The organism is Rhodococcus sp. 1168, from assembly GCF_002091955.1.
In the GTDB taxonomy this organism is placed as follows: Bacteria; Actinomycetota; Actinomycetes; order Mycobacteriales; family Mycobacteriaceae; genus Rhodococcoides.
Window position 1 is genome coordinate 1 of record NZ_MKKY01000054.1, and the last position, 44,173, is coordinate 44,173.

Here is a 44,173-nt window from a genome sequence, read left to right on the forward strand (position 1 = left end):
CGGAATTTGTCAAGGTGGATGAGTCCAGTGGGTGTTACGCCGCTATCGAATCGTGCTCTTGATCGGTGTCAGTTGTTTCTGCTGGTTTGTTGATCCACGCGGTGTCTGGGAGGTCGAGGATTTTCGGTGCGGCAGTGCTGCCGAAGCGATGCGGATGTGCAGCGCGGGCGGCGTCGAGAACGAGACGGCGTTCGGCTGCCTTGCGTGCAGCCAAGCCGTAGTGGACATCGGCGGGAGTGTGCAGTCCGATACCGGTGTGGCGATGTTCGTGGTTGTACCCATCGGTGAAGATATCCATGAATTCCCTTGCCTCGCTCAGTGATCGGAACCGATCCGGGAAGCCGGGGCCGTATTTCAAAGTTTTGAACAACGACTCCGAGTACGGATTGTCGTTCGATACCCGAGGCCGGGAGTGGCTTCGGGTGACCTCGAGATCCGCGAGGAGTGTCGCGACGGTTTTACTGGTCATCGAGGTACCGCGATCGGCATGCACGACGTGCGGGACGCCATGGACCGCGAAGATCTGTTCCATCAATTCCTTTGCCAGCACACCGGATTCATGACTATGAACGTGCACTCCGACGATGTAGCGGGAGTAGATGTCGATCATCACGTACGCATCGAAGTACTGCCCTTTCACCGGGCCGGCCAGTTTGGTGATATCCCAGGAGTACACCTGCCGCGGCGCGGTCGCGACCAACTCTGGGCATGCCCTGGCCGGGTGCCGAGCGAGTCGCCGTCGATCGCTGACCTGTCTGTTCTCGCGCAACACTCGATACATCGTCGACACCGAACACAGGTAGATGCCCTCGTCGAGGAGTTGGGCGTAGATCTGTAGCGGTGCGAGGTCGACGAACCGGTCGCAGTTGAGGACGCCGAGAATACGTCGCCGTTCGCTGGTGGTGACTTTGTTGACCGGCTCCGCCGCTGGTTCCTGCGGCACCGGCGGTGTCGGTGCTGTAGCTGCGGCACTTCGACGTGTCGCCGTCGATCGGTGCAGACCGGTGAGAACGCTGCCCTCGCGGGAGCTAATTCCGATGCCGGTCAGTGTGGTGTACGCAGTGGTCATCGCTTGTTGTTCTTCTCGTCGAAATCCGCGCTCTCGGAGAGAGATTCCAAGAGCGCGTGTGCTTTTCCCATGATATCCAGTGCGGCTTCGGTGGTGTTCAGTCGCTTGTTCGCGCGGTTCAATTCACGGGTGAGGCGGGCGATCTCGGCTTGCTCGGCGGTAAGCTTGCCGACCTTCTCGCCGGGCTTTTTGCCGACGAGAACACCGGCGTCGCGGTGTTTGCGCCATTCGCTGATCAACGACGAATACAGTCCCTCGCGGCGTAGGTATGCCCCGCCGTCGCCGCTCTGGCAGGCTTGCTCGTAAGCACGCACGTGTTCGATTTTCTCCGCCGCGGTGAACGCCCGTCGCCGTCGTGGTCCGTCTGCTCTCGGATGCGCTGAATCCATGCGTTCATTGTCGCCGCTGACCGGCGTCTTGGTGGTGATGGCCATGGTGTGTGTCGATCCGTATCTCGCCCTGCATCAGGCCGGGTTGCTATGAACCACTGGACTCACCTCACCCTGGCACGCAGGGAAGGCGCACAGTGTAACCACAACGTGTTCGCATCCACGAGATGCTGATCATGACTGTGCGGACCGATCTTTAAGTGCACCCATCCTTTGCGCACGCAATAGGTTCCGCGCCGCGAAAAGCATGAGGTCTCGGTCGATCGGCGGATTGGGGCTCAACCCTCCGGCTCGGTGAGCCCCTCTCGCTCGTCACGTTCGGCCCATTCCACGAGCGGATCGATGGAGAACACGGCATCGTCGATGCCCTCGTGCAGGTCGCCCAGTTCGGCGAACCTCGCCGGGACGGTGAACATCGTGAATTCCTGTGGATCGACATCGCTCACCTCGTCCCAGGTAATCGGTGTCGACACGGTCGCTCGATGGTTTCCACGCACCGAATAGGCGCTCGCGATCGTGTGGTCGCGGGCATTCTGGTTGTAATCGACAAACAGTTTCTTCGGGTCACGGTCCTTACGCCACCAGGTGGTCGTCACGTCTTCGGGTGCCCGGCGCTCGACTTCCCGCGCGAAAGCCAGTGCGGCCCTTCGCACGTCCTTGAAACCCCAGTCCGGCTGGATCCGCACGTAAACGTGAAGGCCATGTCCACCAGAGGTTTTCGGCCAGCCGACGGCTCCGAGATCGTCCAAAACTTCCTCCACGATACCCGCGACGCGCCGAACTCGGTCGAACGGGCAGTCCGGCATCGGATCGAGGTCGATCCGCCATTCGTCGGGCTTCTCGACATCGGCCCGACGGCTGTTCCATGGATGAAACTCGACCGTCGACATCTGCACAGCCCACGCCACATGCGCCAACTCGGTCACGCACAACTCGTCGGCCGTCCGGTTGTAGCGCGGAAAATTCACGCGTACGGTCTCGAGCCACGGAGGTGCGCCGTGGGGCACACGCTTCTGGTGGACCTTCTCCCCTGCGAGGCCACTCGGAAAGCGGTGCATCATGCAGGGGCGTTCACGCAGCGCGCGAACGATCCCATCTCCGACGCTCAGGTAATAGTTCACCAGGTCGAGCTTGGTCGCTCCGCTCTCGGGAAAGTACACCCGATCGGGGTTCGAGATGCGCACCGTCCGCTCGCCCACCTCGAGTTCGATCGCCGGTGCTGCCCTGGCCAAGGTTTTACCCCGCCACGCACATGATGATCAGCGACTTCCTTGCCGTTCCTGACATTTCATGTGTTCCGGAATCTGTGACACACATCGGAAAATCATAGCCTGCTCACCGCTTTTGCGGGCTACAGTCAACCTCCAGGTGCACTGTTACGAGTACACCCAACCCATATGTGCTGTTGAGAAAGTTTGTACCCGAGGCTCCGCCCGCCCGCAGTGGGTGCATCATCGCTCAGTGCAATAGCACCGAGCATCTGACACAGGAGTTCACATGAGCGGAATCGCGGTCCTCCTACTAGGCGCCTTGTTGTGCTTTTATGGAATCCGATCTGTCCATCTGGCGGTACTGGCCGGAGGATTCGGACTCGGCTGGCTGGTTGCGAACATATTCACCGCGACCTTGACGACACTGTTCCTATTCGCGCTCATCGGCGCCGTCACGGCGTGGATCGTGACGACCCTGATCTTCAAATTTTCCACCTACCTCATTGGTGGCCTCACCGGCGCGATGATGGGGGCGCGAATCGCCGACCTGCTCCAGCACGGGGATAAAAGTTGGGCGCTGAGCGCGATCGTCGTACTGAGTTTCGCGGTCGCATCAGCGTTCATCGCTGACAAGTACCGCGCGCGGGCGCTGTTGTGGCTCACCTCGATCGGAGGCGCGAGCATGATCCTGAGCGGCCTGAGTACGACTACGGACGCGCTCGAGTTCCTCCGCACCCCGGACACCTCTGGGCAGCAGGTTCTGTCGGCTGTCGCATGGATCGCGCTCAGCGTGGCCGGATGGATCGTCCAGCGCCACTTGTTCGCAGACAAGCTCGGTATCGAGACAGTCGCGTCGCGGCGTGAAACCGGGCCCGTCAAGAACTAGATGCGGTCCACGCAGCTTGGGTGAACCGAGCCGGTCACAAGCCCATCTGGTCGCTCGGCCACGATCCCCAGTCAGGGTCCTTGCCTCGAGCTGCTATGTCGGTTTTCCTGCGTATCATCCACCATCCGGTGAGGACGACGATTGCGGCGAGGGCAAACCCATCGATCCAGCTCATCAGGGGTCCTGTTCGTCGGCCGGAAGCTCTGCACGATCTTCACGAAAGTCGTTGCGCTGGGCTGCCTGTTGCCGGACCCAGTCCTGGGCCTCGGAGTGCGCACACCGAAGGGCTTCACCGATGTTCGCCGTGCCGCGGTAGACATTGTCTGCGCCAAGAACGTCCAGGATTCCTCCTAGTCGGAGTTGTTCGATCAATTGTTCGTTGTCGGTGACTACGACGAGCTTGTTGCCAGCTACATTCAAAGAAAGGGCATATTTTTTCAGGACGTCGAGCAACGTCGCCCCTGCCTCATCGGCGCCGCGGATCCGGAGAATCACCACCGATCCATGCGATTCGGGACCGACCTGAGGCATCCGGTCGAAAAGCGCGGCCGCAGTGGCGAAGAAGATTGCGCCGTACGGCTGCACGATCACCACTTCACTGCGCGGCAGGGTATTCGGCGGGCTGGTCTCCACGGCCGTGCCGTCTTCACGAATCAGTATCCGGCGGGTCACCAGCCGCGAGGACTGCATGATGACGAAAAGGATGACGGAGATCCCGACCCCGACAAGTACTGCGTACTGAAGCGGCACGATGATCGTCAACACGAAGGTGATGATCATGACGGCCAACGGAACATTGCCGGTTCGCGCGACCGCAAGGAGCTTCGATGGCCGAACGGTGCCCACGCCCACCACGATGAGCAAGCCTGCGAGGGCGGGCATCGCGACACGTTCGACAACTGGAGCGAGGACGACGATTACCAGCGCCATCACGCCGCAGGCGTAGAGCAGGGAAGCACGACTGCGGGCGCCGGCCTGAACGACAAGCGACGTTCCCGACATCGACCCACCCACCGGCATCCCCTGGAACAGTCCGGCCACGACATTGCCGGCGCCCTGCCCGACAAAATCCTGCGAGGCATGCGTTCGTTCACCCTCACGGTTCGGGAAACCCGCCGATACCCCTGCACCTTGGACCAGCCCGACAAAGGCCAATGACAATGCGGGCACGATCAGCGTGGGGATATCACCGAGGACCGGCAGCACAGGTAGGGGGAGGGAACTTGGAACGTCCGCGACATCGCCGACCACAGCGACGTCATACCCCAGTTTCCCCGCGACAGCAGCGACTACGGAGCCGACGACGATCGCGACGACGAGACCGAGCGCATCGAGTTTGGTCTTCTGAAGTAGCAGTATCAATCCCACCGTCACGACTCCGACAACGAGAGTCGCCAGTTGTATACCGCCAGGGTGGATCAACAAGTCGAACGCACGGACGAGCCGATTCGGGCCGTCGGCCTCGTATCCAGTGAAGTTGTCGAGTTGGCCGAGCACTATGTTGACACCGACCGCGCCGACGAAACCGGTCATCACCGAGTTGGACACAAAACGAAGAGCGCTGCCCAGACGAAGCAAACCCACGACGATCATCACCACCCCGGTCAGAATTGCCAGGGTGAACAGTGACCGTGCAGGATCGTTCTTCGACGCCAAATCCACATCTGCGACGATGATCGACATTGCGCCGGTTCCCTGGACCGCCATGAAAGTGGTGCTGGTGAAAAGTGTGGCCCCCGCCATCCCATACAGGTAGGCGTACAACCCAGCAAGGGGATTGACACCGGCAAGCAGGCCATTTGCGAGGCCGTCGGGCACGCTCTCGACGCCGAGGACGAGGCCGGCCATAGCGTCATCCTTGAACGTTCCCCGTCGGAAAATCGACCGCGGCGACATGATCGGAAATTTCATGTCAGCTCCCGCCGCGGTGCCGTGCCCGCTGCATTGTTCTGGCATTTTGTCGGCATGCTGCGCATGTAGTGGCCAACACGATCCCCCAGGTAAAAGAGCACTGGCCTTCCACATCGTCACCAATGGCCACGATCGACGTCGGCTTCGACGATAGGGCAACGGAATGGCCTCCGCATACCCTTTGCGAGTTCAGTGAAGATAGTCGACCTGTGGAGTGCCGAAACGAAAAAGCCCGACTCCACTAGGGAGTCGGGCTTTCTCAGCGGTAAAGCGGGGGGAACGGACTCAGAAGTCCATGCCGCCCATGCCACCGGTCGGATCGCCAGCGGGCGCTCCGGCCTTTTCGGGCTTGTCGGCAACGACGGCCTCGGTGGTGAGGAACAGAGCCGCGATGGACGCTGCGTTCTGCAGTGCCGAGCGGGTGACCTTGACCGGGTCGTTGATGCCTGCAGCGAGCAGGTCCTCGTACTCGTTGGTCGCGGCGTTGAGGCCGTGACCTGCGGGCAAGTTGCGGACCTTCTCAGCGACGACGCCAGGCTCGAGGCCGGCGTTGAACGCGATCTGCTTCAGCGGTGCTTCGAGGGCAACGCGAACGATGTTCACGCCGGTTGCCTCGTCGCCGTCCAGCTTGAGGGAGTCGAGTGCCGGGGACGCCTGCAGCAGCGCGACGCCACCGCCGGCAACGATGCCCTCTTCGACAGCAGCCTTGGCGTTACGCACAGCATCTTCGATGCGGTGCTTGCGCTCCTTGAGCTCGACCTCGGTCGCTGCTCCGGCCTTGATGACTGCAACGCCGCCGGCCAGCTTGGCCAGACGTTCCTGCAGCTTCTCGCGGTCGTAGTCGGAATCGGAGTTCTCGATCTCGGCACGGATCTGGCTGACGCGACCGGCGATTGCGTCGGAATCGCCCGAGCCCTCGACGATGGTGGTCTCGTCCTTGGTGATGACGACCTTGCGTGCCTGGCCGAGCAGTTCGAGTCCAGCGGTCTCCAAGGAGAGGCCGACCTCTTCGCTGATGACCTCGCCACCGGTGAGGATGGCGATGTCGGCGAGCTGTGCCTTACGACGGTCACCGAATCCGGGAGCCTTGACGGCCACGGACTTGAAGGTGCCACGGATCTTGTTCACCACGAGAGTGGAGAGAGCTTCGCCCTCGACGTCCTCGGCGATGATGACGAGCGGCTTGCCGGACTGGATAACCTTCTCCAGCAGGGGCAGCAGGTCCTTGACGGTGCTGATCTTGGAGCTGACGAGCAAGATGTACGCGTCTTCGAGGACGGCTTCCTGACGCTCTGCATCAGTGGCGAAGTACGCCGAGATGTAGCCCTTGTCGAAGCGCATGCCCTCGGTGAGCTCGAGCTGCAGGCCGAAGGTGTTGGACTCCTCGACCGTGATGACGCCTTCTTTGCCGACCTTGTCCATAGCCTCGGCGATGAGCTCGCCGATGGCTGGGTCGCCCGCGGAGATACCAGCGGTAGCAGCGATCTGCTCCTTGGTGTCGATCTCCTTGGCGGAAGCGAGCAGCGACTCGGTGACGGCTGCAACAGCCTTCTCGATGCCGCGCTTGAGGCCGAGCGGGTTGGCGCCGGCTGCGACGTTACGCAGGCCTTCGCGGACCAGAGCCTGGGCGAGAACGGTGGCGGTGGTGGTGCCGTCGCCTGCGACGTCGTCAGTCTTCTTGGCGACCTCCTTGACGAGCTCGGCACCGATCTTCTCGTAGGGATCTTCGAGCTCGATCTCCTTGGCGATGGAGACACCATCGTTGGTGATCGTGGGAGCTCCCCACTTCTTTTCGAGCACGACGTTGCGACCCTTGGGTCCCAACGTCACCTTTACTGTGTCAGCGAGGGCGTTGAGGCCTCGCTCGAGGCCACGGCGTGCCTCTTCGTCGAACGCGATGATCTTGGCCATTACGAAGTGATCCTCCGGATTGGGGGTGACACATTTCTGGCCGAGTTGGGTGCCCGCGACGGACGACCAGGGGTGTCCTTGATCCCCAGCCTCACCGTGTCCCGACCTGGCACTCACGTATCGAGAGTGCCAACTGCATTTCTAGCACTCGACCATGGCGAGTGCAAGGTCGACCGGCACTGCATGGTCGATTTGCTGGCCCGACTTCCTCAGCGTTCGCTCAGGGCGCACCCGCCCAGCGTCGACGGGGGACAGAAACTCATGCTCGCAACTCTCCCGCGACCACCGGCGTCGACCCTATTCTTGTTCTCGACAACGGACGCCCGGTGAGAGCTCGGGCGACACAACAGATTGGGCATCGATGTTCATTGCGACCGTCGTAGTAACGATTTTCCTCGCTGTATCGCTGACCTTCTCGGCGGTCGGAAAGTTGACCGAGAACCCGAAGGTCATCCCCATCATGGAACAGGTCGGCGTGCCTGCCGACAAGATCCCCTGGCTTGCCTACATCGAAATCCTCGGCGCGATCGGCCTGATCGTCGGACTGTTCGTCTGGCCCATCGGGGTCGCCGCCGCAACCGGAGTGATCTTGTACTTCATGGGCGCGGTCATCGCTCACTTCCGAGTGAAGGACAGCGGTTTCGGTCCCGCTGCATTCCTCGCCGCTGTCGCCGTTGCCGCGCTGGTTCTACGTCTACTGTCCGTGTGAGCAGTCGGTGGCCGGCAGGTCCGTCAAGAGCCGGACGAAACGATGATGGGGACCATGACGGCAGCCGTGACCGCAACGTTGACATCCTCCACGGCCTTTCGGACCGCTGAACTGGCCCAATCGCCCTCGGCAATCTCCTTGGCGCGCTTTTTTACTGCCTTCTTGTCCACTCCTGGCAATACCTTGGGTATGGCATCGATGGCCGAAACCAGCGAAATCAACGCCGAAATCTCAGGGGCCGGTGTCGTGCCGTCGACGATCGCGCTACCGATCCCCTGACGCGCCCAGTTCTTGCGAGTCACCTCGCGCGCCGGCCAGGACACCGTAGGGAAGAGCCCGAGCACTTTGTCGTGACGTTCGAGAACCAAGCCCTGCTGGGCGAGCCTGGACCCCACTTCCTTGTTCAAATTCCTCTGAAGTTTCTCGATCACCCGCTGCGGCTTCAGCAGACCGTCTCGAGCTCCGATTAAGGCATGCGCACGTGCAAGGAGGGGGTCAGCGGGCGCCGGGCCCGTCACCGCGAGCCGACCCGCCTTGAAGGACTCGCCTTTCGAGGTGATGCGCACACAACCCTCGACAGCCAATTCCAGAACGACCGCACCGGCCAGCACCCGTGGAAATTTGGTGCTGTCGACGATCGGCTTACCGGTGACATCGTCCACCAGTAGCAGGAACAGGTCCTCGGCGATCAATGTCATAGGCCGAGATTACCGACAACGTACGGATACGAAACGGCAATCATCGCTTGCAGCACAGTGACGTCGACGTCGGACAACTTGTTGATGTAGAGGCAACCTGCGCCCGTCTTGTGTTTTCCGAGCCTGCCCAACAGCGCTTTCGACTCCGGCGCATATGTCAGTCCGTAGAGTGCCAACGACGCTTTCCGTGGCGAAAACCCGACCGCAAGTGCGTCGCCTTCCCTGCCACTGTCGTACCGATAGTGATACCGACCGAAACCGACCATCGTCGGGCCCCACATCACCGCCGGCATTCCGGTGGCAAGCGACATCATGTCGTGCAATGCAAGTCCGTCCGCACGCCGCACCGGATGCTCGACGGCTCGTAGCCAATCGAGGACGTCGACATCGGTAGGTCCCGTCTTGTTCTCTGCCACTTCTCCGCCTGGGAATCGCTCTACGGGCCTTTGGGCAGAGATCAGATCTGGCCGCGTCTTATCAAGTCGATTTCCCGTGGCGTCAGCAGCCGTTCCAACTGCTCACTCGGCCACTTACGGGGTCGCCCACTCATCCGGGCCGACTCGAGTAGCGGCACGTCCGCGCTTGTACGTCGCAACATCGAATGAAGGTTCACGATCGATCACTCCGTCGAACTGATTTGGCTGATTCCTCGTTTGTTCTATCGCCAGTGTTCGCCCGTTGTTACCCATTGTGTGTGAGGCGCGCTGAGGCGTTTCGGATCCGTCGTCCATGGGTAAGGTCCAGCCGAACGGGAAGCCACAATCGATCGGGGCTATAAGTTGAGTAAGACCGGGGATTCATCTGCATCCGACGTCGTCGAGTCGGTGCAGGACAATGGCGCATTCGAGAAGGCCGCACGTGCCGGCCATTTCGTCAGCGGCGTGCTCCATATTCTCATCGGCTACATCGCCATCAGGTTGGCGTTCGGGCAAGGTGGAAACGCAGATCAATCCGGTGCGCTTGCCGAGCTCGGCGAGAAGCCCGGCGGATCCATCGCTCTGTGGGTTGCCTTCGTCGCTTTCGTGGCTCTGGCTCTGTGGCGTGTCGTCGAATCCATCGTCGGTAAGAAGTCCGACGACGATTCCGGCAGCGTGATGGACCGGTTGAAAGCCGCATCGCTCGCCATCGTCTACATCGTCTTCGCGTGGACGACCTTCGGGTTCGCCAGCGGATCCGGCAAGTCGAGCGGCAAGCAGAACGCATCCATGACGTCGGAATTGATGGGTAACGGCTTCGGCAAGTTCGTTCTCGTCGTCGTCGGACTCGTCATCATCGGCGTCGGCGGCTACCACGTCTACAAGGGCGTATCCAGGAACTTCCTCGACGACCTGGAGGGCTACACCGGCAAAACCGTCGAGCGCCTCGGGATCGTGGGCTACTCCGCAAAGGGCATCGCCCTTATCGGTGTAGGAGCGCTCGTCATAGCTGCTGTCTTCACCTCGGATCCGAGCAAGGCGACGGGCATGGACGGCGCACTGAAGACCCTCGGCGAACAGCCGTTCGGTCAGGTGTTGCTGATCGTCGCGGGCGTCGGCATCGCGCTGTACGGGCTGTACTCCTTCGTGCTCGCACGGTACGCACGGATGTAAAAACTCGGCTGTCGATATGGGCATGGTGTTCCAGTTGCACCTCTACCAGGCGGGATGCCGTCTCGTTCGAGCGCGACCGGCACACCATGGCAACCGCTGTCCATAATCCTGACCTCCATCCACAGGTTTTCTGTTGCCCCAGCTCGCATCGATCGAGCGCGTCCAAGCGTCGGCGATGCTCACCGCCGTGCATCCCCACGCAATCGCTACCCGTAGCCAGCTCCTCGCCGCCGGCATACCCAACAGCACTATCACCCGCAGGTACGAACGTGTGCTGCCAGGGATCTACAGCGCCGACCAGCCGACCACCTTCGCTCGCTGCTACGCCGTCACACTGTGGCAGCCGAACGCACTGCTCAGTCACCGAACGGCAGCCTGGCTCTACGGGTGGATGGACGAGCATTCGATGATCGAAGCGACACTGCCCGCGGCATCCAAGGCTCGAACTCCGTTCTGGCTCAGAATGTATCGTCGAGACCTGCCCGCATCCGACACCACCGAGGTCGTGCAACTCCCCGTCGTCGCCCGCGAACGAACACTGATCGATTGCATCGCCGTGATGACACCGGAGGCCGTCGCTCGAATCGTCGACGAGCGCCTCGCGACAGACATCGATGCGCAAGTTATAGCCTCGAAAATTCGAAGTACCCCCAGACGTCGAGGCAACTCCCGCGCATCCAGCCAGCTTCGTAGTGCCGCGTCGGGATTTGCCTCGGAGCCCGAACGTGTACTCGATCGCGCGCTCATCGCGTGCGGTCTCCGGATCGCGACCAACCATTGGGTTGGCAACTACGTGTGCGACTTCGTCGACGAACTCGCACGGGTCGTCGTCGAGGTGGACGGCCGTGAGTTCCACAGCGCGCCCGAGGTGTTCAGCAAGGATCGGCGTCGGCAGAACGATCTGGTCCTCGACGGTTGGCTCGTGCTGAGATTTTCGGCATTCGATGTGATGGCAAACCCGGAGAAGACTGCGCGACAGATTGCCGGGGTAGTGCGCCGGCGCCGGCGTGCACGGAATTGATGGGCATGGCGTTCCAGTTCCGCCTTGACCGAACGGAATCCCGCCTCGCGCGTGCACAATCGGAACACCATGCCCGCACCCCGGTATACGATCCTGCCCAACTGCGTGTGACGCTCGGTTGCACTCATCAACACGGAGGTACATGTGAGCAAGACTCTCGAAGCCACGATCGACATCGACGCCAAGCCTGAGCAGGTATGGAAATTAGTCTCCGACCTGAAGCGCATGGGCGAGTGGAGTCCGCAGTGCAAGCTCATGAAGGTCTTCGGCGGAGATATACGACGCGGCACCACCACGCTCAACATCAACCGCAGGGGACTTCTCGTCTGGCCGACCAGGTCGAAGGTGATCGAATTCGAACCGAACCAGAAGATCGCATTCCGCGTCCTGGACAACAAGGCGATCTGGTCGTATTCCCTGACTCCGAACGGGACCGGCACCACTGTCGTCGAAAAGCGCGAAGCACCGAACGGCACCACCGCGATTTCGTCGTTCCTGGTCAAGAACGTGCTCGGTGGCAGCGACCAATTCGATATCGAATTGGTCGACGGCATGAACAAGACCCTTCAGCGCATCAAAGCGGAAACCGAAAAGGGCTGACATGTTTGGTTGGTGATTCGCCTGGGAATACCGGTTGAGCACTATCCACGGCTACTTATCAAGAGGGGGCACCAATCATGTGGCAGTTCATCGTTTACATCATTATCGGCGGCTTGGCCGGCTGGATCGCTAGCAAGATTATGAAGACCGACGCCTCGATGGGCATCATCTTGAACATCGTCGTCGGAATCATCGGCGGACTGATCGGCGGATGGATTCTGAGGTTATTCAACTACGACACCGACGGCTCTGGATCGATCGTCACTTTCATCACCTGCCTGCTGGGCGCAGTCATCCTCTTGTTCCTCGTCAAGTTGGTCATGGGCCGTAGCAAGGTCTGATCGACTCACACTTACCGACTGCCGGGGCTTCCACGTACTGTGTGAGGCCCCGGCAGTCGTCTGTGCCGAAGCCTTGTATACCAACAGTCATAAGGAGCGAAGTGGCACGCCGTCCCACCCCGATCGGTCAACCTCCCCGAACTGGGGTCGCACACGTCATCGACCTGGTCCGAGAGACAGTCCCGCCCCTGCACCCGGCAGGGCTTCCGTTCGTTGCAGGCCCTCTTGCAGTGGCCGTTCTCGGCCGTAAGTACAAGTGGGTGCGGCTGGCCGGACTCACTGCAGCCGGCGCTTGCGCCACATTCTTCCGGCATCCGAGCCGCGTTCCACCGAACCGCCCCGGTGTCGTCGTCGCTCCGGCGGACGGGCTGGTGACACTGGTCGATACAGCAGTGCCCCCTTCCGAACTCAGCCTCGGTAGCGATCCGGTGCCGCGCGTCAGCATCTTCCTGTCCGTCCTCGACGTTCACGTCCAGCGCGTACCAGTCGGCGGCGAGGTGCTCGAGGTCGTACACCGCAGCGGACAGTTCAAGTCCGCCGATCTGGCCGAAGCGAGCGAGGTCAACGAGCGAAACAGCATGCATATACGTACCGCTGCGGGCCAGGACATCGCAGTCGTGCAGATCGCCGGACTCATCGCTAGGCGCATCATCAACAACGCCAAGATCGGCGACAAGCTCACCATCGGCGACACCTACGGTTTGATCCGATTCGGCTCGCGCGTGGACACCTATTTCCCACTGGGCACCAAGCTGCTCGTCGAGCGTGGCCAACGCGCAGTCGGCGCCGAAACTGTGCTCGCCGAGCTTTCCCAGTAAGGGTCCGGGCGATGATCACCAGACGCTCACGGCCACCTGCCGCCATCAGACTTCTGCCGTCGATCGTGACAATTCTTGCACTGTGCGCAGGGTTGTCTGCGGTCAAATTCGCACTGAGTGATCAGCTGGGCGTTGCACTTGCCATGATTGGAGCGGCAGCGGTCCTCGACGCCCTGGACGGACGCATCGCGCGTCTCCTCGACGCGACGAGCAAGATCGGTGCCGAACTGGACTCGCTGGCCGACGCGATCTCGTTCGGTGTTGCACCTGCGCTCGTGCTGTACGTGACGCTGCTCGACGGCAGTAGCTTCGGCTGGATCGTCGCACTGACCTACGCAGTAGCAATGGTTCTGCGTCTCGCGCGATTCAATACCCTGCTGGACAACGACACCCCGACCTACGCCTCGGAGTACTTCACCGGTGTTCCTGCTCCGGCGGGGGCGCTCATCGTGTTGGTGCCGATTGCAGCGTTCGAAGAGTGGGGCGACGGCTGGTGGGCGTCGTTCTACGTCGTCGTCGGATGGACATTGTTCACTGCGGCACTGGCTGTGAGCCGGATTCCCACGCTCGCGCTCAAGTCAGTGTCGGTGCCTCCGCGGATGGCCGCGGCACTCCTGATCATGGTGACGCTGACCGCTGCTGCACTGATCACCTATCCGTTGATCCTGTTGATGGTGCTCGTGTTGGTGTACCTCGCGCACATCCCGTTCGCTGTTCGCTCCCAAAGATGGGTTGCCGCGCGGCCGTACACGTGGGATGCCAAACCGTCCGAGCGCCGGGCCGAGCGCCGAGCGATTCGTCGCGCGCCCAACAACGCACGTAAGTCCGCCGTCCGCCTGGGTCTTCGCCGGCCGCGGGGCCCGAGGTGAGCGCCCCCGAATTGGTCCTGACCGCCCGCCTGAACACTTCTGCGGCCGATGCTCGCCGCGGCGTGGTGCGACTGCACCCCGAGGTGCTCGCGGCACTCGGCATTCGGGAGTGGGACGCGGTGGCACTCATCGGTTCTCGTCGGACCGCAGCGGTTGCGGGACGGGCACCGGAGGGCACCCCGCAGGGCACGGCTTTGCTCGACGACGTCACGCTGTCCAATACCGGGATCAAAGAAGATGGTTCGGTAGCCATCGCCCCGGTGACCGTCTATGGGGCGAAGTCCGTTCGACTCTCCGGGTCAGCTCTCGCCGCGGGGTCGATCTCTGACACCACCCTCCGCCAAGCACTCTTGGGCAAGATTGTGACCGTCGGCGACACGGTGTCCCTGCTCCCCCGCGACCTGGGACCGGGGACCAGTTCCAGCGCTGCCACGCAAGCACTCTCACGCACCTTCGGTGTTGCATGGACTACCGAACTGCTGACGGTCTCAGCCGTCGAACCATCCGGAGGACCGGTGAGCGTTCAACCCAATTCCGCCGTCGGATGGGGACAGGGCCGACCACCGACGGCCCCCGAGGTGATCCCGGCGATTCCGCCCGCCGAACTCGTGGGCGTGTCGGTCCATCAGGCGAAATTGCTCGAATGGCTTCGCCTCGCTCTCGACGAGTCCGAATTGCTCGCCAAGCTGGGTGCGTCGCCGCACCTCGGCGTACTCGTGACCGGTCCGGCAGGCGTCGGGAAGGCAACTCTGGCACGCGCCGTACTTTCCGGACGTACTGTCGCCGAACTCGACGGTCCTTCGATCGGCGCCCTGGAGGCATCCGACCGAGTGGATGCGGTCGCTGCTGCCATAGACAGCCTGGCAGGCAACGGGGTGCTGCTGGTCACCGATATCGACGCTCTCCTGCCCTCGCTCGCCGAGCCTGCGTCGACGCTGGTCCTCGATCATCTGCGGCGGGCCGTCGCCACCGAGGGGATCGCGTTCGTCGCCACTACTGCTCATCCCGAGAGCACGGACAGTCGAGTGCGCGCCCAGGATGTGTGCGATCGCCAGTTGACCTTGACCCTTCCGGACAGCGCGGGCCGAAAGGCGCTACTGGAGCATCTACTCCGCAAAGTCCCGACAGACGCCCTCGACCTGAATGAAGTAGCTTCACGGACACCAGGTTTCGTCGTCGGTGATCTAGCAGCACTGGTACGCGAAGCGGCACTGCGTGCAGCGTCTCGGGCCAGCGACAACAAGAGCGATCCCGTCATCGTGCAATCCGATCTCCTCGCCGCACTCGATGTGATCAGGCCGCTGTCACGCTCGGGCACCGAGGAACTCGCGATCGGCACCATCACCCTGGACGACGTCGGGGACATGGTGGAGACCAAACAGGCGCTGACCGAAGCGGTGCTGTGGCCGCTGCAGCATCCCGATTCATTCGCGCGGCTGGGTATCGATCCCCCACGCGGGGTATTGCTCTACGGACCACCCGGGTGCGGCAAGACCTTCCTCGTGCGCGCGCTGGCCAGCTCCGGTCAACTCAGCGTCCACGCAGTCAAGGGCGCCGAGCTGATGGACAAGTGGGTCGGATCCTCGGAAAAGGCTGTGCGCGAGCTGTTTCAGCGTGCCCGAGACTCCGCCCCGTCGTTGATCTTCTTGGACGAGGTCGACGCGTTGGCACCTCGACGCGGCCAGGGTTCGGACTCGGGCGTCGGCGATCGCGTCGTAGCGGCGTTGCTGACCGAGCTGGACGGCGTCGAGCCGCTGCGCGACGTGGTGGTGTTGGGTGCAACCAACCGGCCCGATCTGATCGATCCGGCTCTACTTCGTCCAGGACGCCTCGAGCGCTTGGTCTTCGTGCCGCCGCCGGATGCCGACGCCCGCAAGGACATCCTGAAGGCGTCGGGAAAGTCGGTCCCGCTGGCTGCCGACGTCGATCTCGACGCGCTGGCGGAGGGGCTCGACGGATATTCGGCTGCGGACTGCGCGGCACTACTGCGTGAGGCAGCGTTGACTGCGATGCGTCGGTCGATGGATGCCGCGGACGTCACGGCCGCCGACGTCGAGGCTGCCCGAAAGACGGTGCGCCCCTCACTCGATGCAGCACAAGTGGCGCATTTGAAGGCCTACAGCGCAGCGCGCTAGCGGGATGGCCACGTCCATCCCGCCGGCGATGAGCCTTACTTCCAGCGCGCGAGGATGCCTTCGGCATGCTTGCTCAGCGAGGCTTGGAACAGCGGCCCGAAGCTGATGCGGCCAACACCGAGTTCGGCGAAGTGCGCCAGGTCGCCGTCCGCCGGGTTTGCGATCGCGTTGATCGGGAGCGGCAGTTCGGTTGCGAGACGCTTGTAGTCGGCGTCGTTGTGGAATCCGACGGGGTAGAGCGAGTCTGCACCTGCGGCTGCAGCGAGCTTCAGGCGTGCGATGGCCCGGTCGACGCGGCCGTTTTCGTCACCGATCTGCTTGACGAACAGGTCGGTGCGGGCATTGATCACCACGTGCACGTCGGTCGCGTCCGATGCAGCTCGCAGCGAGCCGACGAAATCGGCATGCTCCTGTGCTTCACGGAGTCGCCCACCTTCACTATGGACGGTGTCTTCGATGTTGAGGCCTACGGCGCCTGCCGAGATGAGACCGTCGATGAGCCGCTTGGGGTCCTGCCCGTAGCCTGCCTCGATGTCGACGGAGAGCGGCGCGTCCACGGCAGAGGTGATCTGCGAGACGCGGGTGAGCAGTTCTTCGAAGGTGATTCCTTCGTTGTCCGGCTTGCCGAGCGAGTCGGACACAGGATGACTGCCGACGGTGAGCGCGGTGAACCCGGCCGAGATGGCGAGGTTCGCGGACCATACGTCCCACACGGTCGGCAGTACGACGGGATTGCCCGGCTTGTGAAGCTCGAGGAGTGTGGTGGCCTTCTGAGACAGGTTCGTCATGGGTGTGGCTCCTATACCGATCGGGAGAACGTACGTTCTCACCCCAACGTACCCGAAAGGTGTATTCCCCTCAGTCGATCAGATCGAGTTCACGCATTCGGTCGAAGACCAGCATCGACCCGGGTGCGACATCGGGCATCGCCGCATACTCGTCGCGTGTGAAGTACCGGATCTCCGCAATCTCGCTGGTCGCGACCGGTTCCGATGCCAACTCGGCCAGAAAGCAATTCATCCGTAAGCCGGTGCCCTGTGGGTGTCCCCAGGCGGCACACTCGAAGACTCCGAGCAACTTCAGCGAACCGTCGAGGACTGCTGCATCGAGTTCCTCGCGAACCTCCCGATGCAGCGCGTCCTCGGCGCTCTCACCTGGATCGATCTTTCCGCCTGCCATGTAGAACACCGACTTCCCTGCCGATCTGGCCTGGATCATCCGACGATCCCGCACGAACGCCAGCGCAGCAGTCCTGATCACACTTCCACTCACGTTTCATCCATCCCACTCATGCCATCCCACTCATGCCATCACACCAGCATTCACGAACCAGCCAGAATCTTGTCGAGACGTTCGTAACCCTCTTCGACGCCTTGCGCCATCCCGCTTTCGACCATTCCATCGCGCCCTTCCTGCGACGGGTACACACTGTGCGCTTCGATACGCGTTCGACCGTTTCCGAGATCGACGAAGTTGATCGCTTCGATACTCACGACGTCGGGGTAGCCCTCGAATTCGAAGGTCTGGATCGCGAACTCGTTCTCCCGCACCACATGAAAGACACCGTTGAAGGTGTACTTCTCACCTTCCGGGTTGGTGTGCGCATAGCGGTAGCTGCCGCCCGACTCGAACTCGTACTTCTCTATCTGCATGTCGTAACCGTGCGGTCCGAGCCACTGCCTGATCAGCTCCGGTTCCTTGTGGGCACGAAAGACGGATGCGACGGGCGCGTCGAACTCGCGGCTGATGTCGATGAACGGGACACCCTCGGGGACGGAGATCGTGACGGGATTACTCATCGGTTTCCTCCTTGATGTTTGCCAGCAGCGAATCGAGCCGCCGGAATTGTTGTTCATGAATGGTTCGGTACCTGTCGATCCACGCGGTCAGTTCCTCCAGGTGCGCAGCATCGAGATGGACCGGTCTGCGCTGGGCATCTCGGGAACGAGTGACCAACCCGGCTGACTCCAGTACCGCGATGTGCTTCGAGACGGCCTGCTTACTGATGTCGAACGGCTCGGCAAGATCGTTGACGGTCCGCGGCCCGCCGCTGAGCCGAGCGACGATTGCGCGTCGCACTGGATCGGCGAGGGCCATGAACGCTTTGTCCAACCGATCTTCGGTGTCGTCACCGCCCTTGATGATCAACCATCTCCTTTATCAATGAATCTGTTGATTACACTACCTGGATCCTTCGAACCGTCAAGACCCTCTCAGCACCGGGTAACGGCGTCACGCCCGTGCAAAGTAAGATCGAAGCCAATCCATCTCGTCGGCCGCGAACACGGCTCACGAGTGTTCTCGACAATTGTTCGACTACTCGACGCCGCCCCACGACCACCGTGTCTCCCTCGTCGGCGACACGACCCGAGACGACGGAGTAACTTCTTGCTCGCTATCTTGTTGGCGCACACGGTCGCTGCCGTGTTTGCGCCCCTTGCGGTGCGAAATTGGGGCCGCAACGCTTTCTTCCCGCTCGCACTTGTTCCGTTGGCGAGCCTGATCTGGGTCTTCGCGAATTGGAATACCGAGCAGACGCTGAGCATCCAATGGGTTCCCGGACTGTCGATGAACTTCGACATGCGGTTCGACTCTCTTGCCGCGATCATGTCGCTACTGGTCCTCGGCATCGGGGCGCTGATTCTGCTCTACTGTGCGCGCTACTTCGAGGACGACGAACCTCGCCTCGGCATCTTCGCCGCGGAGATGGTCGCCTTCTCCGGCGCGATGTTCGGACTCATCACCAGCGACAACATGTTGGTGCTGTACGTCTTTTGGGAAATCACGACGGTCCTGTCGTTCTTGCTCGTCGGCCACTACGCCGAGCGGGCCTCGTCTCGACGTGCGGCGACGCAGGCGTTGCTCGTCACCACCGCAGGCGGCCTTGCGATGCTCGTCGGCATCATCATCCTGGGTCAGGTTGCCGGCAGCTACAGCCTCTCCGCCGTCATCGCCGACGCGCCCGGCGGGTGGCTCGCGGGTGTCGCCGTCGTACTGATTCTCATCGGTGCACTCAGCAAATCGGCCATCGTTCCGATGCACTTCTGGCTGCCAGGGGCAATGGCAGCACCGACTCCGGTCAGTGGCTATCTGCACGCCGCGGCCATGGTCAAGGCCGGCATCTATCTCGTTGCGCGGATGGCACCGGGTTTCGCAGACTCAGGGCCCTGGCGAGCGACGGTCATCTCACTCGGCCTGGTGTCGATGATCCTCGCGGGTTGGCGTGCACTACGCGCTTTCGACCTCAAACTCATCCTCGCATTCGGCACGGTCAGCCAACTCGGGTTCCTGATGGTCCTCGTCGGGATCGGGACCGAGAAGGCGATGCTCGCAGGCTTGGCCATGGTCCTCGCTCACGCCATGTTCAAAGCGACACTCTTCATGGTCGTCGGCATCATCGACCACACCACCGGAACACGCGATATCCGCAAGCTCGCGCACCTCGGCAAGAAGGTACCGATACTGGCAGGTATCGCCGCGCTCGCCGCCGCCAGCATGGCCGGGCTGCCGCCGCTCCTCGGCTTCGTCGGCAAAGAAGCGGCCTTGTCGGCAGTCATCGGCACACCGGTGCTGAATCCGACGGTCAGCGTTGTGGTCGTCACCGCCATGGTGATCGGGTCGATGCTGACCGTGACGTACAGCATCCGCTTCGTGTGGGGTGCGTTCGGTCGCAAGCAGCTCGAGCGCGCGAGCCCGGCGGTGAATAAGATGCACCAACCAACCGGCCTCTTCTTGGCCGCGCCCGCATTCCTGGCGATCCTCGGACTCCTCGCAGGCATCTTCTCCCCGGTCGTCGACGCCATCGTGAGCCCCTATGCCCGTACGACGCCGTCCTACGGGCAGGCTTCGTACCACCTTTCGCTGTGGCACGGTTTCAATCTGCCGCTCGGACTGACGGTGATCGTCGTGAGCGGCGGTGTGGCTCTGTTCATCGCACACCGCATTCTGAACCGGCTCAAGTTCGAGCACCCGCCGCTCGGCAACGCCGACCGCGTTTACGACGCAGTACTCAAGGGGATGGACACGCTGTCCATCCGATTGACCGGTTCCACCCAGCGCGGGTCGCTGCCGGTCACACAGGCAACCATCCTTCTCACCCTCGTGCTGCTGCCGATGATCGTGCTGGCCGTCGGGGACGTGCCGGGCCTGGACTTCAAGCTTTTCGACAACCCGCTGCAGATGGTGGTGGCACTGATCATGATCGCCGGGGCGCTCGGCGCGACGGTCATGCGTAACCGTCTCGCCAGCGTGCTCCTCGTCGGCGTCGCCGGATACGGCTGCGGCATCATCTTCGCCATCCACGGCGCTCCCGACCTGGCCCTGACACAGTTCCTCGTCGAGACACTGACCCTCGTCGTCTTCGTTCTGGTACTACGCAAGCTGCCTGCCGAAGTCGACGACCGCGGATCTGTCGGTTGGCGCATCCCACGTGCACTGCTTGCAATCGCCGTCGGCGCCGCCGTGACGATCCTGGGCGCGTTCGCGATGAACGCCCGCAACACCGAGCCGCTGTACCTGCAACTACCGGACGCCGCCTACCTACTCGGCGACGGTAAGAACATCGTCAATGTTCTGCTGGTCGATATCCGCGCCTGGGACACCCTGGGCGAGATTTCGGTGTTGCTGGTCGCGGCAACCGGCGTCGCAAGTCTGGTGTTCCGGAACCGGCGGTTCGGCACCGCTCCGCGCGTGTCCGACGCCCCGGCCAGCAGTTCTGAAAGCGGAGCCGGCTCGGATACGACCTGGTTGCTCGGGGGCGATCTGATCGACCCGCGGCATCGTTCACTAATTCTCGAAGTCACCACTCGCCTGGTCTTCCCGACGATCATGGTGATGTCGGTGTACTTCTTCTTCGCCGGCCACAACGCGCCCGGCGGAGGTTTCGCCGGCGGTCTGACGGCCGGTCTGGCGCTGGTACTCCGATACCTTGCCGGTGGGCGATACGAGCTGGGTGAGGCGGTGCCGATCGACGCAGGCAAGATCCTCGGCCTCGGCCTCATCTTCGCCGCGGGCACTGCCGTGACTTCTTTGTTCCTCGGCGCGCCGGCATTATCTTCTGCGACATTGGAATTGACATTGCCGATCCTCGGTGACATCAAGATTGTCACTGCCTTGTTCTTCGATCTCGGCGTCTATCTCATCGTCGTCGGTCTCGTACTCGACATACTGCGCAGTCTCGGCGCTCGTCTCGACGCTCAGGTGGAAACCAAGAAGCAGGTGAACGCGCGATGACCGCAAATCTCGGAATGCTGATCATCGTCGGAGTACTCGTCTCGTGCGGGGTGTATCTGCTCCTCGAGCGTTCTATCACCAAGATGCTTCTCGGGCTGCTTCTGTTCGGCAACGGAGTCAACCTCCTGATCCTCACCGTCGGCGGCCCCCCAGGCAATCCCCCGATCGTCGGGCGCGGCACGACCATTTACCAAGAGATGGCAGATCCGTTGGCGCAGGCGATGATTCTGACGGCGATCGTCATCACGATGGGCATTGCCGCGTTCGTGTTGGCATTGGCGTACCGCTCCTTCACGCTCAATACCAAGGACGACGTCGAGAACGACCCGGAGGACACCAAGGTCTCCAAGCGTCGATCGGTCGCCGACGCACCGGACCGCGACCGCTCCGACGACCCCGTCACCGGCGAGCCGAGTTTCAGCGGCGACGCCTTCGACTCGCAGGGAAACCCGATACCCATCGACGAATTGAAGAATATCGAAGATCTCGAATGTTATGAGGACCTGCACGAAGGCGATTTCGACGATGATGACGACGAACCCGAGGTACAGGGTCTGGACGGGATCGACAGTGCCGTCAAAGATACGACACCGGTAAAGAAAAAAACGAAGAAGAAGGGTGATGCGAAATGACCCTTCCCGCGGGCACAACCGACGTTCTCACCCCTCTCCCCGTCCTCATCCCGATGATTGCTGCGGCCCTGACTCTCGTCCTCGGTCGTCGTCCACGCGCGCAGCGGTTCATTACTGTCGTCGCGTTGACCGCGGTCGTCCTGGTCTCCGGTGCACTGCTTTATCTTGCCGATCGAGACGGAGCCACTGCGCTGCAGGTCGGTGGCTGGGATTCGCCCATCGGAATCTCGCTGGTGGTCGATCGTTTGGCCGCGATGATGCTGTTGGTCAGCTCGATCGTGTTGCTCGCCGTGATGGTGTACTCGATCGGTCAGGGTATTCGTGACGGCAGCGAAAACCAGCCGGTGTCGATCTTTCTGCCCACCTACCTGGCGTTGACAGCGGGAATCTGCAACGCTTTCCTCGCCGGCGACTTGTTCAATCTGTATGTCGGATTCGAGGTTCTGCTCGCCGCCTCGTTCGTGCTGTTGACCCTCGGAGCCAGCGCGGACCGCGTCCGCGCCGGCGTCTCGTACGTCATGGTCTCGATGGTGTCTTCGTTGATCTTCCTGGTCGGAATCGGGCTCGTCTATGCCGCCACCGGTACGCTCAATCTGGCCCACATGGCGACGCGTCTGGAAGACATCCCCACCGGAACCAAGACTGCAATTTTCGCCGTCCTTCTTGTTGCTTTCGGGATCAAGGCTGCGGTATTCCCGCTGTCGACATGGCTTCCCGATTCGTATCCGACAGCTCCGGCTCCGGTTACCGCGGTCTTCGCGGGCTTGCTCACCAAAGTCGGCGTGTACGCGATCATCCGTGCGCATACTCTGCTGTTTCCCGACGGCAGTCTCGACAATGTGCTCATGGTGTGTGGTCTGCTCACGATGCTGGTCGGTATCTTGGGCTCGATTGCTCAAAGCGACATCAAACGTCTGCTCTCGTTCACGCTCGTCAGTCACATCGGGTACATGATCTTCGGTGTCGCTCTGTCCACACAATCAGGCCTGTCCGGCTCGATCTACTATGTAGCGCACCACATCATCGTGCAGACGACGCTGTTCCTCGTCGTCGGACTGATCGAGCGTCAAGCCGGATCCTCGTCGCTACGACGGCTCGGCGGGCTGGCCGCGGCGAGCCCCGTTCTGGCCATCGTTTTCCTGGTCCCGGCTTTGAATCTTGGTGGCATTCCGCCGTTCTCGGGCTTCATCGGCAAGGTCGCATTACTACAGGCAGGTAGCGCGGACGGCAGTGTTCTCGCCTGGATCCTTGTCGCGGGTGGCACGGTCACCAGTTTGCTGACGCTCTACGTCATCGCTCGTGTCTGGACGAAGGCCTTCTGGCGAGCGCGGGCCGACGCACCCGAAGGGGACCTGGCCGATCACAGCCCTTCGGCGCTACTGGACGATTCGACGGATATCGCTTTCGGTGACCGCGAGGATGTCGGACGCATGCCGGCGTTCATGCTCATCCCGACGATAGGTTTGGTCATTGTCGGGTTGGCACTGACAGTGTTCGCGGGCCGGATCATCGACATCAGCGATCGCGCGGCAGCGGATCTGCGAGACAGGTCGGTGTACATCGAAGCGGTACTCGGAGCGGAATACGCGGGCGATCGCGCTGCCGAAGCAGCGGAGGGCAAATGAAGTACATCAATCGCTTTCTACTCCTGCGACTCTGGACGCTCGCCTGGCTGACCTCGGTGTGGGTCCTGTTGTGGGGCAGCCTCTCTCCAGCGAACGTGCTCAGCGGAATAGTCGTCGGTCTCGGCATCATGCTGCTCTTGCCGCTCCCCAAGGTTCCTGTCGAGGGCCGTGTTCACGTCCTGTCGGTTTTCAAGCTCATCTGCGTATTCCTCTATTACGCAATCGCATCGAGCTTCAGTGTCGCGTGGCTGGCAGTCCGACCGAAAGCACCTCCCATCACCGGCGTACTGCGAGTCCGCATCGCGATCAAGTCGGATCTGGTGCTGACACTGTGTGTGGACGCACTCAATCTGATCCCCGGAACGATGGTTCTCGAGATCGATCAGACGCGCAGGCTCGTCTACGTCCACGTCCTCGACATGGGTAGCCAGAAAGCTGTCGACGCCTTCTACCGGTCCGTTCGACTACTCGAAAAGTTGCTGATCGCTGCATTCGAGCGTGACTCCGATTGGCAGCCGAGCCCCTTGCATTTCCAGGACTACCAGCGTTATCACGGAGTTCTCGGCGATAACATCGCAACGCCGGTGGAGGTTCGAGACGACAAGCGGATCGATGACGAGAGAAAGGGCGACTGGTCATGAACGTTGTTCTCGTGATCGCGGGCGTGCTACTGGTCGCAGCAGCCATCATCACCACCTATCGACTTCTCGACGGCCCGAGCACTCTCGACCGCCTCGTAGCGATGGACTCGATTCTGGCGGTGTCGATGTGTGGGCTGGCCCTGTGGTCGGTCTACAGCCTCGACACCACGATCGTGCCGGCCATCGTCGCGCTGTCGCTGGTGAGCTTCATCGGGTCGGTCAGCGTCGCGCGATTCCGAGTGAGGGACGAATGAACGCAGTCTTCGAAGTAATTTCCGCTGTTTTGATTTTGATCGGGGCAATGCTGGCGTTCACCGCGGCGATCGGGATCGTCCGGTTTCCGGATACCCTCTCGCGCATGCATGCTGCGACCAAGCCGCAGGTCGTCGGATTGATTCTGGTACTGACCGGTGCCGTCATCCAACTGCGCGGCAACGTCGACATCTGGATGCTCGTGCTGGTCGGGGTATTCACCTTGGCGACCGCTCCGGTCATCGCCCACATCGTCGGTCGTGTCGCTTACCGCGAGCAGCGAGGCCGAGACGGTCTGCTGGTCGTCAACGAGATGGAGCCCGACGAATCGGATCCTCGCTAGTGCTGCGTCCACCCCACTGGGCCATCGCAGTACCGGGCGCGGCAAAAAACGTCGCGTAGAATATGACGACGACCGAGCCCATCAGCAGCAGGATCAGGGGACCGAACACCTCCGGGTACGTCGCGAACGGGATGGCCAGGTATCGGTAGCTCGACAAGAGCACCAGCAAGGTCGACGTCCCGTACGAGACCAGCCGGATACGGCCCCGGTCCCAGCCTCGTTCGGGGTCACGCAGGATCGTTTCGAGAGTCAGACACAGAACGACGCCTGCGACGAGGTCGACTCCGTAGTGGTAGCCGAATCCGAGCGTCGCGGCCAGGGTGCCCACCAACCACGTCGTGCCGCCGAGGCGAAGCCACCACGGGCCTCTGCGCGAATGGATGAACAAGCTCAATGCCCAGGCAGTGTGGAGGCTCGGCATGCAGTTGCGTGGCGTCGACGAGTCGAACGGGATCTCGGACGGCGAAGTGTCCGTCGGAACTATCGTGGGCCAGAAGTCCCCGATCTCGAAGCCCTGCCCGGCCGAACCGTAGGCGAACATCGGACCCACCACAGGAAACACGATGTAGAGAATCGGCCCGACGAGGCCGATCAGCAGAAACGTGCGCACCAGATTATGCCTCGGCCATGGGCGTCCCGTCGCAACACCACGTAGTTGATAGATCGCGATGGCAATCGCGGCGACCGGAAGTTGGATGTAGATCCAATGTAGGACCGCATACGCGGGCGGGCCGAGTGCGGAAAGTACAGTGCCGACGACCCACGACGGGCTTCCGAGCGCGTGATCTGCGAGCTGGGCGTACTCGTCGAGTACGTTCGGCCGGACGAGAGTGGTGATCTGCAGCCAGACGTCCCCGGCCTTCGAGGCGAGGATGAGCAAGCCGCCGAGGCACACGGATTTGATTCCATGGCTGTCCCGGGTCCACACGGTGTAGACCGCGAGGCCGACCAGGACTATCACCGCGCCGTTGCCGACGGCGAAGGGCAGTCCGGATTCGGCCCTGCCGACAGCGAACACGACATCGATAGCGACCGCGAGCGACAACGACCACAATCGGACTCGATTGTTCACACCGACGAGTCCGAGGATCAGACCGGCCCACGGTAGTGACATCGACTTGGGCGTACCGGCGACATCGTTCCAGATACTCGCGAACAGGCCGGGGAATCCGTTGTGGGCTGCAGCGAGTTGCAGCAATCCAAGGAACGCAGCTACCGCCGCCGCGCCGACACCGTAGAACCGTAAAGAATTCGGTACCGCCCCGTGGGTGGAGCCGTCCCCCTCTTCACCCGCAAGCACGCTGCCAATAGTAAACGGTGAATGAACAACTACTTACAGCGAGCCGTCACGCTCGAAGATCGGCGACCAACGACGCCACGACAGCCCTGAGATCTCCACCGGATTCTGCGGCGATCCGGCGCTGCCGCTGATACGAGGCTCCGAGGCGCGGAATGTCGGCGACAGCGGCCAGTTCGTCGGCGCACCCGAGACGCACCGCGGTCGGGGTCAGCTTCTCGAGCAGATCGTGCAGATCGTCGGTGACAAGTCGCTCGTTGCTGTCGGCATCGAGAATGATTTCGGCGTCGAGGCCGTATCTCGCTGCCCGCCACTTGTTTTCCTGTACGTGCCACGGCGGCATCGTCGGGAGCGTTTCGCCGGCTTCGAGACGTTCGTCGAGGTTGACGATCAGACAGTGTGTCAGCGCTACCAACGCCGCGAGTTCACGTTTGGTGGCCGTGCCGTCGCAGATGCGTACTTCGATGGTTCCCCATTTGGGGGCCGGTCTGATGTCCCAGTGCATTCCACCGAGCTGTTCGATGACGCCGGTTTTCATCTGATCGCGGACGAAGCCTTCGAACTGCCCCCAGTCCTCGAACTGGAATGGCAGTCCTGCCGTCGGAAGCTGTTGGAACATCAGTGCCCTGTTGCTTGCGTAGCCGGTGTCCGACCCGGCCCAGATCGGTGACGAGGCCGAAAGTGCCAACAGATGAGGATATTGCAGGAGCAGCGAATTGAGGATCGGAAACACTTTGTCGGGCGAGGACACTCCGACGTGTACGTGCACTCCCCAGATCAACATTTGACGGCCCCACCACTGGGTCCGAGCGATCAGTTCGTCGTAGCTGGGTGAGCGAGTGAGCACCTGCGTCGACCATTCGGCGAACGGGTGGGTGCCCGCGGAGAACAGATCTATACCGAGGGGGTCCGCTGCTCGGCGAACGAGATCGAGGGATTCGCCGAGATCGTCCATGGCCTCACCGACGTTCTCGCACACTCCGGTTACGAGTTCGACGGTATTGCGCAGAAGCTCCTTGGTGACGCGTGGCGTCCGATCCCCCGAGAGCTCCGTAACACCGTCCATGACCTCCTCGGCCGAGTTGACCAGGTCTAGAGACTCCTTGTCCACGAGCGCGATTTCCCATTCGACGCCGAGTGTGGGGCGTGGGGAACTCTCGAAGTGGATGGCAGGAGCGGAGCCTGCGGAGCGACCAGGTTCAGTAGGAGCGGAGCCTGCGGAGCGACCAGGTTCAGCAGGAGCGGAGCCTGCGGAGCGACCGGAGGGGTCTGGCGCCTTCGGGGAAGTCACCTACTCGATGACCGCACAGGCCACACGTCCGCCGGCGTCACCGGTCGTCAGTGTGTTGGTGTCGGGCACCGTGGCGCCGTCGGGAAGGGTGTAGCGCGGTGGGATGTTGGCGAAGTTGTCTGCGCCTGCGTGGATGACGACCGCGCGGCCGCCGTCAACCTGAAGATCGTCGAGTGTGACGGCGTCCGTCGTGGTTACTACTTCACCGGTGCCGTCTTCGCGGACCTGCAGTGACGTCAGGTCACCGCTGGAGGGATGCTCGGTGCGGCCGTCGACCTGGAGATGTCCGCCTGCGGACAGGAAGTTACCGGGTTCGCCGCCGGTCGGCGCTACGGAGTTCGCCTCGCATTTGCCGACGGTGTGGATGTGCAGGCCGTGAAATCCTGGTGTCAGTCCTTCGGCCTCGACGGTGACGCGGAGGTGACTTCCCTCTTCGACGATCGAGACGGTGCCGACATCTGCACCGGACGCATCCTTAAGCGATGCCTCGATGTCACCCGATCCGACGGGCGCATCTGCAGCGACGGCCTTGCCGTTCGGATCCTCTTTGCCGGTCCACACGGCTGGCGTCGTTCCGGGGACGTCGGAGGCCGTCTCGGGAGCAGCGCATGCAACCAGACCGAAGGCCGCGAGGGCTGCAATTGGGGTCGCGAGGCGCCAGGTTCGACTCACTGGCCGAGCGATACGAATCGGTGCCATGAAATTGCTCCTTCGAAGGGCAGGCGGGGCGGTTGTGTCGATCATAACTATGGCCGGTAGTACTACCGGCCCACAGGGTTGAGAGTTACTCGGTCACGACGACGATGACACCTTCACCGAAACTCGACAAGGTCGTCGGTCGAGGGAATGCGGCGACGCCGAGTTGAGTCGATATTTGCTGAGCAGCGGCCTGCGCGCCCGACGATGTGTCGTAGTAGACCGTGGTTTGTGCGATCTGCGACTCGCTGAAATTGCCGGTCTCGGCGATGTTCCAGCCTTCACTGGTTAGCGTGGCGGCTGTTTCGGCGGCCAGCCCGGATACGTTGCTGTTGTTGAGAACGCGAACTTCGACGTCGGTCGGGTTGCCGGTGGGGGTCGGCGCTGATGTACGCGTGGCCGAGGCGGGAGGCTGCGCTGCGGCAGGGGGTTGCGCTGCGGTGGAGCTGGCCGGAGCCTGCTGCGCGGCGCTGGTCTTCGCCTGCGCCGCTGGTTCCTCGGTCTCGTCCGAGCCGGTCAACGACAGTGCTCCGATTGCTGCGAAGAGAATCGCCAGCGAAATCAACACCATTGCCAGAGCGCGGAGCGGAGGGCCGGACGATTCCGGATTGGGACTGCTCACATTCGAAGACACTAGTTGATTGCAGCTCGACCTCTAGACTTCGAAGCCCAGTCTGCGTGCCGCGCGGGCCTTCTGCCTGCTCGCACGCAGGCGCCGCAGCCTCTTGACCAGCATGGGGTCTGCTGCGAGAGATTCGGGACGATCCACAAGCGCGTTGAGGACTTGATAGTACCGGGTAGCGGACATGGAGAAGAGTTCCTTGATCGCCTCTTCTTTGGCGCCGGCATACTTCCACCACTGGCGCTCGAAGGACAATATGGCGTGCTCGCGACGAGTCAGTCCGTCTGCTCCGACCTCGTTGAGATCTTCGGAGCTTTCGGATTGCGGAGCCTGGTTCGAGTCACGCGCTGCTGCGCCGTCCATCTCACTCCTCGACTTCTCTTTACCCGCATCGGCTGCGGATCCACGTTCGGTGCCACATTGTCTGCCAAGTTCAACGGGCTCGCTCTACATGGCGGCACCCATCTGGCCTGGCAGAAGGAGGCCGAGCGAATTACACACGTGTAGTTCGGTACTGATTCAACCATGATAGGGGTGTCACACGCCGTGTACGGTGTCTGCGGCGAGTCGCGGGTGCGGCAGCTCTGACTCACCGTGTGTAGGCGACTCTGCACACGGACACTATTCTTCTAGACCATGGCAATTCTTCCCATCCGGATCGTCGGAGATCCGGTTCTGCACACCCCGACGGACGCAGTCACGCAGACACCTGCCGAGCTCGCAGACCTTATCGCGGATATGTACGAAACGCTCGACGTCGCCAACGGTGTCGGCCTCGCAGCCAATCAAGTCGGCATCGGGCTGCGACTCTTCGTGTACGACTGCCCTGACGAGGGGCCAGACGGCAAGCTCGTTCGCCGAAAGGGCGAGGTGATCAACCCGGTGCTCGAGACTTCGGCCATCCCGGAGACGATGCCCGATCCCGAGGATGACGACGAAGGCTGCCTGTCGGTACCCGGCGAGCAGTACCCCACCGGGCGTGCCGACTGGGCTCGGGTCACCGGCACCGACGCGCACGGTGAACCGGTCGACATCGAAGGCACCGGCTTCTTCGCCCGCATGCTTCAGCACGAGGTCGGCCATCTCGACGGGTTCCTCTACGTCGACGTCCTGGTCGGCCGCAACGCCCGCGCAGCGAAGAAGGCAATCAAGCGCGCGGGCTGGGGCAAGCCGGGCCTGAGTTGGATACCGGGAACCGTCGAGGATCCGTTCGGCCACGAGGACGACTGAGCTCGTGACCGTCACGCCCGGCACCCGCGTCATGCTGCGGTATCGACTCCCCCCCGGTTACAGCCATCCGATGACCGACGTCCTCGGTGAACTGGTCGAGGCAGACGAGAACGTCGTAGCCGTTCGAGCCGGGGACGGTCGCGTGGTTCGGGTAGCCCGCGATCGTGTCGTGGCGATGAAGACCCTCGGTCCGCGGCCGATCAGGACTTCGGAGATCAGGTCGCTCGAACGTGCTGCCGCCGATGGGTGGCCGGGCCTGGAGCAGGCATGGATCGGCGGGTGGCTGCTGCGGTACGGCCGCGGTTTCACCGGCCGAGCGAACTCTGCCCTTCCGGTCGAGCCGCACGCCGACGAGTCCTCGCTCGGCGAGATCGCCGCGTGGTTCCGCGACCGAGGACAGTGGCCGAAATTGTTGTTGCCCGATCGTCTCGGCAAAGTTCCAGCCGGCTGGGCGAAAAGCTACGAGGTCATGGTGATGGCCGCGGACATCACCTCCCTCGTGGTGCCGTCCGACTCGATATCGATCATCACCGTCGCTCCCGACGAGGACTGGCGGATGTTTTATCACTACCGCGGACGCGCCGCACCCGATGATGTGATGAACGTCGTGTCGGCCGTACGCGACGGGGTTGTGGGATTTGCGCGGATCGGCAGTTCCGCGACGGAGATGTTGGCCATCGGACGTGCAGCCGTCACCACAGCCCCCGATCTGCGACGCTGGGTCGGACTGACAGCAATCGAGGTATCCGAGGCTCATCGGCGAAACGGACTCGGAACGCGCATCTGTGGTGAACTCCTGGCGTGGGGAGTGCGACAGCGAGCAACTCACGCCTACCTGCAGGTGGCGACCGACAACCTCGGTGCCCTCGCGATGTACCGGGAGCTCGGATTCGTCGAGCATCACCGGTATCGGTACGCCGAGCCGCCCCGATGACCTCCCGGCACACCACTGGGCCGACGTTCGGCGCTCGGTTAGGGTGTGTGCCGTGCGACTGGCTACTTGGAATGTGAACTCTGTCCGCTCTCGGCAGGACCGAATCGTCGATTGGCTTCAACGATCCGATATCGATGTCCTGGCGATGCAGGAAACCAAATGCAAGGACGAGCAGTTTCCGTACGAACGGTTCCGTGAGATCGGGTACGAGGTCGCTCACGACGGCCTGAGCCAGTGGAACGGCGTCGCGTTGCTCTCCCGCGTCGGCTTGGAAGATGTGCAGATCGGCTTCGAGGATCAGCCCGGTTTCAGCAAGGATCCAGAGGTCGAAGCGGTACGCGAAGCTCGCGCAATCGGCGCAACGTGCGACGGCGTCCGGGTGTGGAGCCTGTACGTTCCCAATGGCCGCGATCTCGCCGATCCGCATTACACCTACAAGCTGGAGTGGCTGGCCAAGTTACAAGCCGATGCCATGGCCTGGATATCCGCGGACCCGCAGGCACAGATCGCGTTGGTCGGAGACTGGAACATCGCCCCGACCGACGCGGACGTGTGGGATCCGGAGTTGTTCGAGGGCAAGACTCACACGTCGCAGCCCGAACGCGATGCATTCGAGGCGTTCGTCCAAGCCGGGTTTGCCGAGGTCACCCGGCAGTTCACATCCGAGCCGCGAACCTTCACCTATTGGGATTACACGCAGCTCAGGTTCCCGAAAAAACAGGGGCTGCGAATCGACATGGCGCTGGCCTCCCCCGCGCTCGCATCTCGCGTCTCCGGCGCGTCCATCGATCGCGAAGAGCGAAAGGGCAAGGGCGCTAGCGATCATGCGCCCGTCATCCTCGAACTCTCCTGACCCAGGAGTTACGCGACCAGGTCGAGAAACTCGGGATTTCGCGCGAGGTATCGCTGCACATAGGTGCAGATCGGGACTATCCGCCACTGCCGGTCGCGTGCGGTGTTGAGCGCGCCACGGACAAGCACCGCTGCCCACCCACGATCACTGAAGTCCTCTTTGACCACGGTGTGCATGAAGGCGACGGCACCGTCCTCCGCATCTCGATACCCGAGGATTCCGACGAGTTCTTCGCCGACGAACAGATCGAACCGATTGTGCGCGGTGTTGTCTTCGATACGCACCGCCGCGGTGACGGCGGCCGCAGAAGTCAGATCGATGCGACTGTGATTCATGTCACCATGAGAACAGTAGTCGGGCTGATTGGGGACGAAACCGAGTAATTCGACGCCGGCCAGGTGAAACCGTTACCTCTAGAGCGGAACGACAACGTCGGAGTAGTCGGGATTGGCGACGACGAATCTTTGTACATAGGTGCAGACCGGCTTGACCTTCCAGCCGTACGACCGAGCGCTGTCGAGTGCCCTGCGAACGAGAACCGCCGCGAGGCCTTGATGTCCGAAGTCTTCAGTGACCACGGTATGCATGAACGACACGACGCGAGCGCGAGAACCACGTTTGAACGAACCATCGACTTCGTAGTAGCCGATAATCCCCACCAAGTCGCCATTCAGCCTCAATTCGAATCGATTCTGGCCCGTGTTGATGGATACCTCTGCGCTGGGTGAGCTGGCGAGCATAGGTCACCTCCTTTGCTGTGTCAGATATGGACGAGACGGTCGAGTCGTTACTGGAATGTGACCTGCACCACTATTAAACATGCAGATACGAGGCTTGTCACCCCTTTGCGCGAACAGACCTTCGGTAACGTAGGTATGCAACGTCGTCGCAACACTCGCGCTGGTAGCCGTCATAGGACTAGCCACTATTTCATTGTGAATCAACAACATTCATGACAATGGGCACATCTGCGAAGAGCGTGTGGACCGTTGCCGGTACTGTCACCTCTCGTGAAGCTCCTACCGCTGACGCCCGACGGATCCACCCCCGTCCGAGCGCTGACGATCGCCGGCACCGATTCGGGAGGCGGGGCGGGTATCCAAGCCGACAGTCGGACGATGGCACTGTGCGGCGTCCACGCCTGCGTGGCAGTGGCGGCGGTCACCGTTCAGAACACCGTCGGCGTTTCCGGCTTTCACGAGATCCCACCGAGTGTCGTCGCAGATCAAGTTCGCGTCGTGGTCGGCGACATCGGAGTCAGCGCAGCGAAGACAGGAATGCTCGCCTCCACGGCCATCATCGAGGCCGTCACCGCCGTCTGCACAGAGGTAGGAATCGGACGCGATCAGCCGGTGCCATTACTGGTAGACCCGGTCTGCGCGTCTATGCACGGCGATCCATTGCTGCACGAGGAAGCCCTCGACGCAATCCGCACGACACTGTTTCCCATTGCCACGATCGTCACCCCCAATCTCGACGAAATCAGGTTGATCACCGGCATCGTCGTGGTCGACGACGACTCCGCACGCCGCGCAGCCGAGGCGCTGCACCAACTGGGCGCCCAGTGGGCCCTCGTCAAGGGTGGCCATCTCCGCACTTCGGACAAGAGCACGGACATCCTGTTCGACGGCGACAGATTCCTCGAATTCTCCGGCCCCCGCATCGATACCGGCAACGATCACGGTGGCGGTGACACACTCGGCGCGGCTATCACCTGCGCGATGGCGCACGGTTACTCCGTGCCCGATGCCGTCGCGTTCGGCAAGGAATGGGTCACTCGGTGTCTCGAGGCGTCCTACGATCTCGGTGCGGGCCACGGCCCGGTGTCACCGCTGTGGCGTTTGCACCACACGGAGAATGCGTAGATCTTCGGGGACACCGCTGCGATCGACTAGCTTGCCTCAGCCGCAGACCGGCTTACTTGTAGTTGCGTCGCAGCCGACTCCGAGCGGCCCGGCCGGATGGCCCGCAGGGCGTTGACGATGACCACCAAGTCGACCACCTCTTGGCTGAGAGCTCCGACCACAGCCGGGATCGATCCAGTCGCGGCGACCAGCATGAGGCCCACGGACAGCGCTATGCCGATCCAGATGCTTTGCAGCGCCACGTGCATCGTCCGCTGGCCGATCCGCACCGCGGTCGCCACTCTGCCCAAGTGTTCGGTCAAGATCACGACGTCGGCGGACTCGCTGGCCGCGGTCGCGCCGCGGCCGCCCATCGCGATGCCGACATCGGCGGCGGCCAGTGCCGGGGCATCGTTGACACCATCGCCCACCATCGCCACTGGCGGGTGCGGGGCCTGTCCGACGATCCGCACCTTGTCCTGCGGCAGCAGCTCACCGAAGGCCCGGTGCAGGCCTGCGTCCGCAGCAACATGGTCCACCGTGCTCTGCGCGTCACCGCTGAGCACCAGCTGGTCGATGACGCCTAGCCCGGCGAGCGCGGCGACTGTGTCCGCCGCGTCCGCGCGCAACTGGTCCGCCATCACGACGGTGCCGGCGAACTTTCCGTCGACCGCCACGTAGACCGCCAGGTGGCCCGGTTGTAGGGTGGCCTCGGCGACCTCGCCGACGTGCTCGGCCACGAAGCGGGCCTTGCCGACCACTACCGTGCGCCCGTCGACCGTGGCGGCGACTCCGTTGGTTGCCTCCTCGTGCGCGTCCGTAGCGGGGAGCAGATCCAGCCCGTGCGTGCGAGCTGCGTCTTGCACAGAGGCCGCCACGACGTGCGAGGAGTACTGTTCGGCCGACGCCGTCAGCCGCAGCAGCTCTCGGGCCCCGTCCTCACCGGCCCACACGAATCCGGGCACAGGCTCGACGGCCACGAGTTCCGGTCGTCCACAGGTCAGCGTTCCGGTTTTGTCGTAGGCCACGGTCCGCACGTTCGACAGACGTTCGAGCGTGCCGGCGTCCTTGACGATGACCCCGGCGCGGGCAGCACGGCCCATTCCGCCGAGGAAGGCGACGGGCGCGGCGATCAGCAGCGGGCACGGGGTGGCCACGACGAGCACCTCGGCGAAGACCACAGGATCCGACCAATACCACCACGCAAGGCCTGCGATCGTCAGAGACAACACGGTGAACGGAACGGCATAACGGTCGGCGAGCCGGACCACCGGCGCCCTGGACTCCGCAGCAGCGCGGACCATATCCACGATCCGGGCGTATTGACTGTCGGCGGCGGTGCTGGCGGCCCGCATCATCACCGCGGACGCGCCGTTGACCGAGCCGGACAGCAGATGCTCCCCGCGCAGCCTGGTGACCGGCAAGCTCTCACCGGTGATCGAGGACTCGTCGAACTCGGTTTCGTCGTCCTCGAGGTGACCGTCGACCGGCAGCACCTCCGCCGGACGCAGCAGCAGCAGTTCCCCCGGCACCACCTCCGCAACCGGGATCTCCTCCAGGGAGCCATCTGCCAGCACCCGGCGGGCGGTCCGCGGGGTGCGGTCCAGCAGTGCGTTCAGCTCGCGGCGCGCACGGCCGGCTGCGTAATCCTCTAGCGCTTCGCCCCCGGAGAGCATGAGGCCCACCACGAGTGCGGCGACATACTCGCCGACCGCGACGGTGGCGGTGATCGCGATGACCGCCAGGATATCGACCCCCCAGTGCCCCGCCATGACGTCGCGGACCATTCCCCGGGCGACCCACAGCACCACCAGCCCGGCCCACACCGAGCCGATCCACTGCGCCGGACCGCTCTGCCCCGAGGCCAGTAGTGCGAAAACGACCGCCAAGACCAGCAGTGATGCCGTGAACAAGGGGTAGCTGAGCATGGCCCGCATCACTGCCCGCGAACCGGACCCGCCGGATGTGCCGGCGTCCTCGAACTCTCTTCTCGACTCGTCCATCAGCACATCATCCCCCACAGGTGCGTCGTGGAAATCCCTCCAGGTCTACCGCCAGGCCTACCGTGGGCTACAGGTTCACAGAATCAAGCGGGGCCGACGGTTGCACCTACCTCACTGTCCTACTCGCGCCTCGGTTCGTGCCGCACCCGAGGGAACGCCGTTCGGGCCGTCGATCTCCTGCGCAAAAGTTCCGATACCGAACGCGACGGCTGATGCATTCGAGCCCAAAGCTGTCCGGTCGATATTGGTGAGGGTGTCCTCGGCGGTGTGGTAATTCTGGTCGAACGTTTCCTCGGCCGTCCCACCCCATTTGGCCGCCTGCTCGGGAGATTTCTCCTCGTCCGCGCCGCTGAACACTCCCCCGGACGGAATTCCGACGTCGATGAACGGGCCGTAATCGGAGCGGCCGTCGAAGTCGGTCCCGTCGGCGGCGATGCCCTCTTGCTGCAGACGCTCGAGAAATACCCGCTCGATCGCTTCCGATCCCGGCGGTCCAGCCGGAGCGCCGACCTTGTCTGAGTCGTCACCGTCGTAGGCGAGGTAGCCGGCGTTGTGCGAGGCGATCATGTCGAAATTCAGATACAGAGCAATTGCCGCTTCGTCCTCCTCGCTCAGCCCCTCGACGTATTCGGTCGACCCCACGAGCCCAGGCTCCTCGGCCCCCCAGAACGCGAAACGTACGGCGTTGGTGATGTCCGGTTCGCTTCCCATCTCAAGGGCCGTCTCGAGAACCGCAGCCGTGCCACTGCCGTTGTCGTTGATGCCCGGCCCCTCGGGAACGCTGTCGAGGTGAGCGCCTGCGACGACGACGTTGTCGGTGCTGCCCGTCTTGGTCTGCGCAATGACGTTGCGACTCTTGGTGGTCGTAGTTTCGGTGTCGAGAGTAAGCGTCAATTCCGGCGCCGACGCCACGATCGATCCGTCTTCCGCGCTGACGCCACCGGCAGGAATTCTCGCGATGTCGGCGCTACCGAGCGTGCCGCCGTCGAGAGGTCCCGGCTCGTTGTTCACCACGATGATCGCGACAGCACCCAACTCTGCTGCGACGGTCTGTTTCGCACCGAACGGACACACACCTCGGTCGACGACGACGATGGCGCCGGACACCTCGAGACCGTCGTAATCCGTTGCTTCGCAACCAAGTGAACCGTCGGCCGGGGCGCGAGCCACCCGCGCGGTGACGCCGTCCGGTGGAGACGACGGCGAATAGGTCAGAGCGTCGACCGACAGCTGCTGCTCACCTGCAGAAAGCAATTGGGTAGCAGCGGTGAATTGATCGAACTCGAATTCGGGTGTCTCCACCGCGAATCCGACGGACTCGAGTCGATCGACGACATAGTCGACACTCGCGTCGTATCCAGGAGTACCCGCCGCGCGATTCCCGTTGTTGTCGGTGGCAATTCGCTCGAGTTGTTCCAGGTGAGCGATGACGTTCTCCTCGGTGACGGCTTCGGCGAGCCCGGGACCGTCCGCTGTCGCAACCGGAGTGGGAGCAGAAATGGCCGGTTGTTCCTCGTCCGAAGACGTGGAACAACCGGCCACCACGAGCATGCCTGCTGCGAAACCTGCAAGAAGGGTCATCCGTCGCATGGATGCACCTTAACTGCACAGGCGTCAGGCGTCTCGACGATTCGTCACCAACACTGCAGCTCCGAAGATGACCGCGGTGAACACGATGAAGTAGATCAGGCTACCGATGGGCCCCCAGTGGAAGTCGATGCCGCCGTCCTGACCGAGGAAGTTACTGGTGTTCGCCCACGGCAAGAACGGTTGAACCGCACGACCGAACGAGCCGAACAATCCGAACAGATTCTCGATGACCAACGGCCACAGCAGCAGTAGCGCGATAGCACCCGCCGACTGCCGAAGCAGCGCACCGACGCCGACCGCGATGATGACCTGAAGGAACGCCAGGATGGCAGTGCCGTAGATGACGCGCCAGGTGCCGTCGGTGTCGAAGCTCAGCAGTATTCCGGCGTCGGGACCTGCGGTTGCCTTTGCCAGGTAGAACGCTCCGAGGCCGAGAACCAAACTGAGCAAGAAACCGAAGACCCCGATCAGCAGGGCCTTGGATGTCAGTACTACGGCTCGGTTCGGGATGGCCTGAAAGGTGGTCCTGATGACGCCGAAGCGGTATTCGCTGGTGACCGTCAATGCCGCCAGAATCATGAGCACCAATGCGCCGAATCCACCGACACCGCCCCCTACTGCCTCGAACGCGGACGGAGAGAACGGTTCGAAGTCGGGCTGATCACCCTGTGCGACTTGATTTTTGTAGGAATCGATACCCAACTTGGACGTGATGCCGACGATCGCCGCCAAGCCGAGTCCGAGCACGATGATGGCTATCGTGCACCACCACGGCGACTTGGTCGAGGTGATTTTGATTCGTTCCGCTGCCAAGACACCCATCAGAGTGAACCACCCATCGCTTGCTGAATGTTCGGATCTTCGGCACCTTCGCCGTGGAATTGCACGTCGTGTCCGGTGAGCTTCATGAACGCTTCCTCCAACGACCCACGCTGCGAGGACAACTCGTGCAGCACGATGCCGGCACGGCCGGCGATGTCACCGATCGCATCGGTGGACGAGTCTACGACGACGAGCGAGGGCTGAAGCTCCTCTGCCGAATCCGGTTCGCGCACCGTCAATCCGGCGGAGGTCAACGCACTGCGAAGCGCGTCGAGCTGCGGGCTTCGAACTCGGACCGAGGCTTCGGACGCGTGGTCGATGAATTCCTGGACCGACGAATCGAAGATCAGCTTTCCGCGACCGATCACCACCAAATTTTCTGCTGTCTGCGCCATTTCGGACAGCAGGTGGCTCGAGACGAGGACCGTTCTGCCTTCGGCGGCGAGGCGCTGCATGAATTTGCGAATCCAGACGATGCCCTCGGGGTCGAGCCCGTTCACCGGCTCGTCGAACAGGAGGACTTTCGGGTCACCCAGAAGCGCACCGGCAAGACCGAGTCGCTGTGACATACCGAGTGAAAACCCGCCCGCGTTCTTCTTCGCGACGTCGGTGAGGCCGACGAGCCGAAGCACCTCGTCCACCCGAGACTTCGCGATGTCGTTGGAGGCGGCCATCCATTCGAGATGGGCCCGCGCAGTGCGATTGGGATGTACCCACTTGGCGTCCAGCAGCGCGCCGACCGTCCGAAGCGGCTGCTTGAGTTGGTTGTAGCGCTTGCCCTCGATCAGAGCCTCCCCACTGGTGGGGCGATCCAATCCGAGGATCATGCGCATGGTCGTCGACTTGCCCGCACCGTTGGGTCCGAGGAACCCCGTGACGATGCCGGGTTTCACCGTGAAGGTCAGGTCTTCGACCGCCTTGGTGTTTCCGAACTGTTTGGTCAGTCCTTTGACTTCGATCATGGGACTCACTGTCCACTACCGAAGCACCCCAGCGCATCACCCGTGAGTCGCGACCGAAGGTCATCCTTTGGGATGATGTGTCGCTACATCGGTGAACTCGCCTGAGCCCAGAAACGTTTCGGTATCCGGCCGGCCCGGCGAGCCTGATAACCGGCTACGACGGCATGCTTCATCGCCGACGCCATGAGCGCAGGGTCTTGTGCCCTGGTGACCGCCGTTGCCAGAAGGACGGCGTCGCAGCCGAGTTCCATCGCAAGCGCCGCGTCGCTTGCCGTGCCGATGCCCGCATCGAGGATGACGGGCACGGTCGCGGCGTCGACGATCATCTCGATGTTGTGCGGGTTCGAGATGCCGAGGCCGGTTCCGATGGGCGCACCGAGCGGCATGACGGCGACGCAGCCGACATCTTCGAGCCGCTTGGCCAGGATCGGGTCGTCCGTGGTGTACGGCAGCACGTCGAATCCGTCGTCGACCAGCTGTTCTGCGGCCTTGACCAATTCGATGGCATCGGGCAGCAGGTTTCGCTCGTCGGCGATGACCTCCAGTTTCACCCAGTCGGTCTCGAGCGCCTCACGTCCGAGTTGCGCGGTCAGTACTGCTTCCGCGGCGCCGCGACATCCGGCGGTGTTGGGCAGCGGTGCGATGTTCAGCCTGCGCAACAGGTCGAGAACACCGGTGCCGCCCGCGGCGTCGACGCGACGCATCGCCACAGTGGTCAATTCGGTACCGGAAGCGACGAGGGCTTCTTCGAGAACCGCGAGATTCGCTGCTCCACCAGTGCCCATGATCAGGCGCGAGTCGAAGGTCCTGTCCGCGATCTTCAGCGAATCAACCACCCTGCACCGCCGTCAGTACGTCGATGGTCCAGCCTTTGCCGACCATGGTCGAATCCCACCGGCTCTTCGGGAGCACCACGCCGTCGACGGCGACGGCGATTCCCTTCGGCGGCATCGAAAGATGTTCGAGCAGTTGACGCATTGTCGTCTCTTCGGTCAGGAGGTGGTCCTCGCCGTTGACGGTGACACCTATTGCCAGGGCAGTCATTGTTTCCTATCTGTGGTGAATCGGGCCGGGTCTGCGGCCTTCGCTTCGATGAGTGCATCGTCTTCCAGTAGTGCAGCGACGGCGTCTGCGGTGATGGGCGTCAACAGGATTCCATTGCGTCCGTGGCCCGAGGCGACGATGACGCGGTCGGAGATCTTGCCGATGAGTGGCAACCCATCGGGGCTCATCGGGCGCAGGCCTGCCGCGCATTCGTGAAGTTCGTATTCGCCGAGGCCCGGCATCAACCGCTCTGCGTCGGCGATGAGGTCGCGGACGCCTGCGACGGTGACCTCGGTGTCCTGCCCCGATTCGTATTGTGTGGCCCCGACTACCAATCCGTCTCCACGCGGCACCAGGTAGATCGCGCGGCCGTGGACGCTGCCGCGGATCGTTCGGGTCGGGGCAGGTGTGGCACTGGGTCTGCGTCGTAGACGCAGTATTTCGCCTTTGACTGCCCGGACCGGTAGATCGGCGAGGAGCGCGGAGGTCTGGGCGCCTGCTGCCAGCACGATGCGGTCGGTGGTCAGTGCGTCGAGATCGGTGACGGTGTCGGTGGAGAATTCGACGCCGCCGCTCACCGCTGCGGCTTGCAGTGCCTCGAGCAGCCTGCGGTTGTCGACGGCAAGTTCGGTGGGTGCCAGCAGCCCGAGGCGGATGTTCGGTGCAAGGGAAGGCTCGAGCTCCCGGATCTGTGCCCGACCGAGGATCTCGAGCTCGTGGCCTTGGTTTCCGACCCAGTCGGCAATGGTTCGCAGGTCAGTCGCGTCGGCTGCGTCGAGCGCGACCGTCAGTGATCCGGTCGCAGAGAACACCGAGGGGCCAGGAAGTGCTCGTGCGAATTCGGGCCATCTGGCAAGGGAATGTGCGCCGAGCTCGAGCAGCTCGTGTTCGCCCGGCCATCCCTCGGACAGCGGCGCGAGCATTCCCCCTGCCACCCATGATGCGCCGGTACCGACCGACGGATCATGCAGCCGCACGGACCAGCCGTTGCGCGCGGATCGTGCGGCGACCGCCAGGCCGATCACTCCGCCACCGACCACGGAAAGACTCTTGGGCATTTCTCACCACCTCACTCCCTGCGCCGGCATGATCCGGTTCAGGTATTGACGGTAAGGACGGGCGTGTCCACTCTCAGCCCCACGTACCTCGGGACTCCCGTGTATCTACTCTTGCCAACAGACTACCGTTGCCGGTGTGCAAAGCGATCGGATCATCCGCAACCCGGAAGCGCGTGAGCGTTTGACATCAGCTCGGCTGTATCTGTGCACCGATGCTCGGCGCGAGCACGGCGATCTCGCTCAGTTCGCCGAGGCCGCACTGTCCGGTGGCGTCGACATCATTCAACTTCGCGACAAGAACTCCGAAGGCGAGCGCACGTTCGGCCCGCTCGAAGCCAAGGACGAGCTGGCCGCGCTGGCAATTTTGTCAGCTGCCACCAAACGCCACGGTGCGCTCCTCGCAGTCAACGACCGCGCCGATCTTGCCCTTGCATCGGGTGCCGACGTGCTGCATCTCGGCCAGGGCGATCTTCCGGTCCACTATGCGCGCCAGATCCTCGGCCCCGACGTCGTCATCGGGCGGTCGACGCAGAATCGAAGCCAGGCCGCTCTCGCTGCCATCGAGGACGGCGTCGACTATTTCGCTACCGGGCCGATCTGGGCCACACCGACCAAACCGAACCGGAAAGCAGCCGGCCTGGACCTGTTGCGCAGCACCGCCGAATCCGCTCCGACGCGGCCGTGGTTCGCCATCGGCGGCATCGATACCGAGAACGTCAACGAAGTTCTTGCCGCGGGCGCGGATCGCATCGTCGTCGTACGGGCCATCACCAAAGCTCGGGATCCACAGGCAGCCGCACGGGAGCTCAAGCTCGCGTTGCAGGATTGACCTCGCGTTGCAGGGTTGACCTCGCGTTGCAGGGCCGACAGAATCCGTCGGTCTGGTCAGCCGAGCCAGCCCAGCACGGTCGACGGTGAGAGCACTTGCACCGACGTCGGGAGTCGTTGTTGCAGTCCGCGGTCCGCGGTGACCAATGCAGTGAGTGTCGTCGACGCCTGTGCCTGCGACGCGAGCTCGTCGTCCCCGCTGCCGGCGGCGTGAATGACGGGGACTCTGATGTCCTCGAACTGTGCAGCTCGTGCTTCACCTTCGAGGACTGCCTCGATCCGGGTGAGCCAGCCGAAACCGACACCGGGCAGCTCGACGGTTCGCGGAAGGGTGCCCGCCAGTGAGCTCAGCAACTTGCCGGTTGCGCCGCTGCGATCGCGCCACCAGCCGTCGGGCCTCGAGCCGAGTACATTCGCGGTGTCCAGCAGAACTCGTAGTGGGCTGATGCGCAGGGAGGGCCAGCTGGCGGCAAATCCCGGGTGCAGTGGCAGTCGATCGACCATGTCCTCCGGGACCCACCGAAGTTCGGTGCTCTCACCGTTCATCGTGGTGTCGAGTTGGGTGGCCGCGTCGGCGACGACGGTCGTGTAGGACCATCCGCTCGCCATCCGCGCCGTTTCGACTTCGCCGCGCACGAAGACGTTGTCGACACCGATTCCGGCTTCCTCGTCTGCTTCACGAACAGCGGCGTGCACGTTCGTTTCGTGCGAGTCCTTTGCGCCGCCGGGCAACGCCCACGTCCCGCCTTGATGGCTCCACAGCGCCCGGTGCTGCAGAAGGACCGTCGGCTCACCGTGCGGGGAAGGGGCCCGCAGTAGTAGCCCCGCCGCGCCGTGCTTGCCCCAGTGCCGCGTGCCGTTCTCACCTACAACCCACCCGTCACCGTCGCCACGCATACCGACACCCTAGCCTCGTGCTTTCACAGAGGTGAGGATCTGATCTGTGTCGAAAACGAAGAAAGGTGCTCCCACCTGCGATAATTCGACTTGTCTAAGGTTGAATACACGCTGGAACAAGGAGCACCCTTCTGGTGAGCAAGTCTACGTCGTCGTACCCCACCCTGTCCGTTGATGCCACCGGAACCGGTGTCGTGTCGCACGCCGGTGCAGTGACTTTGCTGCGCACGGCGGAAGTGACGGGATTGACCGCAGCGTTGTCGAAGCAGCTCGTGTCGTGGCGGAAACCGTTGGCGCAGTTCGACCCCGGCAAGATCGTCCTCGACCTCGCAGTGTCGCTGGCCCTCGGTGGGGATTGCCTCGCCGACATCGCCACCCTGCGTGAACACGCTGCCGTCTTCGGAAGAGTTCCCTCCGATCCCACCGTCTCCCGCCTGATCACGGCATTGACCACCGACACCGCCTCGGTGCTCACCGCGATCGACACCGCCCGAGCATCCGCTCGCACCGCGGCGTGGAAACACGCCGGCGAGCACGCTCCCGATCACGACATCACCGCCAAGAATCCGATCGTCATCGACCTCGATGCCACCCTCGTCGCGGCCCACTCGGACAAGGAGTCTGCTGCACCGACGTACAAACGAGGCTATGGATTTCATCCCCTGATGGCGTTCGTCGACCACGGCACCAGCGGGACCGGTGAACCTGTCGCGGCGCTGCTGCGGCCCGGTAACGCCGGATCGAACACAGCGGCAGATCATATCGAGGTCACTCGGAAAGCGTTGGCACAGTTACCCTCCACCAGCAGCACACGCCCCGGCAAGAAGGTGCTCATTCGTACCGACGGTGCCGGCGCGAGCCACAAATACCTCACCTGGCTCCACAACCAACGGGTCTCGTATTCGATCGGATTCGGGCTCACCGATGCGATGGTCACCGCACTCGCCGACGCTCCCGAGGACGCCTGGTCGGTCGCCGTCGACGCACAGAAGAAAGTCCGTGACGGTGCCTGGGTCATCGACGCCACCGGCATCGTGGACCTCACCGCCTGGCCGGAGGGGATGCGCGTGGTCATCAGAAAAGAACGACCACACCCCGGTGCTCAACTACGGTTCACCGATGCCGACGGCCTGCGGTTGACTGCGTTCGCCACCAACACCGTCGGCGGGAAGGTCCAGGATCTCGAACTTCGTCACCGTCGCCGTGCGCGCTGCGAGGACCGGATCCGCGTCGCGAAGGACACCGGTCTCACCAACTTCCCGTTGCACGGCTTCGATCAAAACCGCATCTGGCTGGCTATCGTGCAACTCGCCCTCGACC

The 44,173-nt window shown here is 62.7% G+C and carries 47 protein-coding genes and 1 riboswitch; of the genes, 21 read left to right on the forward strand and 26 right to left on the reverse strand.

The features are described 5' to 3' along the window. Nucleotides 1-34: 34 nt before the first annotated feature. Together BJI47_RS09835 and ligD are read right to left on the reverse strand one after the other, a co-directional pair. Nucleotides 35-1,458, reverse strand: a protein-coding gene (locus BJI47_RS09835; protein WP_254900348.1) for an IS3 family transposase whose coding sequence is annotated in 2 segments (ribosomal slippage) — nt 35-1,131 and nt 1,131-1,458 — 1,425 coding nt in all. Because the reading frame shifts where the segments join, the coding sequence is not laid out codon by codon here. Nucleotides 1,459-1,736: 278 nt separating this feature from the next. Beyond that, nucleotides 1,737-2,690 carry a non-homologous end-joining DNA ligase gene (gene ligD, locus BJI47_RS09840; RefSeq protein ID WP_088943557.1) on the reverse strand — a complete coding sequence of 318 codons (954 nt, stop codon included), beginning with the start codon at nt 2,688-2,690 and terminating at the stop codon, nt 1,737-1,739. A 265-nt stretch (nt 2,691-2,955) separates the two neighbouring features. Between ligD and BJI47_RS09845 the strand changes: the two genes are divergently transcribed. Next, a complete protein-coding gene (locus BJI47_RS09845; protein ID WP_088943558.1) occupies nt 2,956-3,555 on the forward strand; it encodes a DUF4203 domain-containing protein in 600 nt (199 codons plus the stop codon). 34 nt (nt 3,556-3,589) lie between these two features. Here BJI47_RS09845 and BJI47_RS24060 read toward each other — a convergent pair whose 3' ends face one another. The 3 genes from BJI47_RS24060 to groL all read right to left on the reverse strand — a co-directional run bounded on the left by BJI47_RS24060 (nt 3,590) and on the right by groL (nt 7,377). Further along, the gene (locus BJI47_RS24060; RefSeq protein WP_176224779.1) at nt 3,590-3,730 is read right to left on the reverse strand and encodes a hypothetical protein; all 141 of its coding nucleotides are present in this window, start codon (nt 3,728-3,730) and stop codon (nt 3,590-3,592) included. Next, nucleotides 3,730-5,580: a SulP family inorganic anion transporter gene (locus tag BJI47_RS09850; protein WP_368655882.1), complete on the reverse strand. Its 1,851-nt coding sequence runs from the start codon at nt 5,578-5,580 to the stop codon at nt 3,730-3,732. The genes BJI47_RS24060 and BJI47_RS09850 overlap by 1 nt, the downstream gene beginning before the upstream one ends. A gap of 171 nt (nt 5,581-5,751) precedes the next feature. Further along, the gene (groL, locus tag BJI47_RS09855) at nt 5,752-7,377 is read right to left on the reverse strand and encodes a chaperonin GroEL (RefSeq protein WP_084346279.1); all 1,626 of its coding nucleotides are present in this window, start codon (nt 7,375-7,377) and stop codon (nt 5,752-5,754) included. Nucleotides 7,378-7,738: 361 nt separating this feature from the next. On the opposite strand from groL, the gene BJI47_RS09865 reads away from it, so the two are divergent. After that, nucleotides 7,739-8,086 carry a DoxX family protein gene (locus BJI47_RS09865; RefSeq protein ID WP_088943560.1) on the forward strand — a complete coding sequence of 116 codons (348 nt, stop codon included), beginning with the start codon at nt 7,739-7,741 and terminating at the stop codon, nt 8,084-8,086. Nucleotides 8,087-8,109: 23 nt separating this feature from the next. On the opposite strand, the gene BJI47_RS09870 is transcribed toward BJI47_RS09865, so the two are convergent. Next, nucleotides 8,110-8,784: a GPP34 family phosphoprotein gene (locus BJI47_RS09870; RefSeq protein WP_088943561.1), complete on the reverse strand. Its 675-nt coding sequence runs from the start codon at nt 8,782-8,784 to the stop codon at nt 8,110-8,112. Next, entirely contained in the window at nt 8,781-9,200 is a 420-nt protein-coding gene (locus BJI47_RS09875; protein WP_088943562.1) for a DUF1801 domain-containing protein, read from the reverse strand. The genes BJI47_RS09870 and BJI47_RS09875 overlap by 4 nt, the downstream gene beginning before the upstream one ends. 363 nt (nt 9,201-9,563) lie before the next feature. On the opposite strand from BJI47_RS09875, the gene BJI47_RS09880 reads away from it, so the two are divergent. The 7 genes from BJI47_RS09880 (at nt 9,564) to BJI47_RS09910 (ending at nt 16,157) form a co-directional block, all read left to right on the forward strand. Beyond that, a complete protein-coding gene (locus tag BJI47_RS09880; protein WP_176224780.1) occupies nt 9,564-10,373 on the forward strand; it encodes a DUF1206 domain-containing protein in 810 nt (269 codons plus the stop codon). Nucleotides 10,374-10,506: 133 nt separating this feature from the next. Continuing rightward, nucleotides 10,507-11,394 (forward strand): DUF559 domain-containing protein, encoded by an 888-nt coding sequence (locus BJI47_RS09885; RefSeq protein WP_254900497.1) that lies wholly within the window; start codon nt 10,507-10,509, stop codon nt 11,392-11,394. A gap of 144 nt (nt 11,395-11,538) precedes the next feature. Then, nucleotides 11,539-11,994: an SRPBCC family protein gene (locus tag BJI47_RS09890; protein ID WP_088943563.1), complete on the forward strand. Its 456-nt coding sequence runs from the start codon at nt 11,539-11,541 to the stop codon at nt 11,992-11,994. Nucleotides 11,995-12,071: 77 nt separating this feature from the next. Continuing rightward, nucleotides 12,072-12,335 carry a GlsB/YeaQ/YmgE family stress response membrane protein gene (locus tag BJI47_RS09895; RefSeq protein ID WP_088943564.1) on the forward strand — a complete coding sequence of 88 codons (264 nt, stop codon included), beginning with the start codon at nt 12,072-12,074 and terminating at the stop codon, nt 12,333-12,335. A 101-nt stretch (nt 12,336-12,436) separates the two neighbouring features. Then, nucleotides 12,437-13,153: a phosphatidylserine decarboxylase gene (locus BJI47_RS09900; RefSeq protein ID WP_088943565.1), complete on the forward strand. Its 717-nt coding sequence runs from the start codon at nt 12,437-12,439 to the stop codon at nt 13,151-13,153. Between the two features lie 11 nt (nt 13,154-13,164). Then, nucleotides 13,165-14,022 (forward strand): CDP-diacylglycerol--serine O-phosphatidyltransferase, encoded by an 858-nt coding sequence (gene pssA, locus BJI47_RS09905; RefSeq protein ID WP_088943566.1) that lies wholly within the window; start codon nt 13,165-13,167, stop codon nt 14,020-14,022. After that, the gene (locus BJI47_RS09910) at nt 14,019-16,157 is read left to right on the forward strand and encodes an AAA family ATPase (RefSeq protein WP_088943567.1); all 2,139 of its coding nucleotides are present in this window, start codon (nt 14,019-14,021) and stop codon (nt 16,155-16,157) included. The genes pssA and BJI47_RS09910 overlap by 4 nt, the downstream gene beginning before the upstream one ends. 35 nt (nt 16,158-16,192) lie before the next feature. On the opposite strand, the gene BJI47_RS09915 is transcribed toward BJI47_RS09910, so the two are convergent. The 4 genes from BJI47_RS09915 to BJI47_RS09930 form a co-directional block, all read right to left on the reverse strand. Beyond that, on the reverse strand, nt 16,193-16,945 hold the full coding sequence (locus BJI47_RS09915) for an isocitrate lyase/phosphoenolpyruvate mutase family protein (RefSeq protein ID WP_088943592.1): 753 nt from the start codon (nt 16,943-16,945) through the stop codon (nt 16,193-16,195). Nucleotides 16,946-17,015: 70 nt separating this feature from the next. Next, a complete protein-coding gene (locus BJI47_RS09920; protein WP_254900498.1) occupies nt 17,016-17,429 on the reverse strand; it encodes an NUDIX domain-containing protein in 414 nt (137 codons plus the stop codon). Between the two features lie 50 nt (nt 17,430-17,479). Beyond that, entirely contained in the window at nt 17,480-17,956 is a 477-nt protein-coding gene (locus BJI47_RS09925) for an SRPBCC family protein (protein WP_088943569.1), read from the reverse strand. Further along, nucleotides 17,949-18,254 carry a helix-turn-helix transcriptional regulator gene (locus BJI47_RS09930; RefSeq protein ID WP_088943593.1) on the reverse strand — a complete coding sequence of 102 codons (306 nt, stop codon included), beginning with the start codon at nt 18,252-18,254 and terminating at the stop codon, nt 17,949-17,951. The genes BJI47_RS09925 and BJI47_RS09930 overlap by 8 nt, the downstream gene beginning before the upstream one ends. A 291-nt stretch (nt 18,255-18,545) precedes the next feature. Between BJI47_RS09930 and BJI47_RS09935 the strand changes: the two genes are divergently transcribed. From BJI47_RS09935 to mnhG, 6 genes are read left to right on the forward strand one after another with little or no spacing between them, the layout of a single operon-like run. Further along, nucleotides 18,546-21,389: a Na+/H+ antiporter subunit A gene (locus BJI47_RS09935; protein WP_176224781.1), complete on the forward strand. Its 2,844-nt coding sequence runs from the start codon at nt 18,546-18,548 to the stop codon at nt 21,387-21,389. Further along, nucleotides 21,386-22,021, forward strand: a complete 636-nt coding sequence (locus BJI47_RS09940) for a Na(+)/H(+) antiporter subunit C (protein ID WP_088943570.1) — start codon at nt 21,386-21,388, stop codon at nt 22,019-22,021. The genes BJI47_RS09935 and BJI47_RS09940 overlap by 4 nt, the downstream gene beginning before the upstream one ends. Beyond that, nucleotides 22,018-23,646, forward strand: coding sequence for a Na+/H+ antiporter subunit D (locus BJI47_RS09945; protein ID WP_088943571.1), 1,629 nt, complete (start codon nt 22,018-22,020; stop codon nt 23,644-23,646). The genes BJI47_RS09940 and BJI47_RS09945 overlap by 4 nt, the downstream gene beginning before the upstream one ends. Nucleotides 23,647-23,651: 5 nt before the next feature. Next, nucleotides 23,652-24,287 carry a Na+/H+ antiporter subunit E gene (locus BJI47_RS09950; RefSeq protein ID WP_176224785.1) on the forward strand — a complete coding sequence of 212 codons (636 nt, stop codon included), beginning with the start codon at nt 23,652-23,654 and terminating at the stop codon, nt 24,285-24,287. Beyond that, a complete protein-coding gene (locus tag BJI47_RS09955; RefSeq protein WP_088943573.1) occupies nt 24,284-24,541 on the forward strand; it encodes a monovalent cation/H+ antiporter complex subunit F in 258 nt (85 codons plus the stop codon). Before BJI47_RS09950 ends, BJI47_RS09955 begins: the two co-directional genes overlap by 4 nt. Further along, nucleotides 24,538-24,882, forward strand: a complete 345-nt coding sequence (mnhG, locus tag BJI47_RS09960) for a monovalent cation/H(+) antiporter subunit G (protein WP_084346294.1) — start codon at nt 24,538-24,540, stop codon at nt 24,880-24,882. Before BJI47_RS09955 ends, mnhG begins: the two co-directional genes overlap by 4 nt. Here the strand turns inward: mnhG and BJI47_RS09965 are convergent. The 5 genes from BJI47_RS09965 to BJI47_RS09985 all read right to left on the reverse strand — a co-directional run bounded on the left by BJI47_RS09965 (nt 24,845) and on the right by BJI47_RS09985 (nt 29,151). Then, entirely contained in the window at nt 24,845-26,182 is a 1,338-nt protein-coding gene (locus BJI47_RS09965; RefSeq protein ID WP_088943574.1) for a phosphatase PAP2 family protein, read from the reverse strand. The genes mnhG and BJI47_RS09965 overlap by 38 nt on opposite strands. A 46-nt stretch (nt 26,183-26,228) precedes the next feature. After that, entirely contained in the window at nt 26,229-27,347 is a 1,119-nt protein-coding gene (locus BJI47_RS09970) for a glutamate--cysteine ligase (protein ID WP_088943595.1), read from the reverse strand. A gap of 123 nt (nt 27,348-27,470) precedes the next feature. After that, the gene (locus tag BJI47_RS09975) at nt 27,471-28,169 is read right to left on the reverse strand and encodes a superoxide dismutase family protein (RefSeq protein WP_176224782.1); all 699 of its coding nucleotides are present in this window, start codon (nt 28,167-28,169) and stop codon (nt 27,471-27,473) included. An 85-nt stretch (nt 28,170-28,254) separates the two neighbouring features. Next, on the reverse strand, nt 28,255-28,788 hold the full coding sequence (locus tag BJI47_RS09980; RefSeq protein ID WP_176224783.1) for a LytR C-terminal domain-containing protein: 534 nt from the start codon (nt 28,786-28,788) through the stop codon (nt 28,255-28,257). A gap of 33 nt (nt 28,789-28,821) precedes the next feature. After that, nucleotides 28,822-29,151 (reverse strand): DUF3263 domain-containing protein, encoded by a 330-nt coding sequence (locus BJI47_RS09985; protein WP_088943576.1) that lies wholly within the window; start codon nt 29,149-29,151, stop codon nt 28,822-28,824. A 273-nt stretch (nt 29,152-29,424) separates the two neighbouring features. Between BJI47_RS09985 and BJI47_RS09990 the strand changes: the two genes are divergently transcribed. Genes BJI47_RS09990 through BJI47_RS10000 form a run of 3 tightly spaced genes read left to right on the forward strand, consistent with a single transcriptional unit; the run spans nt 29,425 to nt 31,805 of the window. Then, nucleotides 29,425-30,018: a peptide deformylase gene (locus tag BJI47_RS09990; RefSeq protein WP_088943577.1), complete on the forward strand. Its 594-nt coding sequence runs from the start codon at nt 29,425-29,427 to the stop codon at nt 30,016-30,018. Between the two features lie 31 nt (nt 30,019-30,049). Further along, complete coding sequence (locus tag BJI47_RS09995) at nt 30,050-30,952, forward strand: GNAT family N-acetyltransferase (protein ID WP_088943597.1); 903 nt, start codon at nt 30,050-30,052, stop codon at nt 30,950-30,952. A gap of 52 nt (nt 30,953-31,004) precedes the next feature. Beyond that, the gene (locus BJI47_RS10000; protein WP_088943578.1) at nt 31,005-31,805 is read left to right on the forward strand and encodes an exodeoxyribonuclease III; all 801 of its coding nucleotides are present in this window, start codon (nt 31,005-31,007) and stop codon (nt 31,803-31,805) included. 8 nt (nt 31,806-31,813) lie between these two features. On the opposite strand, the gene BJI47_RS10005 is transcribed toward BJI47_RS10000, so the two are convergent. Continuing rightward, nucleotides 31,814-32,140, reverse strand: a complete 327-nt coding sequence (locus BJI47_RS10005; RefSeq protein WP_176224784.1) for a GNAT family N-acetyltransferase — start codon at nt 32,138-32,140, stop codon at nt 31,814-31,816. A gap of 78 nt (nt 32,141-32,218) precedes the next feature. Further along, on the reverse strand, nt 32,219-32,545 hold the full coding sequence (locus BJI47_RS10010; protein ID WP_088943579.1) for a GNAT family N-acetyltransferase: 327 nt from the start codon (nt 32,543-32,545) through the stop codon (nt 32,219-32,221). Between the two features lie 270 nt (nt 32,546-32,815). Here BJI47_RS10010 and thiD point away from each other — a divergent pair, with 270 nt between their 5' ends. After that, a complete protein-coding gene (gene thiD / locus BJI47_RS10015) occupies nt 32,816-33,670 on the forward strand; it encodes a bifunctional hydroxymethylpyrimidine kinase/phosphomethylpyrimidine kinase (RefSeq protein ID WP_088943580.1) in 855 nt (284 codons plus the stop codon). A gap of 26 nt (nt 33,671-33,696) precedes the next feature. On the opposite strand, the gene BJI47_RS10020 is transcribed toward thiD, so the two are convergent. From BJI47_RS10020 to thiO, 7 genes are all read right to left on the reverse strand, one after another. Continuing rightward, nucleotides 33,697-35,652, reverse strand: coding sequence for a heavy metal translocating P-type ATPase (locus BJI47_RS10020; RefSeq protein ID WP_254900499.1), 1,956 nt, complete (start codon nt 35,650-35,652; stop codon nt 33,697-33,699). A gap of 111 nt (nt 35,653-35,763) precedes the next feature. Next, nucleotides 35,764-37,242, reverse strand: coding sequence for a M28 family peptidase (locus BJI47_RS10025; protein WP_088943581.1), 1,479 nt, complete (start codon nt 37,240-37,242; stop codon nt 35,764-35,766). Between the two features lie 24 nt (nt 37,243-37,266). Then, the gene (locus tag BJI47_RS10030) at nt 37,267-38,064 is read right to left on the reverse strand and encodes an ABC transporter permease (RefSeq protein ID WP_088943582.1); all 798 of its coding nucleotides are present in this window, start codon (nt 38,062-38,064) and stop codon (nt 37,267-37,269) included. Further along, entirely contained in the window at nt 38,064-39,026 is a 963-nt protein-coding gene (locus BJI47_RS10035) for an ABC transporter ATP-binding protein (RefSeq protein ID WP_088943583.1), read from the reverse strand. The genes BJI47_RS10030 and BJI47_RS10035 overlap by 1 nt, the downstream gene beginning before the upstream one ends. A gap of 83 nt (nt 39,027-39,109) precedes the next feature. After that, nucleotides 39,110-39,862 (reverse strand): thiazole synthase, encoded by a 753-nt coding sequence (locus BJI47_RS10040; RefSeq protein ID WP_088943584.1) that lies wholly within the window; start codon nt 39,860-39,862, stop codon nt 39,110-39,112. Next, complete coding sequence (gene thiS, locus BJI47_RS10045; protein WP_088943585.1) at nt 39,855-40,070, reverse strand: sulfur carrier protein ThiS; 216 nt, start codon at nt 40,068-40,070, stop codon at nt 39,855-39,857. The genes BJI47_RS10040 and thiS overlap by 8 nt, the downstream gene beginning before the upstream one ends. Next, nucleotides 40,067-41,128 carry a glycine oxidase ThiO gene (thiO, locus tag BJI47_RS10050; RefSeq protein ID WP_088943586.1) on the reverse strand — a complete coding sequence of 354 codons (1,062 nt, stop codon included), beginning with the start codon at nt 41,126-41,128 and terminating at the stop codon, nt 40,067-40,069. The genes thiS and thiO overlap by 4 nt, the downstream gene beginning before the upstream one ends. Beyond that, nucleotides 41,127-41,239, reverse strand: a riboswitch (TPP riboswitch). Its footprint overlaps the gene before it by 2 nt. 25 nt (nt 41,240-41,264) lie before the next feature. On the opposite strand from thiO, the gene thiE reads away from it, so the two are divergent. After that, nucleotides 41,265-41,957 (forward strand): thiamine phosphate synthase, encoded by a 693-nt coding sequence (thiE, locus tag BJI47_RS10055; protein ID WP_088943587.1) that lies wholly within the window; start codon nt 41,265-41,267, stop codon nt 41,955-41,957. Nucleotides 41,958-42,013: 56 nt separating this feature from the next. Here thiE and BJI47_RS10060 read toward each other — a convergent pair whose 3' ends face one another. Beyond that, on the reverse strand, nt 42,014-42,853 hold the full coding sequence (locus tag BJI47_RS10060; RefSeq protein WP_088943588.1) for an NUDIX hydrolase: 840 nt from the start codon (nt 42,851-42,853) through the stop codon (nt 42,014-42,016). 134 nt (nt 42,854-42,987) lie between these two features. Here BJI47_RS10060 and BJI47_RS10065 point away from each other — a divergent pair. After that, on the forward strand, nt 42,988-44,173 hold a 1,186-nt coding region (locus BJI47_RS10065; protein ID WP_088942103.1), incomplete at its 3' end, for an IS1380 family transposase.

Excerpts from the sequence above, each read along its gene's own strand:
- BJI47_RS09845 (WP_088943558.1), top strand. The coding sequence starts at position 2,956 with ATGAGCGGAATCGCGGTCCTCCTACTAGGCGCCTTGTTGTGCTTTTAT.
- BJI47_RS24060 (WP_176224779.1), bottom strand. The coding sequence starts at position 3,730 with ATGAGCTGGATCGATGGGTTTGCCCTCGCCGCAATCGTCGTCCTCACC.
- BJI47_RS09850 (WP_368655882.1), bottom strand. The coding sequence starts at position 5,580 with ATGTGGAAGGCCAGTGCTCTTTTACCTGGGGGATCGTGTTGGCCACTA.
- groL (WP_084346279.1), bottom strand. The coding sequence starts at position 7,377 with ATGGCCAAGATCATCGCGTTCGACGAAGAGGCACGCCGTGGCCTCGAG.
- BJI47_RS09865 (WP_088943560.1), top strand. The coding sequence starts at position 7,739 with ATGTTCATTGCGACCGTCGTAGTAACGATTTTCCTCGCTGTATCGCTG.
- BJI47_RS09870 (WP_088943561.1), bottom strand. The coding sequence starts at position 8,784 with ATGACATTGATCGCCGAGGACCTGTTCCTGCTACTGGTGGACGATGTC.
- BJI47_RS09895 (WP_088943564.1), top strand. The coding sequence starts at position 12,072 with ATGTGGCAGTTCATCGTTTACATCATTATCGGCGGCTTGGCCGGCTGG.
- pssA (WP_088943566.1), top strand. The coding sequence starts at position 13,165 with ATGATCACCAGACGCTCACGGCCACCTGCCGCCATCAGACTTCTGCCG.
- BJI47_RS09915 (WP_088943592.1), bottom strand. The coding sequence starts at position 16,945 with ATGACGAACCTGTCTCAGAAGGCCACCACACTCCTCGAGCTTCACAAG.
- BJI47_RS09925 (WP_088943569.1), bottom strand. The coding sequence starts at position 17,956 with ATGAGTAATCCCGTCACGATCTCCGTCCCCGAGGGTGTCCCGTTCATC.
- BJI47_RS09930 (WP_088943593.1), bottom strand. The coding sequence starts at position 18,254 with ATGGCCCTCGCCGATCCAGTGCGACGCGCAATCGTCGCTCGGCTCAGC.
- BJI47_RS09940 (WP_088943570.1), top strand. The coding sequence starts at position 21,386 with ATGACCGCAAATCTCGGAATGCTGATCATCGTCGGAGTACTCGTCTCG.
- BJI47_RS09945 (WP_088943571.1), top strand. The coding sequence starts at position 22,018 with ATGACCCTTCCCGCGGGCACAACCGACGTTCTCACCCCTCTCCCCGTC.
- BJI47_RS09955 (WP_088943573.1), top strand. The coding sequence starts at position 24,284 with ATGAACGTTGTTCTCGTGATCGCGGGCGTGCTACTGGTCGCAGCAGCC.
- mnhG (WP_084346294.1), top strand. The coding sequence starts at position 24,538 with ATGAACGCAGTCTTCGAAGTAATTTCCGCTGTTTTGATTTTGATCGGG.
- BJI47_RS09975 (WP_176224782.1), bottom strand. The coding sequence starts at position 28,169 with ATGGCACCGATTCGTATCGCTCGGCCAGTGAGTCGAACCTGGCGCCTC.
- BJI47_RS09985 (WP_088943576.1), bottom strand. The coding sequence starts at position 29,151 with ATGGACGGCGCAGCAGCGCGTGACTCGAACCAGGCTCCGCAATCCGAA.
- BJI47_RS09990 (WP_088943577.1), top strand. The coding sequence starts at position 29,425 with ATGGCAATTCTTCCCATCCGGATCGTCGGAGATCCGGTTCTGCACACC.
- BJI47_RS09995 (WP_088943597.1), top strand. The coding sequence starts at position 30,050 with ATGCTGCGGTATCGACTCCCCCCCGGTTACAGCCATCCGATGACCGAC.
- BJI47_RS10005 (WP_176224784.1), bottom strand. The coding sequence starts at position 32,140 with ATGAATCACAGTCGCATCGATCTGACTTCTGCGGCCGCCGTCACCGCG.
- BJI47_RS10010 (WP_088943579.1), bottom strand. The coding sequence starts at position 32,545 with ATGCTCGCCAGCTCACCCAGCGCAGAGGTATCCATCAACACGGGCCAG.
- BJI47_RS10020 (WP_254900499.1), bottom strand. The coding sequence starts at position 35,652 with ATGGACGAGTCGAGAAGAGAGTTCGAGGACGCCGGCACATCCGGCGGG.
- BJI47_RS10025 (WP_088943581.1), bottom strand. The coding sequence starts at position 37,242 with ATGCGACGGATGACCCTTCTTGCAGGTTTCGCAGCAGGCATGCTCGTG.
- BJI47_RS10030 (WP_088943582.1), bottom strand. The coding sequence starts at position 38,064 with ATGGGTGTCTTGGCAGCGGAACGAATCAAAATCACCTCGACCAAGTCG.
- BJI47_RS10035 (WP_088943583.1), bottom strand. The coding sequence starts at position 39,026 with ATGATCGAAGTCAAAGGACTGACCAAACAGTTCGGAAACACCAAGGCG.
- thiS (WP_088943585.1), bottom strand. The coding sequence starts at position 40,070 with ATGACTGCCCTGGCAATAGGTGTCACCGTCAACGGCGAGGACCACCTC.
- thiO (WP_088943586.1), bottom strand. The coding sequence starts at position 41,128 with ATGCCCAAGAGTCTTTCCGTGGTCGGTGGCGGAGTGATCGGCCTGGCG.
- BJI47_RS10060 (WP_088943588.1), bottom strand. The coding sequence starts at position 42,853 with ATGCGTGGCGACGGTGACGGGTGGGTTGTAGGTGAGAACGGCACGCGG.